This is a genomic window from Aeromonas sp. R2-2 (assembly GCF_040908355.1).
In the GTDB taxonomy this organism is placed as follows: domain Bacteria; phylum Pseudomonadota; class Gammaproteobacteria; order Enterobacterales; family Aeromonadaceae; genus Aeromonas; species Aeromonas veronii.
In genome coordinates, this window is record NZ_JBFODQ010000031.1 from 1 (window position 1) to 57,671 (window position 57,671).

Genomic DNA, 57,671 nt, shown 5'->3' on the forward strand with positions numbered 1-57,671 from the left:
CCACAAACTGAGTGGGTATGGTTGAACTGGCTACACCTAATTTTGCAATCAATGAGTGAATACCAGCTGTTGTACTGCCAAAGAGCAACTCAGCACGGCCATTTTCATTGGTTAGGCTTTCAAAAGTACGTTCGTTGTTATCAGGCCCAACCAAGGTAAACGCGACCACTTCACCTCTGACAGGCTCACCTTGGCGATCTTGGAAGTCCACAAAAGCCTTGTTTGTATCGATGCCATTTGCAACAGCCCCATCTTTTTCGAGCTGAATACTCCCACCGAAAACAGTGACACCGCTCAAGTCCACGGCAAAAGGCAACTCAATCGAAGCTTTAGCTTTCAATTTACTTACAGCATCAACTTTAACCACTCGGGCATATTGGGATGTGACAAAAACACGCCCTCTGCCATTTATATCAGTTACAATATTTCGCTCTGAAAGAGTTGCTTGCCCATCGGATGCAAACATTATCTCTTCATTAGCAATCGAGTTTCCTTTGGGATCTTTTAGGTAGGCCTCAATCCAGTGGCCATCCGTTCCATCTGCAACAACACCATCCCTGGGGGAGACTGACAGAAGCTGAATGTTTGCAAAAAACACATCTGGCAAAAAAGTCAGGGTGCACTGTTCACTGCGGCCATTAACGGTTGCAGAAATAACATATGGACCAGCTGAAATAGACTTCAGCTTTGCAGTGAGAATACCATTTTCATCTGTTCTACCATTTGAGGAAATCAATACATTCCCTGGCATATCAAATATAACGTTTACACTAGGAACAGGTGAGCCAAACGCATCAATCACACTTACCGAAACCTCGTTCTCAGACTCGCCATCAGCAATTGCATTGTCAATCAGAACGTCCATCTTAGATATCGCAGCTGAAGCTTCATCTGCACGGAAATTACTTACAATTGATTTGGTTGAACCATTAATTGTAAGTTGAACGGTTGCAGAACCAGCACGCGTGCTGCTAAAGGGGATCTCGGCCATACCCGTTGCATCAGTACTCACCTCTCCAGCAACCGAGACACCTTGACTCCCCACAACGTTAATTGAGGTATTAGGAAGCAGGTTGTTGTTGCGATCATACAACCTAACAATAATTTTATTTTTATCACGGCCATTAGCGATTGCATTATCAGCAACCAGTTCGACCACTGAATTATCGAAGCTCGCGCCATTTACATCACCAACAAAAGTCATTAACGCTGAACCGCGATTACCATTACGAATAATCTCAGCAACAGCAGATACCTGACCAGCGAGAGTGGTACTCACGGAGACGCTTAATGAGCCATTTACATCAAGTTCGCCTCGGACCTCTTTAATTACTTGACCTTGCGTAGTGTTTGTCAGCGCCAAATAAATAGGTTCTCCGACCAACGGCTGACCAGTTTCACCGTTCATGCCAGACACGGTGATATCTATTGAATCAACACCATCGGCGATAGCCGAGGTTTTACTCAAAGAGATAGATGAGACGTCGAAGGGGCTACGTTGAGTATCAAGTGTAATTGTCGCACGTTCAGAGCTATTTCCTTTTTTATCTTTGGCAATAGCACCTATGATATAAGATGACCTAGGCTCATAGGCATTACGAAAAGGTATTGCCTGCCCAATAGATGGTAAAATAATTTTAGCGCGATCATTACCAACAGGCGTGACAGAGCCACCATCTGCCATTAGCGATGACGCATCCCACACAACCTTATCAATCCCATATTTGCTAGTGACATGAGCCGTCACCACGACTGTCTCACCTGAGTATGGATTGCCTTCTGATGTTAAGTGCAGGTTTATTAGTTCTTGTTTTTTATATTCGTAAACGATGTTGTTGTTACGTTCAACCAACTGTAACCGGCTACCCTGTAAAGAACGTGATGCCGCTACGGCATTTCCATTTAGTTGCTCAGATAAAGAAACACCCAAACGATAGGTTAACCCAGCAGTAAAGCTTGTCGCATTGCTGCCTGTGCTATTTTTATGCTCAACACCAAACTTAAGCAAAGGAAAAGGCGTGTAATCGACCCCAACCCCGATAGAAGAAGGATTACGCTGACGATCGGATTGCGATGTCAATGCGACTTCGTTACCAAAGTATTTTTCATAGGAAATATTTGCCCCGAGCTGTGGCAAAGATGGAAGGTTGCCACTCAGCTTAATGTCGGCCCCTCTGGCAGCCCTTTCATCATAATCCTGCATCGATGGAACGGAGGATTGACGCCACCCACTGATAGGTGTGTATATATTGGCTGAAATTTTAGCGTTGTCAGTCCATATCTCAGTTCCTAACCCAAGACGACTCGACGAGCTCTTGGCATCAAAATCATAAAACGAATTGACACCCAACATCGACACATCGTTGAAGTAACGTGCACCTAACCCCAGGTTGTATATATCTCTATCATTTCCGGAACGATATCCAAGTTGAGAGAAATATAGAGAATCCCCGTAGTCAGCTAAAGAAAAAAGAACGTCTAACGCCCCTTTTCCCTTGCTGTCAAATGACACCTGCGCAGTTCCGTATTGATTTAACCAATCTTGTACAGCAGTGTTTGCCATACGCTCACCAATACCAACCGCTTTAGACAAAGCGTTAGCTTTGCGGGATGAACCTGATACTAGTTGCGCGGCCTCAGTGGCAATGACTGCGATTGCATTCTCATTAACTATTTTCTGGAAAGGCGATCCGTTCACGCTAGCTTGTTCAGGAAATATTTCCGGAATAGCATTATCGCTCACTTTATCCTCCAGCAAGGGTGAGCGATTCAGGGCAATACTGGGCTTTATTGGGGCCTCAACACCAGCAGCATCAAGTTTTTCTACGAAGAAAGAAGAACGATACGGACTAGAAGCCATCTCATCATTGTCTTTTGTTCCTGTGATGAGCGGTCCTTCAGAAAAAGATATATTTGTCCGTTCTTGTAGGTAGTATGTTCTACCATCTTTAACTTGCGCGTAAGCTGAAAAGGAGAGAGATATAGGGAAGAATACTTGAACAAATATATTCAACCATACAAAAACAAACCCGCGAAGGGGATAAGCGCTGTTCCAAAACAGACATGTAACCGATCTTTTGTAGACCGAATATGACAACTTAGCAGACCTGACAATACAGGCCTTTAAAGCGAATGAGCTAAACAGCTGATTAAGCATCATACTACCCTCAAATTACCTCAACAACTATTTCTATGTCCCCTAGCCCCTATTCAATTCCGTATAAAGCCAGTAGAATACTTACACAAGACACCTACACACATGAATAGCGCAAGTGATCTGTGCCAGCCACACAACAACAAGAACAGGTATCAACTACTATCAATTAAAAATGCTAGCCACAAAACAAAACAAATAAAAATAAAAATAAAAATAAAAATAAGCAGGGTAAAATCAGTTACTTACAAGGAAACGCGCCTCAACACACTTTCAGGAAATCAAGCCCATCGTAAAACCGCACTCAACAGTTAATTTAACAAAGAAGTCAATAACGGCCGTACTCTCAACGCTTCCTCCTACGACACTTCAGGCAGACCGAGTTGAGAGCTAAACTCTAGCAGGCCGCTGAGCAATACCTAACGATCGGTTGGGAAGGACGATTGCAAGCATGAGCGCAATTTAAAAACTGAGCACCTATTTCTCGACTGCCAATCTCGGGAAAGGACAATCTTGTTGAATAACATCGAAATGCCCATTCAGATTCATTGTGCTTTGAAATAAATAAACTATTTGATAGTGAGATAAACATTACTTAGAACTAGTTGCTTGGATATCTGCAAGCAGACGTTGCCAGATGCACTCATGGCTGCCCTACCCTATATTGACACCTCCGATGCCACACAGACACCTACCGAAGTTTGTTCAGCCAAAGCCATCCGCCCACTGCTATAATCCCAAGCCCCCACCACCACATTTACAAATAAAATTTTGTTTTTACTTTTATTTAATTTTAAATTTACACTCTGGGTGGTATTTTTATACGGTGTCACGACGCAACCTATGGCACATGTTTTTATCCCAGTTTGAGCTGAGTAATCAGCTCTTTTTTTTATTGGTAATCCGAATTACGATAAATAGCCCGACGAGACACTTAAACTACATCCTAACTAAACAGCTGCTCCTAATAGTGCTACATCTTGCCGGAAGCGTAAGTAATTTGTGCAATCTGACAGCAACACCTTAAGTGACAATGCTCAGCGACGCTCTTGCTCCATGTCACCTGTAGAAGCGTTAAGGGTACAATGATCTACTATTCTGAACGGCTATTTAGATAAGAATTATAATTAAGCTCTTACCTACTATTATAAAGGCTCAACACTAGCAACTCCAAAATATCGGACCTTAAAAGTATGAAGTTAGCAGAGAAGTACAGAATTTCAGTTGTGAACAACAATTCATTTTATATTTTCAAGGAAGAAGATGGCCTGTTCATACATGGGGAGTCCTTAGAAAAATGGCTGTCAATTGGAGCAATGATTAAAGATAACATCATCATATCTAGAGAGTCTGGAAGGCAATATTTGAGCGCCAAAATACCACCTACATTCTTATTTTCATTTATTTTTGACAAACCAAGGCTGTTTGAAGTCACTAATGTCGACTTTGGCTATAGAATTAAAGTTCTGCAAGAAATCTAGAGAGGTAAATCTAACCAGTTGGAATATTTTTGCTGGAAAAAGGAAATAATACTCTCATCCAAGAATTAGCAGGTAATGTCATTATAGATCATACTCGCTGTCAGCGCGACAACTTATGCATACTGCGTTCACCACTTTAACATGATAAAGTAGTTTATATCGATATTATCTAGGGAAGGTGCGAACAAGTGGATTGCACCTTCACCACGAACTCTTTGTCCGCATTTGAAATACCCATCACTCCAAAAACCTGACTTTTGCCGCAAGTATTCGGCTATTAAGCGCCTTTTAGCCTCATTTTCGAGGCTTATCTCGATTTTTGGGCGCAGTTACCCCATGTCCGTATCATCTGGTCCACGCGAAACAGATTCGCCAGAGTAAACAACATAGCCAATTGGTTGTCGTTCTTGCGCAGCCCCTTGAACCGCACCTTCACAAAGCCAAACTGACGTTTAATGATACGAAACGGGTGCTCCACCTTGGCGCGGATGCTGGATTTGAGCCTCTCAAAGGGCGTTGTTTCCCAAATCGATGCCGCTTGAATGGAACTAACTGAGGACTTGGTGATCTGATCACCACCATCCTCTTCAAGCCTGCATCATGGGCATATCGCTTCATCCCATCACCAACTGGCCTCAATACAACAAGTCTTTGATTAACCGTGGTTCACTCACCTTCTGGGTTGATACCGAGGCCATGAACAACTGGTTTCACCACGACCATCACGGACGGCGGGGCCGCAGCCAGCTCTACACCGACCAGACCATTTGTACCTTCCTGATGCTCAAGGGGATTTTCAACCTCACTCTGCGAGCCACTCAGGGACTACTCGACTCTCTGTTCGAGTTGATGAATATGCCGTTGTGCGCACCGGACTACAGCTGTGTCAGCAAGCGCACTCGCACAGTGAAAGTGGCCTATCGACAACCCGCCAAGGGGCGTATCACCGACCTGGTTATCGACTCGACCGGCCTGAAGGTATTTGGTAAAGGCGAGTGGAAGGTCAGAAAACACGGCGCCGAGAAACGGCGAGTGTGGCGCAAGTTGCATCTGGCGGTAGACCCTGTGACCCACGATATCGTGGCGGCGGAAGTCTCACTGGAAAATGTCCATGATGCCGAGGTGTTGCCCACCTTGCTCAACCCTCAGCGGCGTAAGCTGGGACATGTTTATGCTGATGGCGCCTATGACAGCAAAGCCAGCCATCGGCTTATCTCGCGCAAAGGGGCGACAGCCTGTATCCCGCCCCGCAAAAACGCTGGGCTGTGGAAAAAGGGGCATCCAAGAAATGAGGCTGTGCTGGTGCGTATTCCGGCGAAGTTGAACAGCCATTCCGGCCAACGTGAACACTCTGATCCTTAACGCGCTCACGTCATCTCGTTTCTAACTCGACTGTTCAGATTGGGTCAACTCACTTCTCCTCTTCCTCATCGATTCTCCCTTCAGTGACAGCCGGTGAGCGTTGTGCATCAGCTGGTCCAAGATCGCATCTGCCAGGGTGTTGTCACCCAAGCTCGCGTACCACTCTTCAGTTGGCAGCTGACTGACCACTATCGTCGAGTATTTCCCATACCGATCATCCATGATCTCCAGCAGTGCGTTGCGCTGTTCGGCATTCACCACCTCCAGTCCCCAGTCATCCAAGATCAGCAGCTCTATCCTTGCCAGTTGACCCAGCAATCTAGCGTAACTGCCATCTACCTTGGCCAGGCTCAGCTCAAGCAGCAGACGTGGCAGCCGGTAGTAACGAGTGCTATGCCCTTGCTGACAGGCTTGATAGCCCAGCGCACAAGCCAGGTAGGTTTTTCCACAGCCACAGGGGCCGGTAATGAGCAGGTTCTGGCCCCGGCGCAGCCACTCTCCTTGGGCCAGGTTTGCTACCTGTGACCGCTCCAGGTTGCGTGCTGACTGGTAGTCCACCTCTTGTACCGTGGCCTGGAGTTTGAGCCGCGCCTGCTTGACCAGCCGAGCTTGTTTACGCTGCTCCCGGCTCAGTTGTTCGTATTCGACCAGCAGGCTTAGCCGCTCGATGAAGGGTAGCCCTTCGTAGGTACTCGCTTGTTCAAGTTGTTGTGTTGCACAGCATCCGCCATGCCGGTCAGTTTCAGGTTTCTCAGGCGAGTCAGGGTTTGTTGGGTCATGGGGCGTATCCTCTTTAGTGGAAGCTCTGGGGGCTACGGATGTTCTCGTGCTCTTGCGGTAACTCTGGGTAGCTCAGCGGGCTTGCGGGCAGTTGGTCGCGGCCACAGGTCAGCACCGACTTGAGCTGCTTGAGCCGCACCAGTCCTTCCCGGTTAGCCAACTGACAGCAAGCCTCGACCCGTGATGACGGATACTCTCGACTAAGACTCAGTAGACCCAGGCAGAGTCGGTATGCCTGCTCGGCATGGGCTTTCTCTTCCAGCCGTTCGCTAACCCAGCACAAGGTGCCCGGTCCGATGTCAGCAGCCCACTGTTTAAGACGCCCTGGGGTCCAGCGTTGCTGCTTGCTGTGTCGTTCCGGCATGTGCTCAGGGAGCGTGCTCATCCCCGGGATGGTTTTACGTGGATGGCTCGCGACCAGCTGTTGCTGGTGATAGACCTGAAGCAGTGTGTCGCCTGCATGGAGCTCCAGTTGCTGACCCACATACAGGTGTGGCACCGAGTAATGGTGCTGCTCATAGCTGACGTGATAGTCGATGTTGACCTTGACCGTTTTGATGGCGACATAGCGATAGGGATGCACCGGCAGTGGTCCCAGTGCCGGGCGGTCCAACTGCTCAAATGCGTCACGTCGGTTACCGGGCAGTTGCTTGAACGGACGCTCGTTGAGTTCGTTCAGTAAGGCACGGATGCACTGGTTGAGTTCGGCAAGCGAGAAGAAGGTCTGATGGCGTAGGCGGGCCAGGATGCAGCGCTCGACGATCTGCACACCCACCTCCGCCTTGGCCTTGTCCTTGTCCTTGTCCTTGGGCTTGTAAGGACGAGCTGGCATCACCGCCACCTGATAGTGCTCGGCCAACTGCTGGTAGCTGGGGTTGAGCTCGGGATCGTATCGGCAAGCCTTGCTGACACCGCTCTTGAGGTTGTCGGGGATCAGCAGTGCTGGGGTACCGCCGAAAAACTCAAAGGCACGGACATGGCTTTGCAGCCAGTCCGGCAGTGACTGTGACCAGGTGGCCTCGGCAAAGGTGTAGTTGGACGCACCGAGCACGGCGACAAAGACTTGTGCCTGACGGACCTCACCCGTAGTCGGCGACACGATGGGCACCGTGGGCCCGCAGTAGTCGATAAAGAGCTTTTCCCCCGCCTTATGGATCTGGCGCATGGAGCGCTTTTGCAACTGACACTAGGACTTGTAACGGTCGCAGAACTGGGAGTAGCTGTAACAGCTATTGGGATAGCGCTGGGTGTACTCCTCCCTGAGCAGCTGTTTGGAGACCCCCTTGCGCTTGAGCTCCTGATGGACAGAGGGCCAATCCGGCACGACATGGCGGGCCGATATGGTGGTATCGGCCTGCGGATAAAACAGGGCAGCCAGTCGGCCATCATCAAGCTCGGTGGGCTGGGGCCAGCTAAGGCAGAGCGCCTGGGCACTTTTGAGGAGTTTCTGGATGGAGCCGACACTGACCTTGGTACAGATACTGATCTGGCGAACAGAGAGGTCAGCTTACAGCCGCAGTCGCAGCACTTCACGAATTTTACGCATTGCAATCCTCTTGGCAGACATAGGCTCTTCCCAGGCAAAAGGGAGAGCGTATCAAAGGTTGTTAAATCAATGCGTTAAGGATGATTCCGGTGAATGTGAACAGTGATTCCGGGATGTTGAACACTGTTTCCGGAAAGGAGGAGCAAAGTGTTCAGGTTGAGCCGGAATGAGCGTTCACATTGGTCCGGAAATGGTGTTCACGTTGAACCGGAATCGGTGTTCATGATCGGCCGGAATATGCACTTGCGGTAGACCCAGTGACCCACGATATCGTGGCGGCGGAAGTGTCGTTGGAAAATGTCCATGATGCCGAGGTGCTGCCCACCTTGCTCAACCCACTGCTGCGCAAGCTGGGACATGTTTATGCAGACGGCGCCTACGACAGCAAAGCCAGCCATCAGCTTATCTCGCACAAAGGGGCGACAGCCTGTATCCCGCCTCGCAAAAGCGCGGGGTTATGGAAAAAAGGACACGCAAGAAATGACGCGGTGCTGGTGATGCGTAAGGAAGGACTGGCACACTGGAAGAAGATATCGGGGTATCACCGTCGCTCACTGGCCGAGACGGCGATGTATCGGTTCAAGCAGTTACTGACGGGGAAAATCAGTCTGCGTAACTACAACGGCCAAGTGGGAGAGGTTATGGCGTATGTGAGAGCGATAAACAAACTGAATACGCTTGGTCTGCCTGTCAGAAAGCCCCAAGTGTAGCAGTCACCCAGGGCTGGGGAAGTCATGACTTGCTGGCTGATTTGGGCAACAACGCCGATCAAAACTTGATCGATCAGACTGATTTTGAAGATTTTTTGCCCCCCCCACTTGAAAAAATCGGAAAACTGTCCATTTAATAATTATGAGAGCTATAAATAAATTTTCTCCATTTCAACATTCCGCTGCTGCGCAGCGAAGAGAGACCAGTTTTTACCCCCCACACACATTTTTATTAAACCTATTAAATTTAAAGAGCTCTGACAAATTAATTTTCATTAACTTGACTTAAGGCATCAATACCTCATCACTGAGTAGTAGATCATATAGCTATATCGAGAAAAGAGAAAAACGCCATGTAAACTCAGTTAAAATTGGTTATATTCGCCCTTTAGAGCGGAAATAAAAACGTACTTTTGAAAAAATGATAATTTCATCTTTGCAAGCACCTCTCTACTAAATAACTGATCCCAATAGTGCTACACCTTCGCTGTGCCGTAGCCATTCCCCGGAAAAGGAGACACTGTATCCATGAAGTGTTTCACTCGGCCAGCAGGTTGGTCATTCCTCTGCATTGGTGATTGCGTGTGATGGGTTCATGTAACTTGTGCCACAGCCGTTCTATTTGATTAACCCAAGGACTGTAAACTGGCTGGAACACCAGGCAGAACTTGGGGTTCTTCTTCAACCATCGCTCGGTCTGTTTGCTTTGTGAATGATGTAGTTATCGAGGAGCAGCGTGATGGTTTTGGCTCGTCGGTAGTGGCGACGCAGCTTTTCCAGCATGGCGATAAACAGCGATGAGTTTTTCTTTATCCCGCTGACGTAAAGTACTCTTCCATTGCCTGCATGGAGAACGCCTGCCAGGTAATGTTTGGCATTCTGTCCCGGTGTGACAACCCGCTTTTGCTGTGCTCTGAACATTCAATCAGCCCCTAATTTAGGGTTGAGGTCTATATCGACTTCATCTTCATAAAACACCGTTATCGGCATAACAACGGGCCAGCGCTGCTTCGATATTTGCCATTTTCTCCTGATAGGCAGGGTCTTATATCCGCAAGGTCGGCACGGGCCTTCGCCAGACAATACCCATACGCGGTAACCATCGGCGGAGCGTGGAGGCTGCCATATTGAGGCATGTTAACCGATTGATTTTGATGACCAATAGCTCAGTACACCAACGGCTGCGCTGATAACCAAAATCTTGCGGAGAAAACTGCATGAGCAGCACCAGTAAGGTGACAATCTTGGCGACAGGTAAGACTGCGGCACGGCCAGCCGGTAAGGCTTCTAACGCCCCCAGGCCTTCATCTCGATACCACCGAAGCCAACGACCGATGGTCGAGCGCGCAGCGCCGGTAAGGTGATGAACATCAGTGATCGTGCATCCTTCATGTAACAGCAAGATCGCCATCAAGCGACGAGCATGCCCTTTATCACGGGTGGCATGGATGATTTTGTGAATGCGGCGCCGTTGTGGTCGTGGCAGGGGGTAGGATAGGCATCAACTCAGCCCTTTGGGTTTGGCTTGTTTTGTTTGGCGACTAATAAGATCGCACAAACTGGACTGAGTTCTCCTCCTCCAGTAATCTACTATTCGGGACAGCAATTTAGTTAAGTGGTAGGGATAGCTGGTAACTCGGCATCAAAAATCATCATTGAATTTTAATTGCAACGGCAATCATACTTATAACAAGTATAGCATTTACCAACACAGCAACAAATATCACCGCTTTAATAATCAAGTCTAAATTGATTTTGAACTTTGACAAGAAAATTCCCTCACAAGATATGCCGAATGGAGATTCCCTATAATCACTGCAATAATTGCAAGTAGCTATAGCATGTAGTTTATTTCTAGCTGAAACACCTTTTAGACAAAGAGATTTATTTTCCGCTGCATTTAAAAAAACACATTTTCCACTATGGTTTTAATTTTTAGAACCTGATCTCCCCCTTCTTTACCTGTAGGAGGTACAGATATTTTACTTTTTAATTCATGTGTGGCCGTCTGCTGTACTTGGTATGTAAATGCCCCGTATGCAGCTCAATTTTGGATGCATTACCCCGCATCATGAGTTGAAAAGCAGAAGCATTTAAAGCAATAAGAGAAAAAGCCATAGAAGTACCACTTCATTATTTTTAAATACTTCTTTTAGTATCGAACAATTAATGTGTCGACGTGTAGCAAAAAAATATTTTTTTATTTTTATTAGCGTTAATGGGATGGTCACGGCGTTGTTTCCCCCAATCAACCATCAAACAGCAAATGCACCTGGTGACCGCTACACTTGGTGCTTTCTGACAGGCAGCCCCAGGTTATTCAGCTTGTTCATAGCGCTTACATACGCCATCACGTCTCTCGCTTAGCCGTTATAGTTGCGCAGACAAATTTTCCCGTCAGCAACTGCTTGAACAGATACATGGCAGTCTCTGCCAGCGAACGCCGGTGATACCCCGATATCTTCTTCCTGTGCGCCAGCCCTTCCTTGCGCATTACCAGCACAACCTCATTTCTTGGATGTCCCTTTTTCCATAACCCCGCGCTCTTGCGAGGCGGGATACAGGCTGTCGCACCTTTGCGCGAGATAAGCTGATGGCAGGCTTTGCAATCATAGGCGCCATCCGCATAAACACGCCCCAGATTGCACCTCAGCGGGTTGAGTAAAGTCGGCAACACTTCTGCATTATGAACATTTTCCAAAGACACTTTCTCCGCAACAATATCGCCGCCAAAGGGATTTGTTTGGTCCTGACTCGCAGCATCTAAGCGTCGTGTTTTCTGAGCATTCACTCTCCTTCACCAAACACCTTCCGACTAGTCAGCCGATAACCAAGTCTGTGGTACATTCCTTACCTGACGCCGATAGTACAGCTTGCTTGCTGACAAAGCTTTAGTCAGACGCGCACAACAGCACGTTCATCAACTCGTACATGCAATCGAGTAGCCCTCAGTTACTAGAACAGTTAGTCTGATGCATCAGGAAAGTGCAGATACTCTGGTCGATGCAAGCAGGCAGCGACCCCATCACCCTGATGATCAGGGTAGAATCAGTCGTTCATCAACTCAGAAGGTGAGGTAGCCACTAGAAATCAGAAACTTGTTGTATTGAAACCAATCGGCTATTGAACAAAGCAACGTGCCCATAATGCAGAATTGAAGGGAATAATGGCTACCAGATCACAGCATCCCAGTTAGTTCTATTCGGCTGCATCAATTTAGGCGTAGATGGTCGCCCTCGTTTGACAAGCGAAATATGTGTGGTGATTTTACTCAGATTATCGATTTCGTGAACTTTATCGAGCGAGTTCATATGTTTATCTTCTTTTTAGCTAAGTACGGTGTCTTCGAGCTGTTTCGGGTAGTAGAAAAAGAAGTCGGGTGACATGCAGTTGAGGAGGGGTAGTTGTCGTTAAAGATTGCAACATCACAACATCGTGACATCAAAACTGATGTAGTATGTTCCCTATGTGCAGATCAAGACGTCCGAAACTTTGTGTAAACTTTTTTATCATAAATGCATGAGATGTTGACACGAACTGCATTAGTGATAAGTTTAATGCGATTTAAGGACATGTGGGTGAGATAGCAATGTGGATGGGAACAGTGGTTACTTGGCTTGCACTCAACCAACTCACACACACAGTAACAGTTACACTGAAAAGTACCTGCCCTTCCCTTCTAAGAACAGAATATTGAAAAGGCCCTGATAACTCAGGGTCTTTTTTTATGCACTCAGGCTGAACCTCTCAGCCCGAAAGGGATATAACGCTTTTTGGTTGCCTCCCCTACAGTGATGGATATTCTCCACAGGAACGCTTTGTGAAAAGTGCAATGAAACTGCTCACCCCTTTATTGCTAATGCTGACCAGCATGCTCTCCGGCCAGTTGCAGGCAAAGCCACTCAAGGTCGGGGTCAGCTTTGCCATCCCCCCTTATGTCATCGAAGGCGAGAATCGCGGCATTGAGCTGGATCTGCTGAAAGAGGCGTTCGCTGGCAGCGGCTATGAGCCCAGCTTTGAATTTCTGCCGCTGGAGCGCACCTTCCGCCTGTTCGAGTCAGGAAAGCTGGATGCCATCATCAACGTCAGACCCGGTATGGTTGATCCTCACGTTCTGACCCAGCCCGTTATCACCTTCCATAACCGGATCTTCACCCTGCGCAGCACCCACATCAATACTCTGGACGACCTGCATTCAAAACGGGTCACCGCCTTTCAACGGGCAAGGATCATTCTGGGGGGCGCGTTCGCCACCATGGCCAACCAGAATCCCCACTATGAGGAGGTAGCCAAGCAGCAGGTGCAGGTACATCAGCTGATGCGCGGCAGGGTGGATGCAGTCGTACTGGAGGAGCGGGTGTTCTACTACTACCTCGACCAGCTGATTGCCACCGCCCAGGCAGGCGAGCACTACGAGCGCAATCAGGTCAGGCAAGCAGACCTCTTCCCGCCCACTGTCTATCACTTTGCCTTCCGAACGGCCGATGCTCGCAATCTGTTTGATAAGCGCCTTGAGGCGATGCGTCAGGATGGTCGTTATCACCAAATTTTCGAGGCTTACGGCGCCACACCGTGAGCCACAAACATAAAAGCCAGCCGGTAAGGGCTGGCTTTGTACTGGCTCCGAAGGAACAGCAGTAGGGGAGCGTTACTTCATTGCGCTGCCGTTTTTCAGTTCTGCTTTCTGACGTTTGGCTTCGCGTTTTTCTTTCAGTGACATCTGCGGTTTTTTCTTGGCATCTTTGCCGTTGTGATGTTCTTTGTTACTCATCATCAAACTCCAAAAATGTTACCCAGACAGTTGGTTCCTCATGGGAGCCAGCATGCCATCCGAATCATCAACTTCAGTACGCTTGGTGGGATGGTGCAAGACCATCACCAGACCCAGCATACCCTCCAGCGGCATCCGGATCCAGCCTCATTCTCGTCCAAAAAATGCCGGTCTCCGCCCCCTGAGCGGGGAGGCCAAACGACCTCGACAGGAAAGACCAAAAAAGAGTAATTCGCATTATTAAATGTTGTCACGCTTATATTAAGCCATCGTTACCTGGATATTTTCACGGATAAATATAAATCCCTCTCATTATTTATTGCCGTTCAAGAGGCCACCATTTTAATAAGCATTCGCAATATCACCGGAAACATCAGGTTACAACACCGAATAGGTTATTTCCGGTCAGACGGATATAATGCGCGCCGCACCGAAATATCCGTTTTATTCAGGAAGCTGTGACATGAACAGAAAAACCAGAGCCGCCATGGTGTCGGTCTGCTCCAATATCAGTCTGATCATCATGAAAATGGTGGCCGGTTTCGCCAGCGGCTCGGTCAGTATCATCTCGGAGGCGATCCACTCCGCCATGGATCTGGTGGCGGCCCTGATCGCCCTGTTCGCGGTGAAAAAGTCCGATCTCCCGCCCGATGAGCGCCACCCCTATGGTCACGACAAGATTGAAAATGTCTCCGGTGTCATCGAAGCACTGCTTATCTTGCTGGCCGCGGGCTGGATCATCTTCGAAGCCGTCGACAAGCTGATCACCCCCAGCCCCATCGAAAGCATTGGCTGGGGCGTGCTGGTGATGGTGATCTCGGCGCTGGTCAACAGCGGTGTCTCGGCCTACCTCTACAAGGTGGCCCGAGAGGAGGAGTCGGTCGCGCTGGCTGCCGATGCGCTTCATCTCAAGGCGGACGTGCTCACCTCCGCCGGGGTCGCCGTCGGTCTTGGCGGGATCTGGCTGGCCGGTCTGTTCGGCCATTCACTCGCCATCCTCGACCCGCTGGTGGCCATTGCGGTCGCCATCTTTATTGTCAGAGAGGCCATCAGCATGCTCAACGAGGCCTTCCAGCCGCTGATCGACCAGAGTATGAGCCCGGAAGAGCTGGCGATGACCAGCCGCATCATCACCGAATGCTGCCCTGCCGCCAGCGGTTTTCACGATCTGCGCAGCCGTCGTGCCGGTCGTCGCCGCCATATTGACTTCCATCTCACACTGCCCCCGGAGATGAGCATCGGTGAAGCCCACGATATCTGTGATCGCATCGAACACGCCATCATGGAGCAACTGCCCCACGCCATAGTGCTTATCCACGTCGAGCCGGAGGAACAAGAGCAGCCCTCGCCGCTCGCCATAAACTGAAATGTGGCAAACAGGCGGGAAAGTGGCAGCGAAATAACGGAAAGTTGGCACAAACCCGCATTTTTACTGCCGGAAAGCCGATTGCATAAGAAGTGATCGGCACAACTGTGTTAGGGTGTCTAACCACCCTGCCGCAGGAGCGCGCCGTGAAAAAGCTGGAAATGAAAGATCTGACCGAGGCCGAAAAAGCCGAGATAGCCTTGTTATTGCAAAAGGCACAAGCCAATGCAGACCACCAGCTGACCAACGGAGAGCGGAACAAGATCCGCGAAGAGGGTCGCCTGAAAATTGTGGCGGACCGCGCCGAAGCAGCCAAGGCGGCCTCCAAGCTGGCTCGCGAGAAAGCCAAAGAGCGTGCCAAGAACCAGGTACTGCCGGAAACCTTCAGCTGGATTGATTCGGTCAGCAACAAGTTTCGCAGCAAGCGCTGATCCCTTCTTGCGAAACGCCCGCTGGCACTTGGTGCCAGCGGGCGTTTGCATGTCTGGGCGATGCTCGATGCGCCAGATTTGGCGCTGCCATTGATTTGCCGCTCAGAAGCTAATCGCAGCAGCAAAGAAGTGATTTACATTGTGGGTTAGAGAGAACGACAACTGACAATCCCCATCTATCGCCACCTTTTCATTTTTTCTCATATTTTTTGCCAGAACTGGCTACATAGTCAGGACAAAAAAGCCGAATCTGACTTGCCACAGGGTGATATGAGTCTACACTGATTTTTCTATGCCGTTGAAATGCATCATGTTTACTATAAAAAATGATATTTTTGGCTGTTACAAAACATTAATATCGAGATAAAGTTTGCTTTAAAAATGAGAGCGTGTTTTAATCTTTCTCGATGGTTCGGCAGTTCAGACCTGATTATGTTAGGCAGTCATTTTAGTAAAGCAGTGATTAGCATAAGAATTATCCTCGGATAATTCTTATCAAATAATTCTCCTTCTTTAGTGCTCCCCATACGTATTGCTGACGAAAAATCAAAAATTGCCATCTAGGTGGCATTCAACACTATTTAAGGAAATTATTATGTCTAACAAAATGACTGGTACCGTTAAGTTCTTCAACGCTGAGAAAGGTTTTGGTTTCATTTCCCCGGCTGACGGCAGCAAAGACGTGTTCGTACACTTCTCCGCTATCCAGTCCACCAGCTTCAAAACCCTGGACGAAGGTCAGCGCGTTGAGTTCACCATCGAGCAAGGCCAGAAAGGCCCGGCTGCTGCCAACGTAGTTGGTCTGTAATTCAAGCCGGAGCATGCTGCTGATGGCTTATGCCAACTGCTGACAGCTCTGCAAGAATTTAAAAAACCCGCTTCGGCGGGTTTTTTGTTTTTCCCCGCTTTTTCCTCACTGATCTCCCCTCCCCCGACCGCTTGATCCCTCCCTTACACGCTCTCACCGCTTGAGTCTTAGAATGAGCTCCGAATGGGCTTAAAATGTAAAATAGTGACGAAAAAGTCAGGTTATCCGCTGTATTTGCCGCGAATTCTTGCTATTTTGCGCGCCACCAACGCAAACGATTTCCTTCACACTTTCAGGATTAGTTATGGCAAAGCAAGATATGGCCGCCCAAACAGGGACTGGCGGCTTTCTGGACTCTTATTTTTCCATTTCTGCGCGCGGCAGCAGCGTGCGTCAGGAGTTGGTCGCGGGGCTGACCACCTTCCTGGCGATGGTCTACAGCATCATAGTGGTGCCGAACATGCTGGGTGCCGCCGGCTTTGAGCAGGGCCCGGTGTTTGTGGCCACCTGTTTGATCGCCGCCTTCGGCTCCCTGCTGATGGGCCTGTGGGCCAAGCTGCCGATGGCCATCGGTTGCGCCATCTCTCTCACCGCCTTTACCGCCTTCAGTCTGGTACTAGGTCAGGGGCTGAGCATTCCGGTCGCGCTGGGCGCCATCTTCCTGATGGGCGTGCTGTTCACCCTGATCAGCGTCACCGGCGTACGCCAGTGGATCCTGGACAACCTCCCCTCCGGCATCGCCCACGGTACCGGCATCGGTATCGGTCTGTTCCTGCTGCTGATCGCCACCAACGGTGTTGGCATGGTGATCAAGAACGAAGGGGCCGGTCTGCCGGTTCAACTGGGTGAAGTGACCGCCTTCCCGGTCATCATGACGGTGCTGGGTCTGGCCGCCATCTTCGGTCTGGAGCGTCGCAAGGTGCCGGGCGGCATCCTGATGGTGATTATCGCCATCTCCATCCTCGGCCTTATCTTCGACCCGAAAGTAACCTGGCAGGGCTTCTTCGCCATGCCGAGCCTGACTGGAGAGAAGGGCTCTCTGGTAGGCAGCATGGATCTGCTGGGTGCCCTCAATCCGGTGGTGATTCCGACCGTACTTGCACTGGTGATGACCGCCGTGTTTGACGCCACCGGCACCATCCGTGCCGTGGCCGGTCAGGCTGGCCTCATCAACGAACGTGGCCACATCATCAGCGGCGGCAAGGCCCTGACTGCCGACTCCGTCAGCAGCATGGTGGCAGGTGCCGTTGGTGGTGCTCCGGCTGCCGTCTACATCGAATCCGCCGCAGGCACCGCGGCCGGTGGCAAGACCGGTCTGACCGCCGCGCTGGTCGGCGTGCTGTTCCTGCTGATGATCTTCCTCTCCCCGCTCAGCTATCTGGTACCGGCTTACGCCACCGCACCGGCCCTGATGTACGTCGGTCTGCTGATGCTGGGCAACGTCACCAAGCTGGACTTCAGCGACTCGGTCGATGCGCTCTCCGGCATGCTGTGCGCCGTCTTCATTGTGCTGACCTGCAACATCGTGACCGGCATCATGCTGGGCTTCGTGGCGCTGGTCGTTGGCCGCATCTTCGCTGCCGAGTGGAAGAAGCTGAACGTCGGCACCGTCATCATCGCCCTGGCGCTGGTGGTCTTCTACGCCGGTGGCTGGGCCATCTAATCCATCCGCATATTCCGGTTGTAACGAAGGGCCCTGCGGGGCCCTTTTTCATGGCTGTGAGTCAGCTAACAGTTTCCCGCCCGCTTGCCCTGCCCTGTTTCAGATTGAAACGCCGAACCCCCTTATGCTGTTTCAAATCCGAACCAAACAGGCCGTCATTTTTATCCCTCTTTCTGTCGTTAGACTGGCTCCATCAACCATTTGCCCACCCGAGCGGTGGCAAGCCAAGGAGTGAGCCATGAAGAAACTGATCAATGCCGTCGATGCCGTGGTCCGTGAACAACTGATGGGGATGGCAGCCGCCCACCCCGAGCTCAAGGTACGTATCGAGCCCCACTACATCACCCGCGCCGATTCCCCCGTGATGGGCAAGGTGGCGCTGGTCTCCGGCGGTGGCAGCGGCCACGAGCCGATGCACGGTGGTCTGGTAGGCAAAGGGATGCTGGATGGCGCCTGCCCCGGCGAGATCTTTACCTCTCCGACCCCGGATCAGATGTACGAGTGCGGTCAGGCGGTCGATGGCGGCGCGGGCGTGCTGTTTCTGGTGAAGAACTACACCGGCGACGTGCTCAACTTCGAGACCGCGGTCGAACTGCTGCACGGCGATGGTGTAAAAGTGGGCTTCGCCCTGATCGATGACGACGTGGCGGTCAAAGACAGCCTCTATACCGCAGGTCGCCGTGGCGTAGCCACGACCGTGCTGTGCGAGAAGCTGGTCGGTGCCGCTGCCGAGGCGGGCTACGATCTGGCACGCTGCGAGGCGCTGGCCCGCCGCATCAACAACCAGAGCCGCACCATAGGCGTGGCCATGCATGCCTGCACCGTGCCTGCCGCTGGCAAGCCCTCCTTCACCCTGGCGGACAACGAGATGGAGTTCGGCGTCGGTATCCATGGCGAACCGGGCATCGAGCGCCGCCCCTTCACCGACCTCAATACCCTGGTGGATGACATGTTCAGCGAGCTTGCTGACAACACCCCCTACGGCCGCACCCTGCGCCACTGGGATCGCACCAGCGGCAGCTGGCAGGAAGAGCACACCTTCATCGAGCAGCTGAATGCGGGTGATCGGGTTATCGCGCTGGTCAACAGCCTGGGTGGCACTCCCATCTCCGAGCTCTATGGCGTCTATGGCCGCCTCGCTACCCTGTGCGAAGAGGCGGGCATCCATCTGGTGCGCAACCTGATTGGCCCCTACTGCACCTCCCTCGACATGACCGGCATCTCCATCACCCTGCTCAAGGTGGATGATGAACTGATGACCCTGTGGGATGCTCCCGTTCACACCCCCGCCCTGCGTCGCGGCTGCTAAGGAGAACCCATGTTAAGCAAGCATCACATCGTCAACTGGCTGCTCGACTGCGAGCATATCTTCACCGAGCAGCGCGACTACCTCACCGCGCTGGATACCGACATCGGCGACGGCGACCACGGCCTCAACATGCAGCGCGGCTTCGCCAAGGTGGCCGAGAAGCTGCCAGCAGTGGCGGACAAGGATATCGGTCAGGTGCTGAAAACCACCGGCATGACCTTGCTCTCCTCGGTTGGCGGTGCCAGCGGCCCGCTCTACGGCACCTTCTTTATCCGGGCCGCAGCCAGCAGCGATGCCTGCCAGAGCCTGAGCCTCAGCCAGCTGTGCAAAATGCTCAGCGACGGGGTGGAGGGGATCGTCTCTCGCGGCCGCGCCGAGCCGGGCGACAAGACCATGTGCGACGCCTGGTGGCCGGCACTGGCCGCCCTGCAACAGGCGCAGCAGCAAGAGCTGCCCCTCAACGAAGCGCTGGACAAGGCGGTGGCAGCCGCCGCGGCCGGTACCGAGGCGACCATCCAGATGCAGGCCCGCAAGGGGCGCGCCAGCTATCTTGGCGAACGCAGCATCGGCCATCAGGATGCCGGGGCCACCTCGACCCTGCTGCTGCTGACCGCCCTGCGTGACAGAGCGAGGTTGTGACATGATCGGAATCGTAGTTGTCTCTCACAGCGCCCAGCTGGCGGCCGGCTTGAAAGCGCTGGCCGACCAGCTCGGCAGCCCGGCCCGATTGCTGCTGGCGGCCGGGGTCGATGACCCCGACCACCCCATCGGTACCGATGCCATCGCGGTGATGAGTGCGATTGAAGAGGCGGACGACGGCAGCGGCGTGCTGGTGCTGATGGATTTGGGCAGCGCCCTCTTGAGCGCCGAAACCGCCCTAGAACTGCTGCCCCCGGAGCTGAGCGCCCGGGTACGGCTCTGCCCCGCCCCGCTGGTCGAGGGTACTCTGGCCGCCGTGGTAGCGGCCGGTTCCGGCCTGACGCTGGATGAGGTAGCCGCCGAGGCGCTCGGCGCGCTGGGCCCGAAACAGGCGATGCTGCCAGCCAGCGTGGCGCAGGCCGCCACCGAGACAGCCCCCGTTGCCGACGACGGCTGGCTGCGCTGCGTGGTGGTGGTGGATAACCCCCACGGCCTGCATGTGCGCCCCGCCGCTCGGCTGGTGGCCGCCCTCAAGCCATTTGCCGCTGAACTCAAGTTGCAAAAGGGGGACAAAGAGGCCAATCCCCGCAGCCTGACCCGGCTCGCCATGCTCAACGTGCGTCAGGGCGACCAGCTCACCCTGCTGGCGCGCGGCGAGGATGCCACCGCCGCACTGACCTGCTTCCAGCAGCTGGCCTCCGAGCGCTTCGGCGACTGACGCCGCACACCACTGTTTCAAGGGGCTGCACTCGCTCGCAGAGCCTGTGCAGCTTCATTCAAGACGAAGGAGTCCCCGGCACAGCCGCCCCTTCGCCCCGATTCTTAATTCATAAAGAGAGAGGGATAAAAAATGGACCGCATTATCATCAGCCCCAGCAAATACGTGCAAGGCAACGGGGCCCTCGCCAATATCGGCAACTACGTCAAGGCGCTCGGCAGCAAGCCGCTTATTCTGGCCGACGCCTTCGTCACCAAGCTGGTGGGCGATACCGTGGCCACCAGCTTCCACGGCGCGGGGATCAAGCCGGAGTTCGACTGCTTCAACGGCGAATGCTCCCGCCCCGAGATCGACCGCCTGCTGGCCCGCTGCAACCAGACCCCGTTTGACGTCATCATCGGCATCGGCGGCGGCAAGACGCTGGATACCGCCAAGTCGGTCGCCTTCTACCAGAAGGTGCCGGTGGTCATAGTGCCCACCATCGCCTCCACCGATGCCCCCACCAGCGCGCTGGCGGTCATCTACACCCCGGAAGGCCAGTTCAGCGAATACCTGATGATCCCGACCAACCCCAACATGGTCATCATGGATACCGGTGTGGTCTCCCGCGCCCCGGTGCGGCTGTTGGTCTCCGGCATGGGGGATGCGCTCTCCACCTACTTCGAGGCGCGCGCCAACAAAGTCTCCGGTTGCCAGACCATGGCCGGTGGTGACTCCACGCTGGCGGCGCAGGCTATCGCCGAGCTCTGCTACAAGACCCTGCTGGCCGATGGCTACAAGGCCAAGCTGGCGGTAGAGCAGAGGCTCTGCACCAAGGCGGTGGAGAACATCATCGAGGCCAACACCTACCTGAGCGGTATCGGCTTCGAGAGCAGCGGTCTGGCCGCAGCCCACGCCATCCACAACGGCCTGACCCAGCTGGCCGAGTGCCACCACCTCTATCACGGTGAGAAAGTGGCGTTCGGTACCCTGGTGCAGTTGGTGCTGGAGAACGCCCCGATGGCGGAGATCGAGACGGTGCTGGGTTTCTGCCGCTCGGTGGGCCTGCCGACCAACCTGCATATGATGGGGGTCAAGGAGCTGGATATGGCGCGCCTGATGGAGGTGGCCAAAGCCTCCACCGCCGAGGGCGAAACCATCCACAACATGCCGTTCAAGGTCACTGCCGAGGATGTGCTGGCTGCCATCGTCACCGCCCACCAGTTGGGGCTGTAATCGCGCCACTGCTGACCTAGCCATATAAGACGGCCCCGCCACTGCGGGGCCTTTTCATTTTCTGCGGGCCGGTTGGCAACGGCCTTAATAACCGTCAGCCGTGATAGTCGGCGGGATCGATCTCGAGCAGTTTGAGCCGCCGCCAGAGGGTGGTGCGACTGATACCCAGATGCTGGGCCATCTGGCTCACCTGCCCCTTGCAGGCGTGAGCGCAGCGCAAGATGGCTTGCCGCTCCAGCTCCGCCAGCGTGAACAGCGGTTGCCCCACCACCTCGTCTGCCACCCGCTGATAGCCGTGCCGAATGGCGGCGGGCAGCGCCTCGGGCGGGATCGGCCCCTGACCGACGTGAAGCAGCGCATGCTCGACGGCGCTGCGCAGCTCCCCCAGATTGCCGGGCCAGGGATAGGCGAGCAGGCAGTCGAGGGCCGCCGGACTGAACTGGCGCACCGGCTCGCGCCCCTGCGCCCCTAGCTGCTGGCTGATAAGGCCCGGCAGATCCGCCGCGCGCTCCCGCAGCCCCGGCAGCCACAGCTCGCACGCCTGCAAGGCATAGAGCAGCTGGCGGCCAAACAGCCCATCCTGCACCAGTTGTTCCAGCGGGGCGCTGCTGGTGGCGATGATCCGCACCTTGAGCGGCAGGATGCGGGCCGAATCGAAGCGCTGGATGCGGCCGGTCTTGAGCAGTTGCAGCAGCGCCGCCTGCATGGGGGCGGAGAGACACTCCACCTGCTCCAGCACTAACGTGCCACCGTGGGCCAGCTCGAACTTGCCCGCCCGCTCTTGCCCCGCTTCGTCGGAACCCATCAGCTCCAGCGCCATCCGCTCGCTCGGCAGCGCCTTGCAGTTGAGGGTAATAAGCGGCCCGGCGGCCCGTTCGCTGCCAAAGTGGATCGCCTCCGCCAGCTGGGCCTTGCCCACCTCCTCCTCGCCGCGCAGCAGGATCGGCCCCTGACTCTGGGCCGCCTGCCGGGCGTAGCGCAGCAGCTTGCGCATGGCGCTCGACTCCCCCACCAGCGCCGACAGCTCGGGCACCGTCTGGCGCAGCTGGTGAATGGCCCGCAGCCGATCGACCGGGTGCAGCAGGGCGATAAAGCTGACCCCCTCCGGCCCCGGCAGCGGCTTGAGGCTCACCAGCGCATTGATAAACTCCCCCTCCTGCGCGCCAAGCCGCTCCAGCGTCACCTCCACATGACTCAGTGGCGTCTGCCCCCTGATGGCCAGCTGCAACCGCTGGGGCAACAGCAGGTGCTGCTCCAGCGGCTGGCCGAGACAGAGCGCCGGATCGAGCCGCAGCCGGTTGGCAGCCAGCGCGTTGAGGTAGCGCAGCCGCCCCTGCGGGTCCCAGGCCAGCACGCCGTCATCCATGCCATCGAGCAGGGCGTAAAGCTCGCTCAGGTGGTGCTGGGACTCCTGCATCAGGGTCTCCATCTGCAGCAGATGGGCCAGCTCGCGCCCGGCGCTGACGGTGAGCGCCAGATCGCCGGCGCTCGCCTCCTCCACCTTGCAGATCAGAGCGATGATGGCCACCTGACGGCCATTGCTGTTGTAGACCGGGCTGGCGCAGCTGTGCCATGGGTGCAGGGTCTGGTTGAAGTGCTGGGGGCCGCTGACGCAGAGCGGCACTCCCTCCAGCGCCGCCAGATTGATGGCATTGGTGCCGATGCGCCCCTCGCTAAAAAAAGCGCCGGGGCCGAAGCCCAGCGCTTCGAGTTCTGCCAGCGTATCGGGATGGCCGGTACGGGCCAGCAAACAGCCGCTCTCGTCGGTGAGCAGCAGGGCGCAGGGGCGCCCCTCCATAAATTCGTAGAGATCTTCGAGGGCCATCTCGCCGGTGGTGAGCAGGTCGCGCTTGCGCTGGCGCAGGCTCTGCAAGGTCTGCCCCTTGGCGCTGTGAGGCGGATGCCAGAGGGTGGCACTGGTCTGGTGGGCGCAGCGCAGCCAGGAGGCCTGCAGATAGTCAGGCCAAGCGAGCAGGGGCTGAAGGTCAGATGGCATGGTCACAGCAATATCCGGCAAGATGTGAGCCGACCATTTAACCACGCCAGCGACCCCGATTCAGTGACCTGCCTCAGAGGGTGGCAACCCCGCTTTGCTCTTGGTCGGGTTCGCCCCCGAATTTGGCGACAAGGTCGCCGCCGGTGGCGGTGGCATTCACTGCATCACCCTGCACCAGCCTGCCTGACCCTCTCCTACCCACTGATAACCTGGGGCGTTGCCACGCCCCGGGTTATTTATCCTCGCCCATTTCTGTTGACCACAAGCCCCTGAACCAGCCGCCGTTCCACATCTTGGCCAGCAATACCATATGGGGTATCACCGCGATCACACTCCCGAGCTATTCAAGAAGCTGAGACTGCGAGGCGCTTTCCATTGCCGCCCCTTAAGTGTATTTTTGCTCACTAACGAAAAGCAGAGCCAAAGGGGAATGTTGAGCGAACACGTTCAGCCCCTGAGATTGGCGGCAATGTTGTGATTTAAAATTACTTTTTGCGGAAAGCAGGACGAGGCAGAGTTATATGGAAGGCTCTATTAATGGATTACTACCACCTTCCATCCAACACTAGTTATGCCTCGCCCTAATTTTAATAATAGGTTCAATATGGTTACAAAAGAAAATGCACGTAAGTGGTTAGAATATAGAGATCGAGGAATCGAACCTACACGCTACAAAAGTCGAACTATTGTATATTCCAGCAATTCGATCGAACAAGATCTAAATTTTAAATTAGAAACATATGAAGTGAAATTAACTTCTTGCTTTAATCAAAGAATCCCGCATGAACTTGGTATGAAATATGACCCTGCGTTTGTATGTGAAGTTATTGTGGGCCCCTCTCAGCACCAAGGAGGCGGCAATTTCGATATCGAGAATATACTAGATCAAATCCTTACTTGGCTTGAGTTTGATTTTGATATTGGTCTTTCCTATGAAGCATGGGAAGAATACGAAGGATCTTGGCTACCAAGTATTAGTGGCGCGTGTTCGGTTTCTTCTCAATCGTGTTATAAGGCCCTCCCTAAAAGGGACTTTGAAGCTTTTTTAAAGAAATATGAAACAGCAAAATCATTAAACTCCAAGAAAGCAAAAAAGATTGTAAATATACGCAAGTATTTACAAGAGGGGCTGAAACTGAAGGATATTTCTGCAAATTATAGTTTTATGTCCTTTTATAAAGTAGTGGAGATTGTAGCTGATGACCTAGCATCAACTCAATACTGTGAAACTAGTAGTTCAGTTGTAAAGGAAATGGTTAGCTTCAAGCTGCTAAGTCGGGGGAGCCAAAGAGCTAAAATATACTATTTGCTGTCAGCATTAAATAATGAATTTGAAAAAGATGAAATGGTATATCTGGCTGATATACGAAATGAATTGGCGCATAATGATCATCTGGTATCGCATGACAAATTGAGGATGTGTCAAAAGCTAGCGTATTGGGCGGCTGAAAACTACGTGTCCATATTGGCATCTACGGCATAACAAAACATTTAAACCCGTAGGTTCGATTAGCCGTCAGGCGTAATCGGACGTTCGCGTAAATCAATTCCCCCCGCTATAACGGCTACTCGAATTTCCCCTCTGCCAGATGCCGCTGACTCATGGATACAACCGGGACAGCGGCATCTCGATCGTCCGATTACGCTTCGCTAATCGAACCTACATGAGACGGTAATATGTGGGATATGCAGGTTGGCGCGGATCTACCAGCCTGACACTATCGCCATAATCGCAATCACCACAAATAACAGAGCCGCCCTTATGGGCGGCTCTTTGTATCAGCGATGGATGGCTGATTCATCTTGTTACCGAATCGTCTTTTTACTGAATCGTTATTGGGCCTTGGGCGGTTCCACCGCAGCGGCCGCCGGTTGGTCATCTTCCTTGATCCAGGCATCCAGCAGGGTGTAGCCCACCGCCAACACGACCGGGCCGATAAAGAGACCGATGATCCCCATGGTCAGCAAGCCACCGATTACCCCCACCAGAATCAGGATCAGCGGCAAGTCGGCGCCCCGCTTGATGAGGAAGGGGCGCAGGAAGTTGTCCATGGTGCCCGCAATCAGTGACCACACCAGCAGGAAAGTGCCCCAGGTGGTGTCGCCGCTCCAGTAGAGGTAGCCGATACAGGCCAGCAGCACCGGGAAGGGGCCGATCTGGGCGACGATCAGCAGGAACATCACCACCACCAGCACCATGGCGTAGGGGATACCGGCAATCAGCAGGCCGACACCGGCCACCGAAGATTGCACCAGCGCGGTCACCACCACCCCCATCGCCACGGCGCGGATCGCCTGTGAAGCGAGCACGGTGGCATTGTCACCACGCTGGCCCGCCAGCCGGTGGGCGAAGCGGCGAATGCCGGTCGCCACCACTTCACCCGAGTGATAGAGCACACCGCAGATACCGACCGTCAGCAGGAAGTGAACGAACAGCAAGCCAAGATTACCGGCCTGAGAGGCCAGCCAGCGGGCGGTCTGGCCAAAATAGGGGGCCAGCTTGGCAAACAGCACCTGACCACCGCTCGCCAGAATTTGCTGCCAGAAGTCATAGAGCTTGTCGCCCACCAGCGGGATCTGTTGCAGCCAGAGCAGCTCCGGCGGCGGTGACTGGCTGATATGGGTACCCAGCTCGATCAGCATGGGCGCCTTCTCCGCCACATTGGCCAGCGTCATAAAGAGCGGGATGACGAACATCAGCAGCAGCACCAGCGTCATAAACAGTGCTGCCAGGGTGCGCTTGCCCCACAACAGGCGCTGCACCATCAACATCAGCGGCCAGGTGGCGATGGTGATCATGGTGGCCCACACCAGCGCAGGCAGGAAGGGCTGCAACACCAAGAAACAGGAGATAATCAGGATGCTGAGAAACAGCACCCCCAGGGTTATCTTGGCCAAATCCACTTTTTTCACATTCATAGAGTTCCCTTGTCAGAGCCGTTGCCCTTGGGTCGTGTGTCGCATTTCAAGAAAGAGAGTATCCACCAGAGGCCAGCGCTCAACCAGAGCCCCAGCCCGAAAAAGAGCACAAACTGACCAAGCAGTATGGCCAGCGAACTGCTGGTCAGCAGCGGCAGCGCCCAGAGCCCCGCCCCTATCACCGCGCCCCCCACCAGGGTGACCGCGCCGGTCACAATGGGGGGATAACCGCCGCGGGTCAGGGTAAGCAAACCGCCAACCCAGATCCCGAGGGCCGCCAGCCCGATCCCGGCCAGATGGGCCGACTGGGTCAGCCCCCCGAGCGCCAGTGCAGATGCAATCAGCAGCAGCCAAGCCGCCGAATGCCTGTCGGCACGCCAGCAGGGACGCGCGGCCAGCAGCAAGGCGCCAATCAGCAGGCCAACCGCCACGTCGGAGATAAAGTGCACCCCGAGCCAGACCCGCGCCAGACCTGTGGTCAGCGCCAGCAGCACAGCCAGCGAATAGGCCAGCCCCCGCCGGGCAGGCCAGAGCCAGCCAAGCAGCGCCCCCCAGAACAGCAGGGCCGAGGCGGTATGGCCGCTCGGCATGCCAAAACCTTGCGCGCTCTGGGTTGCCAGTTCAGGTTGCAGATGGAAGGGGCGCGGCCAGCCAATCCCCTCCTTGCTTGCCTGCACCAGCAGCCCGAGCCAGAGCATGGCAAAGAGCAGCTGACGCAGCCGCGGCCACCCCAGCAGCGGGAGCAGCAAAGGTATCAGGGCAAGCTGAAAGCCGCCTGAACCAAACAGATTGCTGACCAACAGCCACCAGACATCGGGCCCCAGCCACTGTTGCAGGCGCATCATCAGCGGGATCTCGGCCTGATGCAGCGCATTGTCCTGCGCCACGAAATCGGCCTGCCAGCGCACCTCGCTCTCCGGCACCTTATCCAGTCGGGATTGCAGCCAGTCGAGCTGATCCGGGAAACGGCGCTGCTCGCGGGGGAGCTGGTCGATGGCGATCAGCCGGGCGTTAAGGATCTCTCCCCCCAGATTGGGGGCCTTCAGGATGGAGACAAACGCAGTGTCTTGCTGCGCGACAATCGGTTCCAGCGTGCGACAAGCGAAGATAAGCGCCCGCTGCCAGCGGCCCAACTCCTGCACCACCTCCCCCCGCAAGCCGGTCTCTTCATAGAGTTCGCGCAGCGCCGCCTGCTCGGGGCGCTCGTCGCCATCTATATAGCCGCCGCTCAGGCTGTAGCGGGAGGAGATGCGATCCTGCACCAGCAGCAGTTGATCCTGATGACGGATGGCACAGGCCGCCGCCGAGGGAGCCGCCGGTTCGGCACTCAGGGCTGGCAGAGCGGCAAACAGCGCCAGCAAGAGTAAAAAGAGTGTTCTCGACATCAATTTGCTTTCCCTATGCACAATGGCGACAAGCCTCCCAGAAATCAGATAGTTGGGCAACGGTAGCGGCCGGATCGCCGCCGTTCCCGCCGCGCTGGCGGTGCACGGAAGATTGCGATGAAGCAGGGCACTCCCTACTATTGGCGGCTATCTTCAATTTCATGCAGCAAACGCTGGAGCCCTCCATGAGACAGTTCGGCTTTTTCCTCGGCATCGCCATCGGTGTCATTTTGATCCTGTTCGGCAGCATCGTCATCTTCCAGGCGCTCCCTGCCGCACTGGATGTACTGGAGATGCCAAGCCGCATCCCGTTCGTGCGCGAGGTCTACACTTGGCTGATGACCAGCGCCAACGGCCTGACCGCCCAGCTGGAGCAGAACTTCCTGGAAGCGTTCCAGACCGTGCTCAAGCTGATCCTGCTCATCACCTTCATGTGGGTCTGCGTCAAGCTGGTCAACATGGGGGTGCTGATTATCCGCGCCGGGGTTGATCTGATCCGCACCGCCATCGCCCACAGCGAAGGCCCCCACGACCAGAAGAAGCCGGATCAGCACGATCACTTCTGACTGAGCCGTGGTCAACGGATGTGAACGCTGCCGCCCCCAACCGGGGCGGCAGTGTTATATGCGCGGTATGAAGGCCCTTCCCAGCCCCCATGGATACCCGATAAAGCAGCGGCTTTCCCTTGTGAATCAGCAAACTGCCCATATGTTGCATCACCTTGACATGGTTTGCGCCCCGCGCGGCGGCTGCCCGGTTTCTATCCCGACCCCGTGCTCTGGTATAATCGACCACCTCTTTTCCCCGTTATGGAGCCTGTTCATGCCCAATCATGCAGAAAGTGCCCTCGAGGTTCGTCTCGACAAGTGGTTGTGGGCGGCCCGTTTCTACAAGACCCGCTCCATTGCGCGGGATCAGATAGACGGGGGCAAGGTGCACTACAATGGTCAGCGCAGCAAACCGGGCAAACAGGTGGAAGTGGGTGCATTGATCCGCTTCTGGCAGGGGCAGGACGAACGCGAAGTGCGGGTGCTGGCCTTGAGCGAGCAGCGCAAATCGGCACCGCTGGCCCAGCAGCTCTATGAAGAGACCGCCGAGAGCCTGAAAAAACGGGCCGAGAACAGCGAGGCGCGCCGCTTCAACAGCCAGTTTGCCCCCAGCCCCGAGCGCCGCCCCGACAAGCAGGAGCGACGCCAGTTGCTCAAGGTCAAACAGTACTGACCGACCCCGATTTGATACCGGGCTGGCATCAACCCCAGCCCGCCCGATTTACCTCACCGAAAAGCCAGGAATACATGATGAGCAACCAAGATCTGCTGTATCGCTATCTGTTTGAAGAGTACGAAGTGCGTGGCGAGCTGGTCCAGCTGGATCACACCTACCGCCACGTGGTGGAAGCCCAGAACTACCCGGTGCAGGTGCAAAAACTGCTGGGCGAGCTGCTGGTCGCCACCAGCCTGCTGACCGCCACCCTCAAGTTTGAAGGCTCCATCACGGTGCAGCTGCAGGGCGATGGCCCGGTGCGTCTAGCCGTGATCAACGGTGACAACAACCAGCAGCTGCGCGGCGTGGCCCGCTATGAAGGCGAGCTGCCGAGCGATGGCAAGCTGCAGAGCCTGATTGGCAACGGCCAGCTGATCATCACCATCACCCCGGAGCAGGGCGAGCGCTATCAGGGCATCATCGCGCTGGACGCCGACACCCTGGCAGGCTGCCTGGAGCACTACTTCGCCCGCTCCGAACAGCTGGCCACCAAGCTGTGGATCCGCACCGGCTACCACGAAGGTGCGCCGCGTGCTGCTGGCATCATGCTGCAGGAGCTGCCCGCCCAGAGCGAGGATCACAGCAACGATTTCGATCACCTGACCCAGCTCACCAGCACCATCAAGGATGAAGAGCTGTTCGGCCTGCAGGCAGAAGAGATCCTCTACCGTCTCTACCATCAGGACAAGGTGCGGGTGTTCGATCCGCAGGCGGTCGAGTTCCGTTGCACCTGCTCCCGCGAGCGCTGCGAAGGGGCCCTGTTGCAGATAGAAAAGGAAGAGGTCATGGAGATGGTGCAGGAGCTCGGCAAGATCGACATGCACTGTGATTATTGCGGCGCCCAGTACCAATTTAATGGGATCGATGTCGAAACCCTGTTCAGCAGGGCTCCCGGCAATGATGCAAACCAGTTACACTAATTAAAGGCGGGCAAAACCCGCCTTTAACTTTAATAACAAAAAAATACCCTATTTTATAAAGTTTGATGGCGATCGCTAAACTCTACCACCTAAGTGATAGGATGACCGTCAGATAGAACCCTACCAACCTCTGAACCCAGGAGAATACAATGACAATCGTGGCAGAACCCACCCTGGCCCAACAATTAGGACTGGACCAGTACGGCATCAAAAACAGCCAAGAAATCGTTCGCAACCCCTCTTACGAGCAGCTTTTCGCAGAAGAGACACGCCCTGACCTGGAAGGGTTCGAGCGCGGTGTGGTGACCGAGCTGGGCGCCGTCAACGTAAACACCGGTATCTTCACCGGTCGCTCCCCGAAAGATAAATATATCGTCAAAGATGCCACTACCCAGGATACTGTGTGGTGGTCTGACCAGGGTAAAAACGATAACAAAGCCATTACCCCGGAAGTGTGGTCACATCTGAAAGGGCTGGTCACCAAACAGCTCTCCGGCAAGCGCCTGTTTGTGGTCGATGGTTTCTGCGGTGCCAACCCGGATACCCGCCTGGCCGTGCGCATCATCACCGAGGTGGCCTGGCAGGCACACTTCGTGAAAAACATGTTCATCCGCCCGAGCGATGAAGAGCTGAAAACCTTCAAGCCTGACTTCGTGGTGATGAACGGTGCCAAGTGCACCAACCCGAACTGGAAGGAGCAGGGTCTCAACTCCGAGAACTTTGTTGCCTTCAACATGACCGAGAAGATGCAGCTCATCGGTGGCACCTGGTACGGTGGCGAGATGAAGAAGGGCATGTTCTCCATGATGAACTACTTCCTGCCCCTGCGCGGCATTGCCTCCATGCACTGCTCCGCCAACGTGGGTCAGGACGGCGACGTTGCCATCTTCTTCGGCCTCTCCGGCACCGGCAAGACCACCCTCTCCACCGATCCCAAGCGTCAGCTGATCGGCGATGACGAGCACGGCTGGGATGACCACGGCGTGTTCAACTTCGAAGGGGGCTGCTACGCCAAGACCATCAAGCTCTCCGAAGAGGCCGAGCCGGACATCTACCACGCCATCCGTCGCGATGCGCTGCTGGAGAACGTGACCGTTGCTGCCGATGGCACCATCGACTTCGATGATGGCTCCAAGACCGAGAACACCCGCGTCTCCTACCCCATCTATCATATCGACAACATCGTCAAGCCGGTCTCCAAGGCAGGTCACGCCACCAAGGTGATCTTCCTGACTGCCGACGCTTTCGGCGTGCTGCCCCCGGTCTCCAAACTGACCAAGGAGCAGACCAAGTACCACTTCCTGTCTGGCTTCACCGCCAAACTGGCCGGTACCGAGCGCGGCATCACAGAGCCGACTCCGACCTTCTCCTCCTGCTTCGGCGCAGCCTTCCTCTCCCTGCACCCGACCAAGTACGGTCAGGAGCTGGTGAAACGGATGGAAGCGGCAGGTGCAGAGGCCTATCTGGTCAACACCGGCTGGAACGGCACCGGCAAGCGCATCTCCATCAAGGATACCCGCGCCATCATCGATGCCATCCTGGATGGCTCCATCGAGAAGGCCGAGACCAAGGTGCTGCCGATCTTCAATCTGGAGATCCCGACCGCGCTGCACGATGTGAACCCGGCGATCCTCGACCCGCGCGACACTTACGCCGACAAGGCCGAGTGGGATGCCAAGGCCGTCGATCTGGCAGGCCGTTTCATCAAGAACTTCGAGCGCTTCACCGATAACGATGAAGGCAAACGTCTGGTTGCGGCAGGCCCGCAGCTGTAACAGGCTCGCTTCGTATCAGTGACATCATGCCGGTCAGCCACGCTGACCGGCATTTTTATTTTTGTGGAGCGCCGAACGCCGCCATCGCTCCCGTTAAAGGGGCCAAAACCTTGCCTTTGCCTATTGTGACAGGTTAGATTCAGCCAAACTTTATACAATATACAATTCTGTAACGCCCAATCGTGACCCGACCATGACCCCACCCTACAAGACCCGAACCCAGATGGTGATGGAAAACCTCCGTGGCCGGATCCTCCGTGGGGAGTTCCCCGCTGGCGCCCCCTTGCGTCAGGATGCCATTGCCAAAGAGCTGGCCGTGAGCCGCATCCCGGTGCGCGAAGCCCTGATGCAGCTGGAAGCGCAGGGGCTGGTGAAGTTCGAAGCCCATCGCGGCGCCGTGGTCACCATGCTGGACGCCTCGGCCATTGAAGAGCTCTTTTATTTGCGAGCGCTGCTGGAAGCCGATACCCTGTTTCACGCCGTCGACAAGATGACGGAAGCCACCTTCGCGCAAGCGGAGGCGATCCTCGCCCAGTTTGATCATGCCCTGGAGTCAGGCACCCAGATCGAACATTGGGCCGAGTTGAACCACAGCTTTCACGCCACCCTCTATCAGGCAGCCGGTCGCCCCCAGGCACTTGAACTGATCGCCCAGATCAATCTGAGCTGTGACCGCTATGTCCGCTTCGAGCTGCTGTTTGCCAGCGACGGGGTGGACAAGGCGGAGCGTGAACACGCCCAATTGCTGGAACTGTGCCGCGCCCGGCGCAAGCACGAGGCGGTGGTGCTGCTCAGGCAGCATATCGAAGCGGCAGGTCAGTCGATCAAGCGGATCCTGGCCAGCGGCCATAAAAACTGAACACTCATATAGCAACCATCTGGCACTAACGACATGAATAATTTCGAGATAATTGAAACCCGCGTCGCCCAAGTCAGGGCCGAGCTGGCCATGCAGGAGTTGGACGCCTTTATCGTCCCCCACGATGATGAGCACCTCGGCGAGTACATCCCCGCCTATGCCAAGCGGCTTGACTGGATCACCGGTTTCAACGGCTCTGCCGGGGTCGCTATCATCATGGCCCAGCGGGCAGCCCTCTTTGTCGATGGTCGCTATACGGTGCAGGCGCGGATGCAAACTCCCGCCGAACTGTTCGAATTCCTCCACCTCATTGAAAATCCTCATGTGCAGTGGCTGGCCGAACAGCTGCCGTCAGGCTCCCGGGTTGGCTTCGATGCCCGCCTGCACAGCCTGACCTGGTACAAGAATGCCAAGGCCGTGCTGGCCGACCGCGGTATCGAGCTGATTCGCGTCGAGCAGAACCCCATCGACCTGAACTGGAGCAATCGCCCGGAGCCGACCAAAAGCCCGGTCATCCTCTACAGCGAGGAGCTGGCAGGCCAGTCCAGCCAGTCCAAACGTGAACAGCTGGCGGCCGACCTGCGCAAGCGCGGGTTGGATGCGGTGCTGCTGACCCAGGCCGAGCCCATCAACTGGCTGCTCAACCTGCGCGGCCGCGATATCGACCGGTTGCCGGTGGTGTTGGGCTTTGCCGTGCTCTACGCCAACAGCAGCATGGATTTCTTCGTCGATACCGACAAAATTGACTGCTTCGCCTTCAGCCAGCACGTGGGGCAGGATGTCTCCGTCTACCCCATCGACAAGCTGGGCGACGTGCTGCAGCGCATCGGTGAAGATCAGCAGAAGGTGCTGGCCGATCCGGACAGCGCCAACGCCTGGACCCAGCTCGTCATGGAAGAGGCGGGTGCCATTCTGGTGGCTGGCCAAGACCCCACCATGCTGCCGAAAGCGTGCAAGAACGAAATCGAGCTGACCGGTATGCGTGCCGCTCACCTGCGTGATGGTGTGGCCATGACCCGCTTCCTCGCCTGGCTGGATCGGCTGGTCGCCTCCGGCGAGTTCGAAGGGGTGGATGAAGGCACTCTGGCAGATCAGGTGGAAGCGTTCCGCCGCGAGCAGGAGCACTACGTCGAGCCGAGCTTCGATACCATCTCCGCGCTCGGCCCCAACGCCGCCATGTGCCACTACCACCACACCAATGGCACCCCCCGTGCGTTTGGTCAGGACAGCCTTTATCTGCTGGACTCCGGCGCCCAGTATATGGATGGCACCACCGACATCACCCGCACCATCAAGGTGGGTGAGGTGAGCGACGAGCAAAAGGCGATGTTTACCCGGGTACTGCAGGGCCATATCGCGCTGGATCAGGCCCGCTTCCCCCGTGGCACCGCCGGTATCCAGCTCGACGTGCTGGCCCGCATGCCGCTGTGGCAAGCCGGTTACAACTATGACCACGGCACCGGCCACGGCGTCGGCCACTTCCTGAGTGTCCACGAAGGGCCCCAGCGCATCGCGCCGAAAGGGAGCATGGTCGCCCTGCAACCGGGCATGGTGCTCTCCAACGAGCCGGGCTACTACCGTGAAGATGGCTTTGGCATCCGTTGCGAAAACCTGGTAGTGGTGACCGAGCTGGAACAGGTTGGCGAGCTGCCGATGCTGGGCTTCGAGCGTCTGACCTACGTGCCGTTCGATACCCGCCTGATCGACCGCAGCCTGCTGAGCCCGGCCGAATTCCGCTGGATCAACGAATACCATGTCGAGGTGTTCCGCCGCCTGAGCCCGCTGCTCGAGGGCGAGGATCTCGCCTGGCTGGAGCAGGCAACCAGCCTCATCTGATGACACAGGGCCTGCGGGCCCTGTTTTTTATCCCCCCTTTTGACCTGTATCAACACCCAAAGCGAGCAGGTCAGGAGAATGGCGGCCATGAAAAGTCATCATGCCAGCCCAGCCCGGGGCTCACACGCCGCAGCCAGCAAAAAGGCGAGTGACCATCCCAGACTCATGCGCGAGCAGCAGACGGTCAGCGCCATGATCCACCTCTACTGCCAGCACCATCATCAGGATCCCCATTGCCGCCACTGTCGCCAGTTGCGGGATTTCGCCCATCAGCGCCTACGTCGCTGCCGTTATGGCCACGGCCACAAACCCACCTGCGCCAACTGCAATATCCACTGCTACGCCCCGGCGATGCGTAAACAGATCCAGCAGGTGATGAAGTGGAGCGGCCCGCGCATGTTGCTGCGCCACCCCTGGCTCACCCTTCGCCACCTGCTCGACGGCTTGCGCAAAGCGCCCAAACTGCCCCAGAGCCGCCCCCTGCCGCCATAGCCGCCAATCCCTTGCATCCAGCAGGGGATGACCACTACCCTATGACTCCTTTTTTGCCGTTGACCCCAAGGTCAGCGGCGTTGCCGATCCTTTGCTGCCGATGGAGTCCTGATGCACCACAACCCCCCCCTGCTACGCCCCGCCACCCACAATGACATGCACGCCATCTGGCAGATCGATGCCAAGGTGTTTGGCGAAGATGTCTATCCCGCCTTCTTCTTCCGTCAGGCGATGGATTTGTGGCCCGAGTTGTTGTTGGTGGCCGAATACGAGGGGCAGCTGGTGGGTTATGTGCTGGGGGGATTCGGTCAGGAGCGGTCGCAAGGCTGGGTGCTCTCGCTGGCGGTGCTGCCGGAGGCACGCGGTTTCGGCCTCGCGGAGCGAATGATGCGCCAGATGGAGGCCAACCAGCAGGCGCTGCAGATCAGCGAACTGCGGCTCACGGTCGATCCGGCTAATCCAGCCCAGCGCCTCTACTACCGGCTCGGTTACACATTGCAGGCGGAAATAGCCGACTATTTCGGCCCCGGAGAAGACCGTCTGCTGCTGGTTAAAACCCTCTCCGGTACAGCTGCGATTCAAGGACAAAACCGGTTACAGAACGCATAATTGGTTACATTTTGCCGATTTCATGTGTGACGGGGTTGGAGTAAAGTTCACTCATCAACCGGATTGTTCAAATTACGTGCAGCCCAGGAGGCCCACCATGTTGAAGCGTATGACCCTTATTGCCCTGCTGGCAGCGACCACCATCACCGGATGCGCCAACAGTGACGTTTACTCTGGCGATGTTTACACCAAAGACCGCGCCAAACAGGTGCAGACCGTCAGCTACGGCACCATCATCTCCACCCGCCCGGTGAAGATCCAGGCCGATGAGAACTCCCTGATTGGCACCATTGGCGGCGCCGTGGTCGGTGGCCTGCTGGGCAGCACAGTCGGTGGCGGCACCGGACGCGACATCGCAGCCGCAGGCGGCGCCATCGCCGGTGCAGCAGCAGGTAACGCCATCGGCAACAAGATGAATCAGGTCGACGGCGTCGAGCTGGAGATCAAGAAAGAGAATGGCGAAGCCATCGTGGTCGTGCAGAAAGCCAGCCCCACCTTCACCCCGGGCGCTCGCGTGCGCATGACCCAGGGCAATGGCAGCATCAACGTGGCCGTCGTGAACTAAGCGTGTGAACTCAGGCTTTGCAGCTTTAGAGTCATAAAAAAACCGCCGATCCCGGCGGTTTTTTGTTGTCTGGCATTCGGGATTACATGCTGTAAGCCTTCTCGCCGTGGGAGGTCACATCCAGCCCTTCCCGCTCGGCATCGCCATTCACCCGCAGACCCACCAGCATGTCGACCGCCTTGAAGGCAATCGCCGCCACGGCACCGGACCAGAGCAGAGTGACACCGACCCCGATAGCCTGGATCTTCACCTGAGTCAGGATGGAGTAGCCCTCGGCAACCTGATTGGTGACATAGTCCCACACCCCGGTACCGCCCAGATCCGGGCTGGCAAAAACGCCGGTCAGCAGGGCGCCGAGAATGCCGCACACCCCGTGTACGCCAAACACGTCCAGACTGTCATCGGCACCCAGCAGGCGCTTGAGACCGTGGACCCCCCACAGACCCGCCACGCCACTGATAAGGCCCATCACCAGACCACCGCCCACACCGACGAAACCGGCTGCCGGAGTGATCACCACCAGACCGGACACCGCACCAGAGGCGGCCCCCAGCAGGGAGGGACGTCCCTTCATCACCCACTCGGCCAGCGTCCATGAGAGAGCTGCCGCAGCCGGCGCAACCCAGGTGTTGATAAAGGCAAGTGCGGCGATACCGTTGGCTTCCAGCGCGGAGCCCGCGTTGAAACCGAACCAGCCGAACCAGAGCAGGGAGGCGCCGATCATGGTCATGGTCAGGCTGTGGGGGGTCATGGGATCACGACCGTAGCCCAGACGCTTGCCCACCAGATAGGCACCCACCAAACCCGCCACGGCGGCGTTGATGTGCACCACTGTGCCGCCTGCAAAATCCAGCGCACCATGCTGGAACAGATAACCCGCCGTTGCGGTCGCTGTGGCCGCAGCCTCGGCGCTGGTATAAGCATCCGGACCCGCCCAGTACCACACCATATGAGCCAGTGGGATATAAGCGAAGGTGAACCAGATCACCGAGAAGAGCAGCACGGCAGCAAACTTGATGCGCTCGGCAAACGCCCCCACGATAAGGCCGCAGGTGATGGCGGCAAAGGCCCCCTGGAACACCACATAGATCAGCTCGCTGATCCCGACCCCCTTGCTGAAGGTGGCGGCGATGGAGTCAGGGGTTACACCCTTGAGCAACACCTTGCTGAAGGAGCCATAGAAATTGCCCCCCTCGGTAAAGGCCAGCGAATAGCCGTAGATCACCCAGAGCACGCAGATGAGGCAGAACAGGGTAAAGACCTGCATCAGTACGCTCAGCATGTTTTTGGCCCGCACCAGACCACCGTAGAAGAGTGCCAGACCGGGGATCGACATCAGGATCACCAGCGCCGCCGAGAGCAGCATCCAAGTGTTGTCACCCTTGTTGATTGTCATGGCGGCAACCGGTGCCACCGCCGCCTGTACCTGAGCGACCTCTTCGGCCCAACTTGGGGTAACCAGCAAGGCAGGCAACATCGTCAGACCCGCCATCATCCATTTTTTGACCATAGAGCACTCTCCTTCCCTGTCGTACCGGTACAAGACCGGCTCCGTTTCCCTGATTGAATCTGTGGCGAATCGCAAGGTGTTGCTGCAACCCGCCAGAATCACACCCGCGCCCTGCACGGGGATGCCTCTTGCCACTTCCTCATCACCGCGTCTGCCGACAATGACCGCAAGAGACCGTCTGACATGTAAAAAGCATAAAGCGGGCCACAAATTTAAATCCTTTTAAATCATTGCATTAGTAAGATCACGCATCATCAACGCACCAATTTGGCGCATGAGCTGCGCTAACCTGCCCAGGGTCGCCCTGTCACAGGGCAGGCGATACGTCGCGCACCAGAAGTGCGCAAACCCGGAGCCAGCCCACAAGCTGACGTCATCGATATCGCGCGCTGCGGGCCCGCTCGTTTACACTGACAGACCAGCCGTTTCCTGTTATCCGACCACGGCATGCCATTACGCAGCCTCTTGTTTGCAAGCTGATGGCAGGCCCAATCCGAGGAACACCATGCAGTTCGATCGTCTCGACATCAGCCTCTCCCACTACCGTCATCTCGACCGGGAGCATCGCGCCCACATCGCGCTGCTGGGGATAGTGATGCTGGCCATCATGGCCCTTCACCTGTTGCTGCTGCCCCACTTCCCCTACGAGCGCTTTTACGCCGTCAGCTTTGGCTTCGAGGTGATCAACTGGCTCACCATGCTGTTCCTGTTCTGGGTGGTGCAGTGCGCCCACCTGCCCACCCACACCTACCGCATGCTCTCCTGCGGTCTGATGTTGTGGATCATGGGGGCCACCGCCGACATCATGGATGAGCTGGTGGCGCAGCCACTCTGGCTCGCCATCTATGCCGAGGATCTGCTGAGATCCAGCGGCATCCTGCTCAGCAGCATCGGCATCCTGAGCACCATGCACCATCTCTTTCACATCAATACCCAGCTCAGACAGCAGGCGCTGTTTGACGATCTGACTAGGCTGCCAAACCGGCGCTACTTTCATCAGCAGCTGTTTCTGGAACAGGGGATTTGCCACGCTCTCATCCTGCTGGATCTGGATCACTTCAAGCTGATCAATGACAACTACGGCCACGATATCGGGGATCGGGTGTTGCAACAGTTTGGCGAGCTGTTGCAACAGCACTGCCCACCCGGTGCGCTGGCGGCCCGTGTCGGGGGTGAAGAGTTTGCCCTGCTGCTGCCCGTCGCCCACGAAGCCGAGCTGCAGCAACTGGCCAACACCCTGCTCACTGCGACCCGCACCATAGCACCCGACCCGGCCCATACCATGACGGTCAGCCTGGGAGTGGGGATCCGCGAGCCCAAGGAGCCGGCAGTCTCGCTGTTCAAACGGGTGGATCAGGCGCTTTATGGCGCCAAGGAGGCGGGCAGAAACTGCGCGGTATGGGCGACGCCGACTAACAAGGAGGCGTGAAGAGCTACCGATTGGTTACCGATCACGGCGGAACATTGCTGCTGAAACAGGGGCCCAAGGGCCCCTGTTTTATGGGGAAAATCCCCTCGCCTAAAAGCGGAAGGTAAGACCGATATTGGCCTGCCACTGAGTTACCAGCTCCCCGCGCACCTTGAACACGCACTGCTCTGGGTTGCAGAGAAACTGGTTGTTGTCGTTGACCAGCGAGCCATAACCGCGCACCTCAGCCCGCAGCGCCAGATGCTCGGCGAGGCGCGGTTGCACCCCAAGCGCCAGCGACATGGAAGGGGTCACCTCGCTGTCGTAGGCGGCAAAGCGGGTCACCCCGATCCCGGCGCCGATGTAGGGCGCCATCAGGTTGTCAGAGAGGGTCAGCGCACCGGCAAAGTGCAGGATGTCCACCGTCAGGCGATCCGGCTGATCGGGGGAGAGGGTGGTGGACTGGTGGCTGTAGAGCAGTTCGATCATGCCGGGGTCATCCACCTCCTTGCTGATAAAGAAGCCCCAGCTGCCGGAGCCCTGCCCCTGCAGTGAATCAAACGATGCAGAAAGCGGCACCGGCTGCACCACCTCGTCACTCTTCTCGAAGTCGATGGCTGAGCTGTAGCCGAAAAATGGCGTCACCTGCCAACCGGATGTGGTCGCGGCCTCGCTACTCCAGGCCTGCCCCAGTGGCAGCAACAGCCCCATCATCGCTATACCGGCTCTCTTCATCATCATCCCCTGCTCCCTGTGTGATTGTGCAGAAAGCATACCAGAGGCGTCCTAGGCCCATCCTAAACGGCGGCTGTACCGGATCACTTTCATCGCGCGATGTCCCCCTCGCCAGAACCTCTGCCGAGCCGCCCCACTGGCGCAGCTACGCGCCCCCGCCACCATTCATCGACGGTTAACCTCTGCCACGTATGCTGGCGCCAAATCGGGTCATCGGGGCCCGCTATCACCACTCAGAAGGACATCAGGGAATGGTTGCCGCGCAACTTCACGACCCCAAAACCACCCTCGCGGATACCCTGCGGGCCACCGCGCATGCCATCGATGAGAGCCACATCAGCCTGCGCCAGATGCTCGCGCTGGTGGGCGAGCAGGGCATGCTGCTGTTTTGCGTGCTGCTCACCGTCCCCTTCCTGCTGCCGGTCTCCATCCCCGGCGTCAGCACCCCGTTTGGCCTGCTGATCCTCTTTATCGGCATCGGCATCACCCTCAATCGGGTGCCCTGGCTGCCCGCCATGCTGATGGAGCGCCGCTTCGCCGCCGACCAGCTCAAGCCGACCCTGCACAAGGGGGCGGATCTGCTGGCACGGGTCGATCGCGTTATCCGCCCGCGCCTGCTGGTGCTGACCGGCAGCAACACGGTCAACCGCTGCAACGGCCTGCTGATCATGCTGGCCGCCCTGCTGCTGATGCTGCCCCTGGGCGCCATCCCCTTCACCAACGCCATGCCTGCCTGGGCCATCTTGCTGCTTGCCACTGGCATGTTGCAGCGGGATGGTCTGTTCGTCGCCAGCGGCTATCTACTGGTAAGCGCAACCCTGGTCTGGTTCAGCGTGCTGGCCATCGGCTTGCTGATGGCGGGCCAGAGCGCCAGCGGCCTGCTCGGCTAACCCCGATGCACAGAAAAAGGGCGACCAGATGGTCGCCCTTTTTGATTTGTGCGGGATACCGCCCGGTCAAAGCAGATCGTAGATAAGGGCTGAGATGGCAAGCAGCCCCATCACCAACACAAAAAGGGTACTCGGCCCGCGATAACGCTTGAGTGCGGGCAAGCGATAGATGGAGCAGGCCGGCAGCAGAAACAGGATCACCGCGATCAGCGGGCCACTGACGCGCTCGATGATGTCGAGCACGTTGGGGTTCAGATAGGTGATGACGGCGGTCACCATAAACAGGATCATCGACGAGACCCGCGCGATGGTCGCTTCACGCAGGGAAAGTCCCAGCCCCTGACAGGCGCCGCTCACCATGCTCACCGTCCCCTCGCTCACCCCCATAGAGGTGCCTAGGAAGGATTTGGACATGGCCAGAATGGCGATGAGTGGCCCCACATAGGCGATCAGCGGGTTGGAGAACTTGTTCGCCAACGCCGACAGCACCGAGATATTGTCGGTGCGGGCCAGCGCCATCTCCGCCTGACTCAGACTCATCACGCAGCTCACCACGAAAAAGAGCACGCTGCCGCAAATCAGCATGCTGCTGCACTTGATGATCCGCTTGGCGCGCAGGTCGGCACTCTCCTGACAACGCTTTTTCTGCGCCGCGCTGAAGGAAGAAATAATGGGCGCATGGCTGAAGGAGAACACCATCACCGGCACGATCAGCCAGAGGGATTTCCAGAACGCCGGATCACGCCAGTCCACCGCCTGACTCTCGCTGAAATAGGAGAGGCTCCACTGGGGCAGCAGATAGATGGAGAGGCCAATCAGAAAGGCGACCATCGGTAGCGCCAGCACGCTGATGGCCGACACCACGATCTGTTTGCCGGCCAGCAGCACCAGATGCAGGCCCAGCATCACCCCCAGCACCAGCAAGCCGCGCGGCAGCTCGGCATACCCCAGCTGGTGGACTACAAAGCTCTGGATCGCATTGGTGATGGAGATGCTGTAGACCAGAATGATGGGGTAGAAGGCCATCAGATAGACCAGCATCAACAGCTTGCCCGCCTTGGCACCGAAGTGCTCCTCCACCACATGGGTGATATCCCCCTCCTTGTGGGAGCTGGAGAGCACAAAGCGGCTCAATGCCCGGTGGGAATAATAAGAGAGCGGAAAAGCCAGCAATAAAATAAATAGCAAAATAACCGGAGAATTACTGCCAACAGTAATAGGGAGAAATAACGTACCGGCACCGACAGCAGTGGCATATAGGCCCATGGTCCATACCGAATCGCTTTTCTCCCATTTCAATTTTGAAACAGGGTTACTCTTTTCAGCAATAGAAACACTCATTGCAATATATACCTTATTAATCTGTCATCATTATTTTTATTGGCCCGAATAACAGGCTGGAGATATGTCGTTGCATATCGCCCTGCACATGAAAAAACAACGCCGCCAGCGGCCAACAGGGCCACCGGAGAGAAACGGAGCTGCCACGCTACCATCGTTGAAATCGCCATCCGGGTCAAGGTTAATAATTCATGACTGTTTGAATCGGAATGTTTCAAAAGACAACAGGATGTATCACATTCGTCACCCAAAACCAGATTCACGCCTGTTTGATAACATACCGATAAAACCTCATGCTGTTGCCCAACAACACAAATAAGACCAGCGATCAGGCCGATAATATTAACACCTTAAGCTGTGGAATATGAGTTAAATAATACGGCCAACTTTTCTACTAATTGACAGTGATGCCAGCCAATTTATTCAGGGTAAAAGCGCAGGCTATTTCCCACAGCGACCGGGGTGGCACTCTCAACCTGCCGGGCAGTGCGCCACCCGGTTGCGCCCTGCCCGCTTGGCCCGATAGAGCCACTCGTCGGCCCGGGCCAGCGCCTGATTGATCTCCTCCTCCGGCTGCACCAGAGTTGTGCCCAGACTGACCGTGATGGCAACCGGATCGGCAGGCAGCGCTTCGACGGCGGCGCGGATCTGCTCCGCCATCTGCTGCAAACCGGCTTCATCGATCCTCGGCAGCAGGATCAGAAACTCCTCGCCACCGCTGCGCACAAAGAGGTCATCCGCCCGCAACAGGGCATCGATACAACTACTGAAGCGCTGCAAGGCCCGATCTCCCTGCTGGTGGCCGTAACGATCGTTGAGCTGCTTGAAGTGATCGATGTCGAGCATGACCAAGCCGCAGGGGGCCTCGTTGCCCCTCACCTGCTGGCAATGTTCGAAGAAGTAGCGGCGGTTATGGAGGCCGGTCAGCTGGTCGGTTTCACTCTGGCGCAGCAGTCGCTGCTGCAACTCGTACTGGCGAGTGATATTGCGGGTCACCCAGGCCACCGCCCGCTTGCCGTCATAGAGGGAGGGCAGCGGCGCAATCTTGCCCTCAAAACGCTGTATCCCTTGCGGCCCGGCGGCGGCATTGATCCCCCCCACCTCGGCTGCTGAGAGCTCATACTCCACCACTCGCACCTGACCGCTCGCCAGCGACTCGGCTACCTGCGCCTTGACCCACATGGCCATCTCGGGTGGCAGCACATCGGCCAGCTGCTTGCCCGTCAGCGGATTGCCGTCGTGATAGGATTGCTGCTCCATGCCTCCGATATATTCCACGTAATAGCCATCTTCACTGAGGATAAAGACGGGATCTGGCAGCTGGGCCATCACTTCATAAAGCTGGGTTACCGAAAGCGCCACGAAGACTCCTGTACTTCAACGTCAAACAGGGGGGAGATATTCTGCCTCAAGAGGAATCACACGCCCTCATCGTCAGCGCAGAAAAATCTGCGGCCACAGCCAACAATCCTTTACATCTAGCAGCCTGCCAGCCTCTCGGCCACCACAGGTGGCAAGCACGTTGCTACTCCCGCCACTGCGCTCGCTCACGGCGGCGAAAGCCCCCTCACCCGGTCACGCATATCCCATTGTTTCAACTCACAAGTTCATTTACGCTGGCCGTCCTGAGTCCAGTTTTCACCTCATCAGCCATCAGGGAGCCAGCCACCCGCAACCGCAGGGGCTGTACCACGGAAAAGGAATCGCCAGATGAAAAACGCCATCGTTACCGCCCGCTTCGACGCCATCAGCACCGAAGGGGAACAGCTCACCCTCAAGATCGCCATCAAGGCCCCCGAGCCGGATCCCAAGTCCGCCAGCGGTGACTGGCGCTGCAAGGTAAAGTTGGCTGGGCTGAGCGACAAGACCTTTATCTACGGCATCGACAGCCTGCAGGCCCTGAGCCTCGCCATCAAGTTTGTCGAAACCGAACTGCGCGCTTTCTCCGATGCGGGCTGGCAGTTCTATCTGCCCAATTGCCCCGATCACCCCATCGACATGAGCGCCTGTTACTTCCCGGCTCTCTAGCCCGGCCCATCCAAGGAGACCAGATGCACGGACCCGATCCCGCCAATCCCCACCCCATGAACGGCTTTCCCCAGGTGTGCTTTATCAAGAACACCATCAAGGGGCCCAATATCGAGGTGGGTGACTACACCTATTACGACGACCCGGAGGATTCGGCGGGCTTCGAGCGCAACGTCCTCTACCACTTCCCCTTCATCGGCGACAAGCTGATCATCGGCAAGTTCTGCGCCATCGCCCGCGGGGTGAAGTTCATCATGAACGGCGCCAACCACCAGACCTCCGGCTTCTCCACCTACCCCTTCTTTATCTTCGGCAACGGCTGGGAGAACGCCGCCCCTGCCCCGGGCAGCCTCCCCTACAAGGGCGATACCGTGATCGGCAACGATGTCTGGATTGGCTATGACGCCCTGATCATGCCGGGGGTAAAGGTCGGCAACGGCGCCATCATCGCCGCCCGCTCAGTGGTCACCGGTGACGTGCCCGCCTATGCAGTGGTCGGCGGCAACCCGGCGAAAGTGATCCGCTACCGCTTCGACGACGACACCATCGCCCGTCTCAACGCCATCGCCTGGTGGGACTGGCCGGTAGAGCGGATCAGCCGGAATTTGAACTTGATCGGCGGCGGGGAGATAGCGGAGTTGGAAAAATGAGTTGAATAGAGATCAATCAGGGTCATGCTGTGATTATTCCATATAGCGAGGTTGTTGTATCTCACGCATCCCGATTAAAAGGCTTCGGACAAAACCCAGATAACGCTACACTGATTCACAAATTACATTAGATTCTTTTAATTTATGACCTATGACAAGGAAGATAATGAAGTCATCGACCCTAAATACCTTGATGGTTGCTAAAGCGATCTTTAGCGAGACCAAACACTTAATTAACTCTGGCAATAAGCATACTTGTACTGCGGGGATTATTTTATTACAAGATTTTATTGAGCTCGTCGTCCTTGCCGCTTTAGATGAGCTTGATGTGGATGAACAACGGGCATTAGAATCTAAATCCTTTGACGATCTATTAGGTGAACTAAAAAAAAGAAAAGTTCCAGTTATAAAATCTGGAACTATTAAGGCCCTTAACAAGCAGCGAGTAATTTCAAAACATTATGGACAACTTGCAGAGCCTGCATCAGTCGTAAATTATTTTGATGTCGCTACTCAATTTATTGACACCTTATTAGAAGCAGTTGTGGGGGCAAAATTACAAGAGATATTTCTCACAGATATATTGGAAGATGGTAATGTCAAAGATTTAGTAAGAGAGTCCATTGAAAAATGCAATCATGAAGAGTTCTTAGATGCTCTTGTAGGATTGCGTAAGGCCTTTTTCGTTGCGTATGAGCATGAATATTGCGTCTATGCATTTAGAGAACGAGATAAAAATGATAACAGACTGTTAGGACTCCTAGGGTTAGGCGTTTCAACTGGAATGAAGGCTCAAGACTGGAAAAAAAATAAGCAGTGGATAGATGACCATGTTGACAAACCTACCGATTACATACAGGTAGACCATGAGCAATTAAAGACAGATTGTATGGAATTGGGTATTAGCACTGTTGATATTGAAAACTTCAGACGGCTAACTCCTGAAGTAGTAATGACGGAGAAAGACTCATGGCATTATGAGTATTCCCCTGCGTTTATTGCAAATGAACTAAATAAAGAAAACTTCAATTACTGCCTCGATCTTTTAATAGATTTTTTACTTAAAAAACAAAAAATGGAATCCAGCAGACGATATCTAAAAATGGAAAAGTCCATACCTGCACCTCCAATATATATTGGCAAGCCAGTATTTAAAAAGCCATCACAACAGTCGGAGCAAATATCCTCCGTAAAAGAAGATTATTATTACTCTGTTAACAGGATTGTTACTGGGTTCGATTCTTCTGAACGCTACCTATTTGTACATTTATATCCACAAAGAGATCAGTTTGCTGTTGAAGATTGGATATGGGGATATTTGCTAATTGAAGAACACTAGACAATTAATAAAAATATTGGAACTCCCACCGTTTTATGACCACGTAGCAGAGCTGGAGAACAGAGCCACTGATGAACTGAGTTGCACCTAAAGCAAAGATGGGCGGTACAGATCTAGTTATCACCTGACACCGGCCTCAAACCGGTGTCTTGTTTACGCTACTTTAGTGCGCACTTCCTTCGGTATCAATTTCAGACCCTTTTTGAACATGCTGTAGGGAGTCTGTCCTTCCATCATCCTGCCCTGATGTGGCCGCTGGGTGTTGTAGTGATCCAGATAGCTGTCCAGGTCTGTCTGCATCTGCTCCACTGATTCATACCAGGTCGTCCTCCCCTTGATACGGAAGTGTTCATCCAGCAGGGTGCGATGTAGCCGCTCGATAAAGCCGTTGCTCTGCGGCCTGCGTACCTTGGTGGTCCGGTGCTCAATCCCCTCCAGTTGCAGGAACAGCTCGTAGGGGTGATGGTCAGGGCGCCCGCAGAACTCGCGCCCGTTGTCCGACAGGATGGTATAGACCCGCGCCTCGTGAGCCTCGAAGAACGGCAGGACCGTTTCGTTGAGCACATGGACCGAGGTCACCGGCAGCTTGCTGGTGTAGAGCCGTCCCCAGGCGTGGCGGCTGTAGCAGTCCAGTACGGTTTGCAGATACACCTTGCCCACCCCCTTGAGTGCGCCGACGAAGAAGGTGTCGACCGCCACCAGTTCCCCGGTGTAGTGGACCTCTATCTGACGTTCGCGAAACTCGGGGCTGAAGCGCTCGAGCAGGCGGATCTGCTCGTCATTGAGCTCAATCGTCTGTTCCCTGTGGGTTTTCTCGAGGCGCAACAAGCGGTCATGCTTGGAGAGCAAGTCGTGACATTGCCACACGCCACGCACACCGCCCGCACTGACGTTGATGCCTTGCAGAGCCAGTTCTTGCGCGACCCGCAGCGGGCCATGGGTTGGTCTGGTGAGAGAGTAATCGAGGATGGCTTGCTCAATCTCGGGAGCGACCCGGTTGGGATGCGCCCCTTTACAGCCGGGGAGTTTGTCGAGCAAGCCCTCGGCGCCATAGGTCTGATAGTTACGGCGAATCTCGTAGAACTGCTGACGGCTGTAGCCGATGAGCTTGCAGGCTTTGCTGACGTTATTGAGCTCTTTGGCGAGCTCTAGCAAGCTGAGTTTACGACGTGCTACTTTCTCGTTGGTGGTCATACGGTGACTCCAGATAACACGGTAGGGGTACCGTTTTGTTATCCGGTTTGAAGCCGTATGACCACTCCCTTTTGTGGGCAACTGCAGGTGAATATCATCTCCATACAGATGGGCACTATCTTGGCTCCCCCTCCAATCCGCCGAGGGGAAGGGGCAAGGTCAGGAGCGTCATCAGGGATGATGGCGCAGACGCAGCCGGCACAGGGGCCAGATCGGGAAAGGGCGAGCACAGCTCGACCCGATTCGGCGCGAGAACAGGGATGTTCGAAGCGGGCTTTGGCCGAAGCCATGGATGGCGAAGGTCAAAGGCCCGTCGGCGTGTGCCGTCGGACAAGCGGGTGCGCCGAAGGAACCCGGCAAAGTCGGGCGAATAAGCGGGGAGAAGACCTTTGGTGCATTTTTTGATAAGAGCGGGTCTTTCCAAAGTCACTCGCCCAAGCCCGAAGGGCGGGCGAAAACCCTTCGAGGCCAGCGGCCTCGCGTCCTGCACGGCGAAGCCGTGCCACCACACAACGGCCCCTGCCGCCAACGCCATACCTCGGAACGGACGATTACGCCTACCGGCTAATCGACCCTACGATTGCACGGTAAGGCCGTGCCTGCTCGCCACAGGCACGGAGTCTGGCTGGACGCCGGATGCCACCGGCAAAGGGGGGCGTGGCCGCCCCTATCGGCCCAGGAAGGGTTCCCAGTCCTTGAACACCGGCTGCAACCCTGCCTGCCGCACGGCGGCGGCCACCTCCCCCACCGGGCGATCGTCATGGATGGCGAACTGCTCCAGCTCCTCTTTATCCCCCTCGGCATAGCCCCCCGGCTGGGTGCGCGATTCGGCCGACATCTGGGTGATGCCAAGGCGCACCGCACCGTTGCGAAAGGTGGCCGACTCGCGGGTGGAGAGCGACAAGTCCAGCGTCGGCGAGAAGAGGCGCCAGGCGCAGATCAGCTGGGCCAGCTGGCGATCCGACATGACCACGGCAGGTTCAAGTCCGCCGGTGCAGGGGCGCAGGCGTGGGAAGGAGAGCGAGTAGCGGCTCTGCCAGTGGTGGCGCTCAAGCCAGCTCAGATGCTCGGCGACAAAGTAGCTGTCGGCGCGCCAGTCCGAGGAGAGACCGATCAGCGCCCCCAACCCTATCTTGTCGATACCGGCGCGACCCAGCCGATCCGGCGTCGCGAGGCGCCATGCGATGTCCCGCTTATTGCCGCGCAGGTGGTGGCGGGCGTAGGTGGGGGCGTGGTAGGTCTCCTGATAGACCATGACGGCGTCGAGGCCGAGGCTCTTCAGCTCGGCATAGTCGGCCTGCGAGAGGGGCTGCACCTCCATCCCCACCGTGCTGAAGTGGCGGCGGATGATGGGCATCACCTCGCGAAAATAGGCGAGCCCCACCTTGTGCTCGTGCTCGCCGGTCACCAGCAGCACGCTGTCAAAACCACGCGCCTTGATGGCCAGACACTCGCGCTCTATCTCCTCGCTATTCAAGGTCTTGCGCTTGAGACGGTTGCTCATGGAGAAGCCGCAGTAGGTGCAGTCGTTGGCGCACAGATTCGACAGATAGAGCGGCACATAGAAGCCGATGGTGTTGCCAAAGCGCTGGCGGGTGAGCCGCTCGGCCTCGGCCGCCATCTGCGGCAGATACGCCTCGGCGGCTGGCGAGATCAGCGCCATAAAGTCGCTCAGGGTTCGGCGGGGGGCGCTCAGCGCCCGCTCTACATCGGCGGCCGTCTTGGCGCGGATCTGCATGCCGATATCGTCCCAATCCAGCTCCTGCCAGCGATTGGCAAAATCCAACCCCCTCCCGGCCTCCCCCTTGGGAGGAGGAGGAGCGCAGGGCTCACCCCCTTCAAGCACCGAATCAGCCGGAGCCCTCACCCCCAGCCCCTCTCCCAAAGGGAGAGGGGGGCTAAACACATCAGCCTCGGGAGAAACCGAGAAAGAGGACATGGCCATTGGCTCTTGCCCCGAGCCAGCATCATGACTCATAACGCCCCCAGAAAATCGGTCAGCGGGCTGGAGGCTTGGGCCTGCAGGGCGCGGGCGCCAAGGCCTGCCTCATAGGCGCTGCGACCGGCAGTGCAGGCCAGTGCAAATGCGCGGCCCATGGCAATCGGGTCGCCGCTCACCGCGATGGCGGTGTTGACCAGCACGGCATCGGCGCCCAGCTCAAAGGCGGCGGCGGCATGGCTCGGCGCACCGATCCCCGCATCCACCACCACAGGCACATTGGCCTGCTCGACGATGATGGAGAGAAACTCCCGGGTCACCAGCCCCTGATTGGAACCGATGGGGGCGCCGAGCGGCATCACGGCGGCGCAGCCCACCTCTTCCAGCCGCTTGCAGAGCACGGGGTCGGCCCCGCAGTAAGGCAGCACCACAAAGCCCTCTTTCACCAGCTGCTCGGCGGCTTTCAGCGTCTCGATGGGATCGGGCAGCAGATAGCGCGGATCGGGGTGGATCTCCAGTTTGAGCCAGTTCGTCCCCAGCGCCTCGCGGGCCAGGTGGGCGGCAAACACCGCCTCGGCGGCAGTCTTGGCGCCGGAGGTGTTGGGCAGCAGCTTGACCCCGAGTTGCAGCAAGGGGCTCAGGATATCGTCATGGGCCTTGCCGGGTTCGAGCCGCTTGATGGCCATGGTGACCAGTTGGGAGCCACTCGCCTCGATGGCGGCGGCCATCAGATCCGGGCGGGCAAACTTGCCGGTGCCGGTAAAGAGGCGCGATGAGAAGGTGTGATCGGCAATTGTCAGCATGTCAGCCTCCGGCCACTGCGATAAGAAGAGATGAGGCGCCGCCGCAAGGCAGCACGCTCGAAGATGGGAACGCAAGCATCATGGATCAGCCTCCCGCAATGGCGGTAAAGAGGTGAATTTCATCCCCGTCATTAAGACGGGTCTCGGCCCAGCGGCCACGGGGCAGCACGGCGCCGTTAAGGGCCACCGCCACCCCCTGTGGATTAACGTCTTGCGCCGCCAGCAGGTCGGCCACGCTCTGCCCCGCCGCCAGCAACTGGGCTTTATCGTTGAGTCGAATGGTGAGGGTCATGGGGTGATCTCCTTATCGTGTGTCGGGCATCGGCGCTGCCCGCAAACCGGGCAATCGGGGTCGGAGGCCAGAGTGAGGGTCTGCCACTGATGGGTCAGGGCATCGAAACGGCGCAATGTGCCAGCGACCGAGCTTTGCATCCCGAGCAGCAGTTTCAATGCCTCCAGCGCCTGCAAAGAGCCCATCACCCCGACCAGCGGGCCGGTGACGCCGCTGGTCTCGCAGCTCTGGCTCACCTTGGTATCCAGCGGATAAAGGCAGGCGTAGCAGGCGTGCTCACTGCTGGTGCGCGCCATCAGCTGCCCCTGCCAACCCACCGCTGCGGCGGAGACCCAGGGCTTGCCCTGCCCCACGCAGGCGGCGTTGATGGCCTGGCGGGTGGCGAGGTTGTCGCAGCAGTCGATCACCAGATCCACTTCGGCCACAAACTCCGGCAGGCTGGCGACATCGAGCCGCTGGTTGATGGCGATCAGCTCCACCAGCGGGTTGTGGGCCGCCAAGCGCTCGCGGGCCAGCTCCGCCTTGGAGTGGTTGACCGCCTCGCTATCGAACAGGATCTGGCGCGGCAGATTGCTGGAATCGACCGTATCGCCATCGGCCAGCCACAAGGTGCCCACCCCGGCGCCAGCCAGATAGAGGGCCAGCGGCGAGCCGAGCCCGCCGAGGCCGACGATCAGCACGGACTTATCTTTGAGCCGTGCCTGCCCTTCTTCACCCACTTCCGCCAGCATCAGCTGACGGCCGTATCGCAGATACTCTTTGTCACTAAGAGACGCCTCATCAGAGCGCATGTTCCACCTCCCTTATGGCAGTGGCCGAGCGCGGCTCATCCCCTGCGCCCACGGCAGCGAGCAGCCGCTCGGTTGCCCCCTGCCAGTCGTCACTGGCAGTGATGGCCGAGACCAGCGCGATGCTGCCCACCCCGCTCCCCTTGACCACCGCCACCCGCTCCTCGCTGATACCGCCGATGGCCACCGTCGGCCACTCCGCCATCAGGGCGCGGTAGCGGTGCAGCCGCACCAGCCCCTGCGGGCGCGAAGGCATCGCCTTGGTGTTGGTCGGGAAGATATGACCCAGCGCCATATAGGAGGGGGCCAGCTCGCGGGCCCGCATCAGCTCGAAGTAGCCGTGGGTGGAGATGCCAAGGCGCAGCCCGGCCGCCTGAATGGCGGCGAGATCGGCGGTCTCCATATCCTCCTGCCCCAGATGCACGCCCCAGGCGCCCGCCTCGATGGCCTGTTGCCAGTAGTCGTTGATAAAGAGCCGCGCCCCATGGCGGCGACCAAGCGCCACAGCATCACGAATGGCCGGCGCCACCTCTGCGGCGGGCAGATTCTTGATCCGCAGCTGGATGGTTTTGACCCCCTGCCCCAGCAGGCGGCGCAGCCACTTGACCGAGTCCACCACCGGATAGAGGCCCAGATGCTGTTCGGTTGCGGCAAAAGGGCCATCCGGCAGACGGGCGCTGCTTGTCTCATACAATCCGAAGCGGCGATCGAGGGTTGATCCCGCCAGCAAGGCGCGGGGGAAGTGAGCAAGATCGGCTGGCCAGCCGAGATGGGCGATGGGGCCCGGGCCAGCCCCCACTCCCTGCGCCGCCGCCAAGCCCTGTTGCAGGTAGGCACGCGCCAGGGTGATGGCGTCCTCTACCGGATAATCCTGCGCCACCACGGCGGCGATGGCGCTGGCGTAACAGCAGCCGGTGCCATGGCCGTGGCGGGTATTCAGGCGCGGCGCCGCCAGCCAGAATTCGCGGGTCTCATCCAGGTAGTAGTCGAGGCAGAGATCGCCGCTCCACTCAAGATGACCCCCCTTGACCAGCACGGCGCGGGCGCCCAGTTCGCGCAGCCGCCGGGCGGCGAAGCGCACCAGCACAGGGCTGGTCGCGGGAATGCCGGTCAGGGCTTCCAGTTCGGGGCCGTTGGGGGTGATCAAGGAGAGGCGCGGCAATAGCTGCTCGCGCACCGCTTCCAGCATATTGGGCTCCGCCATCGGGGTACCGGTGCTGGCGATGGCCACCGGGTCGTAGACCACGAAGGGGGCCTCGATAGTTGCCAGTCGGCGGGCCAACACCTCGACGTGGAGCCGGGTCGGCAGCAGACCGATCTTGATGGCGGCGGGCGGCAGATCGACGCCGAGGGCATCGATCTGGGCGGTGAAAGTCTGCATCAGCACGGGGTCGACCATCTTCACCGCCACCGAGTTCTGGGCGGTAATGGCGGAGATGACCGAGCAGCCGTGCACGCCAAGGTCGTGCAATGTGTGCAAGTCGGCCTGAATACCGGCGCCACCGCCGGAGTCTGAACCGGCGATGGTCCAGACCACAGGTAGTGAGTCCGTCACAGGCGACAGGTCGGCGAGGCTGACAGCCCCGCTTGCGCTGCTCACGCCTCCTCCCCTGCGGCCTGTTTCAGCGCCGCCGCCTGATGGTAGATCTCGCCGCCGCTCTCCTTGAAGGTCTCGGCCATCCGCTCCATGCCGCGCACCACCTCGGCCTGCTTGAAGGTCTCGGGCTCCTTACGGGCCATGCCGCTCTCGACCTGAGCCACCACCTGCTCCTGCTGGCCATCCATACCGACCAGCTTGATCTCTACCGCTTCCAGCTTGGCTGCGTAGTCGCGCACGTCCTGCGTGATCTTCATGGAGCAGAACTTGGGCCCGCACATGGAGCAGAAGTGTGCCACCTTGCCGGACTCCTGCGGCAGGGTTTCGTCGTGATAGGCGCGGGCGGTGTCGGGATCCAGCGCCAGATTGAACTGATCCTCCCAGCGAAACTCGAAGCGCGCCTTGGACATGGCGTTGTCGCGGATCTGGGCACCCGGGTGCCCCTTGGCCAGATCGGCGGCGTGAGCGGCGATCTTGTAGGTAATCAGCCCCTGCTTCACATCCTCCTTGTTGGGCAGGCCCAGATGCTCCTTGGGGGTGACGTAGCAGAGCATGGCGCAGCCGTACCAGCCGATGAGCGCGGCACCGATGCCGGAGGTGAAATGATCGTAACCCGGTGCAATGTCGGTGGTGAGCGGGCCCAGCGTATAGAACGGCGCCTCGTGGCAGTGCTCCAGCTGCTCGGTCATGTTGCGCTCGATCATGTGCATCGGCACGTGACCCGGCCCCTCGATCATCACCTGCACGTCGTACTCCCACGCAATTTTGGTGAGCTCGCCCAGGGTGCGCAGCTCGGCGAACTGGGCCTCGTCGTTGGCGTCATAGACTGAGCCCGGACGCAGACCGTCGCCCAGCGACAGGGCCACGTCATAAGCGGCGCAGATCTCGCAAATTTCTCGGAAGTGCTGGTAGAGGAAGTTCTCCTTGTGGTGGGAGAGGCACCACTTGGCCATGATGCTGCCGCCGCGTGACACGATGCCGGTGAGGCGCTTGGCGGTCATTGGCACAAAGCGCAGCAAGACGCCGGCATGGATGGTGAAGTAGTCCACCCCCTGCTCGGCCTGCTCCAGCAGGGTGTCGCGGAACAGCTCCCAGGTGAGCTCTTCGGCGATGCCGTTGGTCTTCTCCAGCGCCTGATAGATGGGCACGGTACCGATGGGCACCGGGCTGTTGCGCAGGATCCACTCGCGGGTTTCGTGAATGTAGCGGCCGGTGGAGAGATCCATCACGGTGTCGGCGCCCCAGCGGGTCGACCAGACCAGCTTTTCGACTTCCTCTTCGATGCTGGAGGTGACCGCCGAGTTGCCGATGTTGGCGTTGATCTTCACCAGAAAATTGCGGCCGATGATCATCGGCTCCGCTTCCGGGTGGTTGATGTTGCTGGGGATGATGGCGCGACCGGCGGCCACCTCATCGCGCACAAATTCGGGGGTGATGTTCTGGGGCAAACGGGCACCGAAATCGCGGCCCGGATGTTGGGTGCGCAGCAGCTCGGAGCGCACCCGCTCGCGCCCCATGTTCTCGCGAATGGCGATAAATTCCATCTCGGGAGTGACGATACCGGCACGGGCGTAGTGGAGCTGGGTGACCCGGCGACCCGGCTTGGCGCGGCGTGGCTTTGGCAGATACTCGAAGCGCAGGTGATCCAGCCCCTCATCGGCCAGACGCTCCTGAGTGAAGGTGGAGCTGAGCCCCGGCAGCTCGTCGGTGTCATCACGCTCCAGCACCCAGTTCTCCCGCAAGCGCGGCAGGCCACGGCGCACGTCGATGGCGACCCCCTCCTCCCCGTAACGGCCCGAGGTGTCGTAGACCGGCACCGGCTCGTTGGGTTCGAACTTGGGGTCCTCTTTGGTGCCGCCGACGAAGGTGTCGGCCAGCTGGATTTCACGCAGGGGCACCCGGATATCGGCGCGGGAGCCTTCGATAAAGATGCGGCGGGAGTTGGGGTGAGCCATCCCCTTGAGGCTGTCGATAAAGGCCTGAGCGCTGGAACGCTGCTCGCGGCGGCTGGATTTGGTGGTATCAGATACGGAAGTAGACATAGCAAAACTCACATTAACTGGTTGAAGTTATGGGTATTTGCTTGTCTGGAGTTCGAGGAGAAGATGAACTTGCGGCGGGGTGTTTATCTCGGGAGGGAGTGCGCGCGGGATGGATCTCCGCGCTGCTGTACTGCCCCTTCCCGCTCTCTGCATTCTGTGGGCAAGGCGCCCCACGTGCTGGAAAACCGGACGGGACAGACTCCCTCCTGTGCGCCCTGACCCATCAAGGGTGCTCCCTTCGATGAGCGGAAGAGGCTTGTTCCTCCCCCGGCGCGGTAACCCGCAAGTTACCCTTGTTCCCTTCGCAGGTTTTAACCTGATCAGGTTCCACGGATCCCGAATTAACGGTCTCAGCTTCGCGTCGTTCGACGGTCAGCACTCCGACAAGATGGCGCCAGTATAAGGGGGAAAATTTAAAGCACAAGCCGTTAACAATCTGGCCAACACACCTCTTTCAACAAATGAGTGAACAATGCCTCGCTCACGGGGCCACCCCAAACAGAGGTCAAACCTGCGTTGGCATCCCCTTGGCAAGCCACAGATTCCCGCTGTGATCATGCAGGGACAAGAGGAGAAAAAGAGGGAAAATCGAGGGGCGCAGGGCAAATGCATCGTCTTGCGCAGAGCAGAAACAGGCCCCTATGAAAGAGGCCTGCGAGGGAGGTTATTGAACCGGAACTATGGTCAGGGATACATTGCCAAACCCTTCGTTGGCAAGGGCCTCCTGATCCAGATCTACACCGGTCAGAGCCACTCCTTCAGCAGAGGCGTTACGCAACTGGGCAGAGGCCGCGGAACGGGTCTGGGGCTGACCGATTTCGATATCGCCGGCAAACTGGCTTTCGGCATAGAAGTCACCGGTCACCGCCGAACGGATCGGGCGCAGCACACGACCCAGGTTATTCTGCATGGTCGACAAACCATACTCGCTGATGGTCCAGTTCCAGTCCCACCACTTCACTTCACCCGGGATATAACGCTTGTCCCACTGGTAGCGAATGCTGCTCGCCTTGTCGCGGAACGGGCCGACGGCAAAGGTGTGCTCCCAGGTGGGGCGATTCTCAGGATGGGTATACCAGGCATTGCCGCCCCAACGCAGGAAGCCCTTCATGGTCAGGTCATAATTGACCTCGGCCTTGAACTCGTAGGGGTAGGAGATGTTGGACTTGTAGAGAGCAACCCGCACCGGCAGGCTGGAGTGAGGCGGCACCGTGGGGCGCGCTTCAACCGAGACGGTCTCGGTCGTCGAGCCCCCTTTCTGGGAGGCCCAGCTCTGGCTCGCTGCGATCTCGATGGCCAGTTCGGTTTCCCCCACCAACGGCCACTGAAACTTGTTCTTGGTTGTCACCTTCTCGCTCAGGCTGTAGGTATCGGTTTTCGACCAGTTGGTGGCCTTGTCGTACTTCAGGGTCACCACCACCTGCTGAGGCAGATCCGTGTAGTTGGTTGCATTGGCCGTGATGGTCTTCACCAGCTGCTTGCCGCTCTCGGTGACCTGACCATGGCTGAAGGAGTCGGGTTCCAGGGTATATGAGAAGTTGCTTACCTTGATGGAGCTCTTCTCCCCGCAACGATATCCGGAGCAGCCGCCGTCATTATTTCCCCTTATCAACCAGCCATCGCCAACCCGGGTAACATCCATATCTTCCCCGACATAGGGGCTATGATTCCCACCCACCCAGGCGTATCCCAAATAATGGGCGAGATAACTGACTGGCTTGATAAAATAATCATTATCATGGACAAGCCGCCATTGCACATCGACCTCATCACCCGCCGGAATATTCCAGTCAGAGAGTGTTGGTATTTCTCCGGAAACCGGTGAATTTGGATAGCACCAGGTTTCTCCGGCAGTGCCCTGTTTGATTTCGCCATTATATCCTGGCCCCATAATCACCCAGCGATCAGCCAGTCCGGTGATCTGCCACTGCCCCATGCGGCTGACCAGATTACCCTTGATACTCATGGCTTCATCACGGGTCAGAGGACGGTAACCACTGGCACAGACGCCCGTGCCAAGCCCCGCCCACTTGACCTGATCAGGGTAGACAGGTTCAGCCGCCTGCACCTGAGCGAGCATCAATGAAGACGCCAAAAACGCCAGATTGGCGGTAATTATTCTATTCATCATTTATCCCTCTTTCAGACATACGATAATTGTTATTGTGTAGAAATATCCTTTTTCATTTGACAGGTATTGACTCCGACAAAACCTGACACAAATAAAATAAACCACCAAAAAACATCCATGACAAACAAAATAATGGTGATACAGGAAAATAATTAGAGCGATGACTTTATTGAGGAATAAATCATAAATATTGTGGCAGCCATTATTTAATGGCTGCCACAATATGGTGAACCTATATTAAATAAGAAGATGCTGAATTACTCTTCCGGATTGATCACTTCAATTCCCTGCAATATTCCATCCGCCGAACGGATCAATACCAGCTCGCTCCCTGCATGCAGATCGGCGGCCGAACCGTTGACCCAGCGCACCTGCGGATTGAGTGGCACAGTGCCCAGGGTAGCCAGCGTGA

The 57,671-nt window shown here is 56.7% G+C and carries 43 protein-coding genes, 7 pseudogenes and 1 riboswitch (1 of these 51 running past the window's edge); of the genes and pseudogenes, 27 read left to right on the forward strand and 23 right to left on the reverse strand.

The window, feature by feature from the left end; translation table 11 throughout:
• A partial coding sequence (locus AB5Z09_RS05720) for an inverse autotransporter beta domain-containing protein (protein WP_368194828.1) occupies window positions 1-3,160 on the reverse strand: 3,160 nt, incomplete at its 3' end.
• 1,187 nt (window positions 3,161-4,347) lie between these two features.
• Here AB5Z09_RS05720 and AB5Z09_RS05725 point away from each other — a divergent pair.
• Entirely contained in the window at window positions 4,348-4,635 is a 288-nt protein-coding gene (locus tag AB5Z09_RS05725) for a hypothetical protein (RefSeq protein ID WP_368194829.1), read from the forward strand.
• A gap of 307 nt (window positions 4,636-4,942) precedes the next feature.
• Here the strand turns inward: AB5Z09_RS05725 and AB5Z09_RS05730 are convergent.
• Window positions 4,943-5,137 (reverse strand): annotated as a pseudogene (locus AB5Z09_RS05730) (transposase); the annotation flags it as partial.
• A 98-nt stretch (window positions 5,138-5,235) separates the two neighbouring features.
• On the opposite strand from AB5Z09_RS05730, the pseudogene AB5Z09_RS05735 reads away from it, so the two are divergent.
• A pseudogene (locus tag AB5Z09_RS05735) lies at window positions 5,236-5,940 on the forward strand (IS5 family transposase); the annotation flags it as partial.
• A gap of 78 nt (window positions 5,941-6,018) precedes the next feature.
• Here the strand turns inward: AB5Z09_RS05735 and istB are convergent.
• Together istB and istA are read right to left on the reverse strand one after the other, a co-directional pair.
• A pseudogene (istB, locus tag AB5Z09_RS05740) lies at window positions 6,019-6,776 on the reverse strand (IS21-like element ISAs29 family helper ATPase IstB).
• A gap of 14 nt (window positions 6,777-6,790) precedes the next feature.
• Window positions 6,791-8,263, reverse strand: a pseudogene (istA, locus tag AB5Z09_RS05745) (IS21 family transposase).
• A gap of 302 nt (window positions 8,264-8,565) precedes the next feature.
• Here istA and AB5Z09_RS05750 point away from each other — a divergent pair.
• A pseudogene (locus AB5Z09_RS05750) lies at window positions 8,566-9,033 on the forward strand (IS5 family transposase); the annotation flags it as partial.
• Window positions 9,034-9,509: 476 nt separating this feature from the next.
• On the opposite strand, the pseudogene AB5Z09_RS05755 reads toward AB5Z09_RS05750, so the two are convergent.
• Window positions 9,510-10,519, reverse strand: a pseudogene (locus AB5Z09_RS05755) (IS630 family transposase).
• Between the two features lie 796 nt (window positions 10,520-11,315).
• Window positions 11,316-12,178, reverse strand: a pseudogene (locus AB5Z09_RS05760) (IS5 family transposase).
• A 687-nt stretch (window positions 12,179-12,865) separates the two neighbouring features.
• On the opposite strand from AB5Z09_RS05760, the gene AB5Z09_RS05765 reads away from it, so the two are divergent.
• Window positions 12,866-13,609, forward strand: coding sequence for a substrate-binding periplasmic protein (locus AB5Z09_RS05765; RefSeq protein WP_368194879.1), 744 nt, complete (start codon window positions 12,866-12,868; stop codon window positions 13,607-13,609).
• A gap of 72 nt (window positions 13,610-13,681) precedes the next feature.
• Here AB5Z09_RS05765 and AB5Z09_RS05770 read toward each other — a convergent pair whose 3' ends face one another.
• On the reverse strand, window positions 13,682-13,807 hold the full coding sequence (locus AB5Z09_RS05770; protein ID WP_019445191.1) for a hypothetical protein: 126 nt from the start codon (window positions 13,805-13,807) through the stop codon (window positions 13,682-13,684).
• 460 nt (window positions 13,808-14,267) lie between these two features.
• Between AB5Z09_RS05770 and AB5Z09_RS05775 the strand changes: the two genes are divergently transcribed.
• The 8 genes from AB5Z09_RS05775 to AB5Z09_RS05810 all read left to right on the forward strand — a co-directional run bounded on the left by AB5Z09_RS05775 (window position 14,268) and on the right by AB5Z09_RS05810 (window position 21,953).
• Window positions 14,268-15,170, forward strand: coding sequence for a cation diffusion facilitator family transporter (locus AB5Z09_RS05775; protein ID WP_252413101.1), 903 nt, complete (start codon window positions 14,268-14,270; stop codon window positions 15,168-15,170).
• Between the two features lie 146 nt (window positions 15,171-15,316).
• Window positions 15,317-15,601, forward strand: a complete 285-nt coding sequence (gene yjbD, locus AB5Z09_RS05780; protein WP_005340165.1) for a DUF3811 domain-containing protein — start codon at window positions 15,317-15,319, stop codon at window positions 15,599-15,601.
• A gap of 595 nt (window positions 15,602-16,196) precedes the next feature.
• Complete coding sequence (gene cspA, locus AB5Z09_RS05785; protein ID WP_005316548.1) at window positions 16,197-16,409, forward strand: RNA chaperone/antiterminator CspA; 213 nt, start codon at window positions 16,197-16,199, stop codon at window positions 16,407-16,409.
• A gap of 304 nt (window positions 16,410-16,713) precedes the next feature.
• Window positions 16,714-18,072 (forward strand): NCS2 family permease, encoded by a 1,359-nt coding sequence (locus AB5Z09_RS05790; protein ID WP_005355011.1) that lies wholly within the window; start codon window positions 16,714-16,716, stop codon window positions 18,070-18,072.
• 238 nt (window positions 18,073-18,310) lie between these two features.
• Window positions 18,311-19,381 (forward strand): dihydroxyacetone kinase subunit DhaK, encoded by a 1,071-nt coding sequence (gene dhaK / locus AB5Z09_RS05795; protein ID WP_368194830.1) that lies wholly within the window; start codon window positions 18,311-18,313, stop codon window positions 19,379-19,381.
• Between the two features lie 9 nt (window positions 19,382-19,390).
• Complete coding sequence (gene dhaL, locus AB5Z09_RS05800) at window positions 19,391-20,020, forward strand: dihydroxyacetone kinase subunit DhaL (RefSeq protein WP_021231630.1); 630 nt, start codon at window positions 19,391-19,393, stop codon at window positions 20,018-20,020.
• A gap of 1 nt (window position 20,021) precedes the next feature.
• Window positions 20,022-20,738, forward strand: a complete 717-nt coding sequence (dhaM, locus tag AB5Z09_RS05805) for a dihydroxyacetone kinase phosphoryl donor subunit DhaM (RefSeq protein ID WP_368194831.1) — start codon at window positions 20,022-20,024, stop codon at window positions 20,736-20,738.
• A gap of 132 nt (window positions 20,739-20,870) precedes the next feature.
• On the forward strand, window positions 20,871-21,953 hold the full coding sequence (locus tag AB5Z09_RS05810) for a glycerol dehydrogenase (RefSeq protein WP_368194832.1): 1,083 nt from the start codon (window positions 20,871-20,873) through the stop codon (window positions 21,951-21,953).
• A 94-nt stretch (window positions 21,954-22,047) separates the two neighbouring features.
• On the opposite strand, the gene dhaR is transcribed toward AB5Z09_RS05810, so the two are convergent.
• A complete protein-coding gene (dhaR, locus tag AB5Z09_RS05815; protein ID WP_368194833.1) occupies window positions 22,048-23,949 on the reverse strand; it encodes a dihydroxyacetone kinase operon transcriptional regulator DhaR in 1,902 nt (633 codons plus the stop codon).
• Between the two features lie 604 nt (window positions 23,950-24,553).
• On the opposite strand from dhaR, the gene AB5Z09_RS05820 reads away from it, so the two are divergent.
• Window positions 24,554-25,432 (forward strand): hypothetical protein, encoded by an 879-nt coding sequence (locus AB5Z09_RS05820; protein WP_368194834.1) that lies wholly within the window; start codon window positions 24,554-24,556, stop codon window positions 25,430-25,432.
• 350 nt (window positions 25,433-25,782) lie between these two features.
• Here AB5Z09_RS05820 and ydiK read toward each other — a convergent pair whose 3' ends face one another.
• On the reverse strand, window positions 25,783-26,868 hold the full coding sequence (ydiK, locus tag AB5Z09_RS05825; RefSeq protein ID WP_047437873.1) for an AI-2E family transporter YdiK: 1,086 nt from the start codon (window positions 26,866-26,868) through the stop codon (window positions 25,783-25,785).
• Window positions 26,865-28,253, reverse strand: a complete 1,389-nt coding sequence (locus AB5Z09_RS05830; protein WP_368194835.1) for a phosphatase PAP2 family protein — start codon at window positions 28,251-28,253, stop codon at window positions 26,865-26,867. The genes ydiK and AB5Z09_RS05830 overlap by 4 nt, the downstream gene beginning before the upstream one ends.
• A 185-nt stretch (window positions 28,254-28,438) precedes the next feature.
• Between AB5Z09_RS05830 and AB5Z09_RS05835 the strand changes: the two genes are divergently transcribed.
• The 9 genes from AB5Z09_RS05835 (at window position 28,439) to AB5Z09_RS05875 (ending at window position 36,572) form a co-directional block, all read left to right on the forward strand.
• The gene (locus tag AB5Z09_RS05835; RefSeq protein ID WP_005340143.1) at window positions 28,439-28,819 is read left to right on the forward strand and encodes a hypothetical protein; all 381 of its coding nucleotides are present in this window, start codon (window positions 28,439-28,441) and stop codon (window positions 28,817-28,819) included.
• Window positions 28,820-29,075: 256 nt separating this feature from the next.
• Complete coding sequence (gene hslR, locus AB5Z09_RS05840; protein ID WP_005340141.1) at window positions 29,076-29,474, forward strand: ribosome-associated heat shock protein Hsp15; 399 nt, start codon at window positions 29,076-29,078, stop codon at window positions 29,472-29,474.
• 77 nt (window positions 29,475-29,551) lie between these two features.
• On the forward strand, window positions 29,552-30,436 hold the full coding sequence (gene hslO, locus AB5Z09_RS05845; protein ID WP_005340140.1) for an Hsp33 family molecular chaperone HslO: 885 nt from the start codon (window positions 29,552-29,554) through the stop codon (window positions 30,434-30,436).
• Between the two features lie 149 nt (window positions 30,437-30,585).
• Window positions 30,586-32,211, forward strand: coding sequence for a phosphoenolpyruvate carboxykinase (ATP) (gene pckA, locus AB5Z09_RS05850; protein ID WP_005340139.1), 1,626 nt, complete (start codon window positions 30,586-30,588; stop codon window positions 32,209-32,211).
• Between the two features lie 193 nt (window positions 32,212-32,404).
• Complete coding sequence (locus AB5Z09_RS05855) at window positions 32,405-33,070, forward strand: GntR family transcriptional regulator (protein ID WP_005340138.1); 666 nt, start codon at window positions 32,405-32,407, stop codon at window positions 33,068-33,070.
• A 33-nt stretch (window positions 33,071-33,103) separates the two neighbouring features.
• A complete protein-coding gene (locus AB5Z09_RS05860; protein WP_368194836.1) occupies window positions 33,104-34,906 on the forward strand; it encodes an aminopeptidase P family protein in 1,803 nt (600 codons plus the stop codon).
• Between the two features lie 87 nt (window positions 34,907-34,993).
• On the forward strand, window positions 34,994-35,398 hold the full coding sequence (locus AB5Z09_RS05865; RefSeq protein WP_368194837.1) for a nitrous oxide-stimulated promoter family protein: 405 nt from the start codon (window positions 34,994-34,996) through the stop codon (window positions 35,396-35,398).
• A gap of 111 nt (window positions 35,399-35,509) precedes the next feature.
• A complete protein-coding gene (locus AB5Z09_RS05870) occupies window positions 35,510-36,007 on the forward strand; it encodes a GNAT family N-acetyltransferase (protein ID WP_043822605.1) in 498 nt (165 codons plus the stop codon).
• Between the two features lie 97 nt (window positions 36,008-36,104).
• Window positions 36,105-36,572, forward strand: coding sequence for a glycine zipper 2TM domain-containing protein (locus AB5Z09_RS05875; protein ID WP_005340126.1), 468 nt, complete (start codon window positions 36,105-36,107; stop codon window positions 36,570-36,572).
• 82 nt (window positions 36,573-36,654) lie between these two features.
• Here AB5Z09_RS05875 and amt read toward each other — a convergent pair whose 3' ends face one another.
• Window positions 36,655-38,082, reverse strand: a complete 1,428-nt coding sequence (amt, locus tag AB5Z09_RS05880; protein WP_005355035.1) for an ammonium transporter — start codon at window positions 38,080-38,082, stop codon at window positions 36,655-36,657.
• Between the two features lie 505 nt (window positions 38,083-38,587).
• Between amt and AB5Z09_RS05885 the strand changes: the two genes are divergently transcribed.
• Window positions 38,588-39,511: a GGDEF domain-containing protein gene (locus AB5Z09_RS05885; RefSeq protein WP_075116122.1), complete on the forward strand. Its 924-nt coding sequence runs from the start codon at window positions 38,588-38,590 to the stop codon at window positions 39,509-39,511.
• A gap of 90 nt (window positions 39,512-39,601) precedes the next feature.
• Here the strand turns inward: AB5Z09_RS05885 and AB5Z09_RS05890 are convergent, their stop codons facing one another.
• Entirely contained in the window at window positions 39,602-40,225 is a 624-nt protein-coding gene (locus AB5Z09_RS05890) for an outer membrane beta-barrel protein (RefSeq protein ID WP_368194880.1), read from the reverse strand.
• Between the two features lie 251 nt (window positions 40,226-40,476).
• Between AB5Z09_RS05890 and AB5Z09_RS05895 the strand changes: the two genes are divergently transcribed.
• Window positions 40,477-41,115, forward strand: coding sequence for an exopolysaccharide biosynthesis protein (locus AB5Z09_RS05895; protein ID WP_236373258.1), 639 nt, complete (start codon window positions 40,477-40,479; stop codon window positions 41,113-41,115).
• A 66-nt stretch (window positions 41,116-41,181) separates the two neighbouring features.
• On the opposite strand, the gene AB5Z09_RS05900 is transcribed toward AB5Z09_RS05895, so the two are convergent.
• Both AB5Z09_RS05900 and AB5Z09_RS05905 read right to left on the reverse strand, forming a co-directional pair.
• A complete protein-coding gene (locus tag AB5Z09_RS05900) occupies window positions 41,182-42,456 on the reverse strand; it encodes an amino acid permease (protein WP_368194838.1) in 1,275 nt (424 codons plus the stop codon).
• A gap of 471 nt (window positions 42,457-42,927) precedes the next feature.
• Complete coding sequence (locus AB5Z09_RS05905) at window positions 42,928-43,818, reverse strand: diguanylate cyclase (protein WP_368194839.1); 891 nt, start codon at window positions 43,816-43,818, stop codon at window positions 42,928-42,930.
• 348 nt (window positions 43,819-44,166) lie between these two features.
• On the opposite strand from AB5Z09_RS05905, the gene AB5Z09_RS05910 reads away from it, so the two are divergent.
• From AB5Z09_RS05910 to AB5Z09_RS05920, 3 genes are all read left to right on the forward strand, one after another.
• Window positions 44,167-44,484, forward strand: coding sequence for a hypothetical protein (locus AB5Z09_RS05910; protein ID WP_005355042.1), 318 nt, complete (start codon window positions 44,167-44,169; stop codon window positions 44,482-44,484).
• A 23-nt stretch (window positions 44,485-44,507) separates the two neighbouring features.
• Complete coding sequence (locus AB5Z09_RS05915) at window positions 44,508-45,134, forward strand: Vat family streptogramin A O-acetyltransferase (protein ID WP_368194840.1); 627 nt, start codon at window positions 44,508-44,510, stop codon at window positions 45,132-45,134.
• 166 nt (window positions 45,135-45,300) lie between these two features.
• The gene (locus tag AB5Z09_RS05920; protein ID WP_368194841.1) at window positions 45,301-46,473 is read left to right on the forward strand and encodes a hypothetical protein; all 1,173 of its coding nucleotides are present in this window, start codon (window positions 45,301-45,303) and stop codon (window positions 46,471-46,473) included.
• Between the two features lie 153 nt (window positions 46,474-46,626).
• Here the strand turns inward: AB5Z09_RS05920 and AB5Z09_RS05925 are convergent, their stop codons facing one another.
• The 9 genes from AB5Z09_RS05925 to AB5Z09_RS05965 form a co-directional block, all read right to left on the reverse strand.
• Window positions 46,627-47,667, reverse strand: a complete 1,041-nt coding sequence (locus AB5Z09_RS05925) for an IS481-like element ISAs19 family transposase (RefSeq protein WP_368194842.1) — start codon at window positions 47,665-47,667, stop codon at window positions 46,627-46,629.
• A 667-nt stretch (window positions 47,668-48,334) separates the two neighbouring features.
• Entirely contained in the window at window positions 48,335-49,606 is a 1,272-nt protein-coding gene (gene thiH, locus AB5Z09_RS05930) for a 2-iminoacetate synthase ThiH (protein WP_368194843.1), read from the reverse strand.
• A gap of 35 nt (window positions 49,607-49,641) precedes the next feature.
• Window positions 49,642-50,409, reverse strand: a complete 768-nt coding sequence (locus AB5Z09_RS05935; RefSeq protein WP_144715999.1) for a thiazole synthase — start codon at window positions 50,407-50,409, stop codon at window positions 49,642-49,644.
• Window positions 50,410-50,494: 85 nt separating this feature from the next.
• Window positions 50,495-50,701 carry a sulfur carrier protein ThiS gene (gene thiS, locus AB5Z09_RS05940; protein WP_368194844.1) on the reverse strand — a complete coding sequence of 69 codons (207 nt, stop codon included), beginning with the start codon at window positions 50,699-50,701 and terminating at the stop codon, window positions 50,495-50,497.
• Window positions 50,698-51,492 (reverse strand): ThiF family adenylyltransferase, encoded by a 795-nt coding sequence (locus AB5Z09_RS05945; RefSeq protein WP_368194845.1) that lies wholly within the window; start codon window positions 51,490-51,492, stop codon window positions 50,698-50,700. Before AB5Z09_RS05945 ends, thiS begins: the two co-directional genes overlap by 4 nt.
• Complete coding sequence (thiE, locus tag AB5Z09_RS05950; RefSeq protein WP_368194846.1) at window positions 51,482-53,089, reverse strand: thiamine phosphate synthase; 1,608 nt, start codon at window positions 53,087-53,089, stop codon at window positions 51,482-51,484. Before thiE ends, AB5Z09_RS05945 begins: the two co-directional genes overlap by 11 nt.
• On the reverse strand, window positions 53,086-55,128 hold the full coding sequence (thiC, locus tag AB5Z09_RS05955; RefSeq protein ID WP_368194847.1) for a phosphomethylpyrimidine synthase ThiC: 2,043 nt from the start codon (window positions 55,126-55,128) through the stop codon (window positions 53,086-53,088). Before thiC ends, thiE begins: the two co-directional genes overlap by 4 nt.
• A 280-nt stretch (window positions 55,129-55,408) precedes the next feature.
• Window positions 55,409-55,521, reverse strand: a riboswitch (TPP riboswitch).
• A 271-nt stretch (window positions 55,522-55,792) separates the two neighbouring features.
• Complete coding sequence (gene aerA, locus AB5Z09_RS05960) at window positions 55,793-57,256, reverse strand: aerolysin AerA (RefSeq protein WP_368194881.1); 1,464 nt, start codon at window positions 57,254-57,256, stop codon at window positions 55,793-55,795.
• 260 nt (window positions 57,257-57,516) lie between these two features.
• A protein-coding gene (locus AB5Z09_RS05965) for a hypothetical protein (RefSeq protein WP_368194848.1) crosses the window boundary here: on the reverse strand, window positions 57,517-57,671 show its final stretch. It continues 331 nt past the right edge of the window; only the last 155 of its 486 coding nucleotides appear in the window; its start codon lies off the right edge, out of view — the gene reads right to left on this strand; the stop codon is at window positions 57,517-57,519.

Coding starts and splice junctions, on each gene's coding strand:
- AB5Z09_RS05900 (WP_368194838.1), bottom strand. CDS start 42,456: ATGAGTGTTTCTATTGCTGAAAAGAGTAACCCTGTTTCAAAATTGAAA.
- AB5Z09_RS05765 (WP_368194879.1), top strand. CDS start 12,866: ATGAAACTGCTCACCCCTTTATTGCTAATGCTGACCAGCATGCTCTCC.
- AB5Z09_RS05920 (WP_368194841.1), top strand. CDS start 45,301: ATGAAGTCATCGACCCTAAATACCTTGATGGTTGCTAAAGCGATCTTT.
- AB5Z09_RS05835 (WP_005340143.1), top strand. CDS start 28,439: ATGAGACAGTTCGGCTTTTTCCTCGGCATCGCCATCGGTGTCATTTTG.
- dhaK (WP_368194830.1), top strand. CDS start 18,311: ATGAAGAAACTGATCAATGCCGTCGATGCCGTGGTCCGTGAACAACTG.
- AB5Z09_RS05830 (WP_368194835.1), bottom strand. CDS start 28,253: ATGTCGAGAACACTCTTTTTACTCTTGCTGGCGCTGTTTGCCGCTCTG.
- AB5Z09_RS05870 (WP_043822605.1), top strand. CDS start 35,510: ATGCACCACAACCCCCCCCTGCTACGCCCCGCCACCCACAATGACATG.
- AB5Z09_RS05895 (WP_236373258.1), top strand. CDS start 40,477: ATGGTTGCCGCGCAACTTCACGACCCCAAAACCACCCTCGCGGATACC.
- AB5Z09_RS05820 (WP_368194834.1), top strand. CDS start 24,554: ATGGTTACAAAAGAAAATGCACGTAAGTGGTTAGAATATAGAGATCGA.
- AB5Z09_RS05875 (WP_005340126.1), top strand. CDS start 36,105: ATGTTGAAGCGTATGACCCTTATTGCCCTGCTGGCAGCGACCACCATC.
- dhaR (WP_368194833.1), bottom strand. CDS start 23,949: ATGCCATCTGACCTTCAGCCCCTGCTCGCTTGGCCTGACTATCTGCAG.
- AB5Z09_RS05945 (WP_368194845.1), bottom strand. CDS start 51,492: ATGCGCTCTGATGAGGCGTCTCTTAGTGACAAAGAGTATCTGCGATAC.
- AB5Z09_RS05865 (WP_368194837.1), top strand. CDS start 34,994: ATGAAAAGTCATCATGCCAGCCCAGCCCGGGGCTCACACGCCGCAGCC.
- AB5Z09_RS05855 (WP_005340138.1), top strand. CDS start 32,405: ATGACCCCACCCTACAAGACCCGAACCCAGATGGTGATGGAAAACCTC.
- AB5Z09_RS05860 (WP_368194836.1), top strand. CDS start 33,104: ATGAATAATTTCGAGATAATTGAAACCCGCGTCGCCCAAGTCAGGGCC.
- AB5Z09_RS05935 (WP_144715999.1), bottom strand. CDS start 50,409: ATGCTGACAATTGCCGATCACACCTTCTCATCGCGCCTCTTTACCGGC.
- dhaM (WP_368194831.1), top strand. CDS start 20,022: ATGATCGGAATCGTAGTTGTCTCTCACAGCGCCCAGCTGGCGGCCGGC.
- AB5Z09_RS05810 (WP_368194832.1), top strand. CDS start 20,871: ATGGACCGCATTATCATCAGCCCCAGCAAATACGTGCAAGGCAACGGG.
- AB5Z09_RS05915 (WP_368194840.1), top strand. CDS start 44,508: ATGCACGGACCCGATCCCGCCAATCCCCACCCCATGAACGGCTTTCCC.
- AB5Z09_RS05925 (WP_368194842.1), bottom strand. CDS start 47,667: ATGACCACCAACGAGAAAGTAGCACGTCGTAAACTCAGCTTGCTAGAG.
- AB5Z09_RS05790 (WP_005355011.1), top strand. CDS start 16,714: ATGGCAAAGCAAGATATGGCCGCCCAAACAGGGACTGGCGGCTTTCTG.
- ydiK (WP_047437873.1), bottom strand. CDS start 26,868: ATGAATGTGAAAAAAGTGGATTTGGCCAAGATAACCCTGGGGGTGCTG.
- amt (WP_005355035.1), bottom strand. CDS start 38,082: ATGGTCAAAAAATGGATGATGGCGGGTCTGACGATGTTGCCTGCCTTG.
- AB5Z09_RS05725 (WP_368194829.1), top strand. CDS start 4,348: ATGAAGTTAGCAGAGAAGTACAGAATTTCAGTTGTGAACAACAATTCA.
- thiC (WP_368194847.1), bottom strand. CDS start 55,128: ATGTCTACTTCCGTATCTGATACCACCAAATCCAGCCGCCGCGAGCAG.
- dhaL (WP_021231630.1), top strand. CDS start 19,391: ATGTTAAGCAAGCATCACATCGTCAACTGGCTGCTCGACTGCGAGCAT.
- AB5Z09_RS05770 (WP_019445191.1), bottom strand. CDS start 13,807: ATGATGAGTAACAAAGAACATCACAACGGCAAAGATGCCAAGAAAAAA.
- AB5Z09_RS05775 (WP_252413101.1), top strand. CDS start 14,268: ATGAACAGAAAAACCAGAGCCGCCATGGTGTCGGTCTGCTCCAATATC.
- AB5Z09_RS05885 (WP_075116122.1), top strand. CDS start 38,588: ATGCAGTTCGATCGTCTCGACATCAGCCTCTCCCACTACCGTCATCTC.
- hslR (WP_005340141.1), top strand. CDS start 29,076: ATGCCCAATCATGCAGAAAGTGCCCTCGAGGTTCGTCTCGACAAGTGG.
- thiS (WP_368194844.1), bottom strand. CDS start 50,701: ATGACCCTCACCATTCGACTCAACGATAAAGCCCAGTTGCTGGCGGCG.
- pckA (WP_005340139.1), top strand. CDS start 30,586: ATGACAATCGTGGCAGAACCCACCCTGGCCCAACAATTAGGACTGGAC.
- cspA (WP_005316548.1), top strand. CDS start 16,197: ATGTCTAACAAAATGACTGGTACCGTTAAGTTCTTCAACGCTGAGAAA.
- AB5Z09_RS05910 (WP_005355042.1), top strand. CDS start 44,167: ATGAAAAACGCCATCGTTACCGCCCGCTTCGACGCCATCAGCACCGAA.
- AB5Z09_RS05890 (WP_368194880.1), bottom strand. CDS start 40,225: ATGAAGAGAGCCGGTATAGCGATGATGGGGCTGTTGCTGCCACTGGGG.
- aerA (WP_368194881.1), bottom strand. CDS start 57,256: ATGAATAGAATAATTACCGCCAATCTGGCGTTTTTGGCGTCTTCATTG.
- hslO (WP_005340140.1), top strand. CDS start 29,552: ATGAGCAACCAAGATCTGCTGTATCGCTATCTGTTTGAAGAGTACGAA.
- thiH (WP_368194843.1), bottom strand. CDS start 49,606: ATGTCCTCTTTCTCGGTTTCTCCCGAGGCTGATGTGTTTAGCCCCCCT.